The organism is Dyella sp. PARNA 12/25, assembly GCF_055702865.1.
Window position 1 is genome coordinate 1 of sequence record NZ_JBVQCI010000007.1, and the last position, 56,384, is coordinate 56,384.

The window sequence follows — 56,384 nt, forward strand, 5'->3', positions numbered from 1 at the left end:
GCAACACTCCTTCCGCTTGCGCGTCTATAGTGTGTTGCGTTGACCGGCTGAAGTCGCAACCCAGAGCGGACCTTAGGGGCTATGGGGCTCTTAGACGGGAGAGGACTTTGAAGCTCGGATTTCAGGGAAGTATGGTTGCCGGTCCCAGTGGACCGATTGAGGTCGGATACCCGGTCCTCGATGCCCGTCGAGTCGCGGACGTTGTCGTGGTTCTTTGCGATTGGATGGCCTTTCCGAGAGGTGAGCCAGCCAGAAATCTCTTTGGTTATAGCTTCACTGGCGAGAATCTTTGGCGGGTGGAAGACATAGGAATGGGGGAAGTGGATGCGTACACCGGCATCACTTCCGAAGACCCTCTGTCCGCGTTCAATTTCGCTTGCTTCGCTTGCTTCGCTTGCACGATCGACTACAAGTCAGGCCAAGTGACGTCTAAGCAGTTCACAAAGTGAATTCTCGATAGGTCCGCTTCCGACCCATAGCGGACCTTGTAAGAAAAGGGGCGGAGGTAGCTGAATCGTGAGAACCGATGTCTCGACTACCTCCTTCCCCTTTGATTGACGAGCCGGTAAGCAGCCAATGAGGCGAAAAGCAGCCCGGATGAACATCTGGACGTTGTATCTTGAAAGTAGAAGGGGAGGGGAATGCAGGCACAGGCTTTGAAAGTCATCCTGATGGCAGTGGGCGGACTGGTACTCCTGGGCGCCATACTTGTTGGATACATACGCAATCTCAATCGTGTGGCACCTGTTGTAAATAACCCTGCGTTCGAGGTGCAAGGCGCCGACGCGGACAAGCGGTTCGCAAGGCTGGATGGCAAGGCCAATCTCTGGTTTGTGCTATTGACCATTGGCTTTGGACTCCTGGCATACCTTCTCTTTGACGCCCTTCTCGCCGTAAGGGTCATGGTGCTTCCGCCGGCTCTTATGACGTATGCCGCGGCACACGTGCTTCTGGTCCTGGCCGCGATGTTTGCAGGGATGGGTGTGGCTATCATCGTCTTCTGCGCCCTCTTTCGTCGCCGCCTGGGTGACGATGCGCGCTGGTATATCTACTACGCTTCTATTCGACGGTATGGCTGCGATTACGAGCGGCTCTGTCGAGGGCTGGGTTACGGCGTGCTTTTTCTCGTCGCCTTGTTGCTGTTCTTCGGCGTCAATTCGTATGTTCAGGTCCGGGAAACTGCACTTGCAGTGCATCCGTTCCTCGGCTTGCGGGAACAGGTGCATTCCTTCGGCGATATCACCGGCATAGACACGTCGGGAAAATTCGTTGCACCCAATGGTCGAATCCGGCACGAACGTGACTACGTCGTGCACTTCAAGGACGGCAGCCGCTGGGTAGCCAGCAACCTGCCTTCCGGCGACGTCTATGACCGCAAGCAGATAGTCGATGTGCTGGCCAAGCGGGCCAACGTGACCATTGTTGAAGTGCCTGTCTTCTCGACCAGCGATGTATACGATTAGCAGAAGGGTGGCCACCGAGATCGGCAAAGGGGCCTGCAAGGGGAGGAGGTAGTTAAATCGGAAGAGCCGATGCCATAACTACCTCCATATCCTTTGTCTCTCTGTCTTTCGCTGTCCGCTTCCGACCCGAAGGGGGCATAGCCAAAACGGGTTTCAAAAAAGGGGGTTACCGTTGAAAGCGAGCGCCATCGCGAACTTGGCCTTGATGCTTGTCCTGCTGGGCTGGCTGTTGATGGTCTACGGGTACTTTGCGTCCAAACAAAGGGGTCAGAGACAATTTCTGTCTCCTGATAGCGTCGACAAGGCATTCTCAGCCTGAGATTCGCTTTAAGAAATGTCTCTGACCCTTTTGTTCGTCTAGGTCACGGCGATAATTGAGATTTACCTATTTCGGGTCCGCATCCGAAGCAAAGCAGACTCACCCCCTGAGGCGCGCCGATGATTGCTGGGTACATTCTTTTTGGCGGTTTGATCGCGACGTTCGCTTGCGTCTTCGTCTTTTTGACCATCTTTATCGTGCGGGGCGCCAAGTACAGAGATCGGTCCGAACCCGAATACTCTCGTCTGACTTGGGGAAATCCTTTGAATGCGCTCTTCATTGAGCGCGTCTTAACCCCTGTAGGCCTCAGGTTCCGCAGCCTGCTTCTAAAGACGCTCATGGCTATATGGGCCCTTGTCTTGGTGGCCGGAATCGTGGCCAACTGGATTGGCTAGGGGCGGACTCAACTGCAAACAAAGGGGTTAGAGACAATTTCTGTCTCCTGAGAGCGTCGACAAGGCATTCTCAGCCTGAGATTCCCTTTAGGAAATGTCTCTGACCCTTTTGTTCGCAGCAAGCTGGAAGTGTCAGCTTCGGGATGTCGGCTGGGCACCCGGTATCGTTGCTGCGAACGAGGCAATGTGTGGGGGCTGGTGTGGTCTGCAGTCGATTCGAAGCGAACTACGGCCGGGCGATAGGTCGCTCAGTTTCCTGCCAGGCGATCAGCCCTACTTGCCGCTGTTTACAAGACGTCGTTATCAGGACTTATTTCTCAGGGGGAGATTCATGAACGATACGGATGTGCGTAATGAAGGTGCGTCGAATCAAAGAGGGAAGACCCCACGGCAGACCGTGCTGTTGGCGGCGCTGCTGGCAGTTATCGCCATCCCGTTTGCGGCCTCCCGGCTAATCCCGACGCACGAAGACCAAGCGCATGGCGGCCAGCCTGAACAAGTGGACCCATCGCAATACGCCGCCTTCCTCAAGGCCGTAACCGAAGCCGATGCGACGGCCGACCCGCAGCAGCGTTGCCTCGCATATCCGGATCTACCCGGAAGCCACTGGAACGCTGAAACCACGCGCGCGTACTGTGAGCTACGCACCCACAAGACCATGAGGCTTTCCGAGATCGACGAACTGCTCAAGCAGGGGCACGCAGCCGATGTCGATCGAGCCTTTCAGAGCTATCTGGATGAGCAGCTGAAGCAACCGGGCCATCCCGGCATTCTCGACATTGCCTTTGCCAACGCAGGCTTCTACGAGTCTTCGGCCGAAGCGCGAAGGGTTATCAATGCATGGAAGCGGCAGGCGCCGGAAAGCGCTTTTGCCATGGCCGCCAGCGGTGTCCAGTACGTGGATGCCGCCCAGTCCGTCCGCGGCGACGACGCTGCGGCGGACGTTGGCGCGCAGCAGATGACCGATATGCGTGATCTGCTCGTGTTAGCCCGCGAGGATATGGATGGCGCGGTAGCGACCATTCCCTCGATGACGGCGGTTTACGGATCGATGATCCACCTTGGCGGCCTGATCGGTGATCGGAAATACCAGCAACAGGCTGCTGTCTCGGGCCTGAGGGCTGATCCGTACAACTTCAGCATCCGGATCCAGATGATGAACCAGGCACAGCCGCAATGGGGGCGGCGGTTTGGAGGCTTGGCACGACAGCAGGAGAACGACGAGGCAGACGCGGCGCACAATCCATTGCTGCGCATGGTGGCGCAGAATCCTCAGGTGTACCGGGCGTATTGCAATTGCAGCGCCTATGAAACGCATCGCCGTGTCGAGCACGCCATCGATCGAAATCTCAGCTCGGGCAACCTGGTCAACCTCGCGGCGTCCGTTTACGACACCGACCCGCGTATGGCCGTGGAGATCTACTCTGAAGCGCTCCGCTTTGATCCCTCCGAGGAAGACGCATTGCGGTGGCGGTCCCAGCTGATGATCAAACTGGGCGACAAGCAGGGTGCCATTGATACCGTCGCAGCGGCATCCAGCCGATTTCCTGAGAACAGTACCTTGGCCACGCTGGTAGCGAATATCTATCAACAGGCAGGTCGTTTTCAGGAATCAGAGAAGACGTACCTCGCTGTGATCGAACGATACCCGGACGCCTTGTCAGCCATGTCCCAGTTGGGCGACTTGTACAACCACGAAGCGCACCAGCCGGAAAAGGCGAAGGCGCTGGCCGATACGTTGATTGCGCAGCACCCGGATTACCCAGAGGGCTACATCGTGCGAGCGTGCTATTTGATGGACCACGACTTGCCGGGTCGCTACGAAACGATCCACTACTTTATCGATCACTATGGGAATCAGCCGAGATTCCAGAAGCCGGTCGCGCAAATGCAGGCCTACCTCGCCAAACATCCCGAGCCGACGGGTGCGTAGAGCAATCCCGAAGAAGGGGGGAGTTCTTCTTCAAAAGAACCAGCGAGAAATGGGGCCAGAGTGCACTTCAAACAAAGGGGTCAGAGACAATTTCTGTCTCCTGATAGCGTCGACAAGGCATTCTCAGCCTGAGATTCGCTTTAGGAAATGTCTCTGACCCTTTTGTTCCTCCGGCTTGGTATGGCGCTAGGATCGGCGTGTTGGCTTTCGGGGTGTTTTCACACAGGCTGGACCCAAAGCCGACATTGCCGCAGACGGTGGCCGGCCCCTTTCTTTAACCGAGAGCAACAGGATCTTTCTTGAATGGCTTGGACGACGTCATACGTTGACGCACTGCGCGACTTCGAGATCGAGGCCATACGCATACTGGCCTCTGAGGTTCTGACGCACGAACAGCTTGAAGGGCTGAAAAGGCTTAAGGTGCCCGCTCGCTATGAGTACACAGGATGCGGCTACTTCCTGACAGTTGCCGACCCCGAACTTCCGGCTGAACGGCGAGCCTTGAACGTGCCGCCCATCATCGGGACGGCCGACGATGTCGTGAGCGGGTTCATCGTATTCCTTGGCGTGCACGAGCTCACACTTGAATGCCATACGTGGGGCGTCGCCGATGTGCCGGCAGACTTTCGCCAGAGAGATGTTCTTGTCCAGGAGCCGAGCCCTGAGAGCTTCATAAGACCCATTTGAGGAAAGGTCCGCTTCCGATCCGGAGCGGACCTAACAGATATACGTGCGGTCATGCATAGGAGTTGGGGATGGCACGGACGGATCTGGGAACCCGAATCTTGAAGGTGGACCACGCCGGTGAGTTTGGCGCGATTTCGATTTACACAGGTCAGATCTGGCTGGCCCACCTTCGGGCTCGAGACTTGGTTCCAGAGCTCATCGAATTCAGATCCCACGAACGCGGTCATCGCGCGATCTTTGCTGCTGAGCTTGAGCGCAGGGGACAGCGGCGATGCAGGAGCTACGCTCTGTGTGGAATCGGTGGGTTTCTACTTGGTGTCTTCACCGGATTGGCCGGACGTTCGGCAATATCTGCGACAACGGTTGCCGTCGAGAGCGTGGTTCTCCGTCACCTGGAAGAACAATTGCGGATCTTGCAGGGTGTGGACGAGGCGGCCGTTTCCGCGATCTCTTCGATCGCCTCCGAGGAACGGGAACATCACGATCGATCTTCAGCACACGTTGTCGCCACCAGCTTTTGGTATCTCGCGCTTAGCCCGATTGTTGCGGGAGCTACCGAAGCTGTGATCTGGCTTGGAATGAAGCTTTGATACGATCAGTGGTGTCCGCCACCAAACCGGAGCGGACCTTGCGCGAATCAATAAGGTCGGAGCGTTGATGAACTGGGCAGAACAGGGCTGCGAGGCATGTAGGCAGGGTGTTCTTTCGGGGGAATGGTCACCCGAAGCAGTGGCACGTACAGGTGGAACTAACCTTCCTCCCAAACGAGTCGTAAGCAACCTCCAGGCCCACGCATACCTTCATCACTGCGACCGCTGTGGCGCCTGGTGGCAGTTTGGCGAGCGCTCCGCCAAGGTCATCAGCGAGGCTGAGGCAAGACAGACGTTCCGGTCATACTTTGTAACGCGCTGATGTCTGCTTCCGACCCGAAGCCGACATATTCTGGGCACTTCGCCTCCATGTAATCACCGCACGCTCGCGGAAAGCGTTGGAGAAGAGTGATGAATCGGGCGCCTTATCTGATTGCGCTAATGCTGGCGACCAGTCTGGCTGGTTGTTGCGACAACGAGGTAGAGCAGACGGTAAGTTCACCCTCAGGTGAATCAAAGGCCTTTGTCTTCAATCGCGACTGCGGCGCGACGGTCGGGTTCAATACTCAGGTTTCCATTGCTCCCGAGGCGACCGATGCACCAAGGGGAGTAGGAAACGCTTTGGTTCTGAATGGGCAAGTGGCTCTGCAACTTCACTGGGTCTCGGATCGGGAGCTGGCAATCAGCGGACTTGGGACAGCGAGGGTGTCTGTGCAGAACGCTTCAGTTGGCAAGGTGACGATCACGTATTCGCCATAATGAATACGTCCGCTTCCGATCCAACGTGGACGGTAAGCATTGGTTTCCTTTTGCAGGGAGGAGGCGCTGCCCACAGTCACTCTTTGTGGACAGCCTGCGTCCGGAGGACAATGCATTCCAGTGCCTCAATGAGGATGCGGAACATGGCCCGATTTCAGCCTGATGGATGGCCCACTGTCACGCCCCGGATCGTCACCTCCGACGCAGAAGGCCTGGTCGCCTTTATCAAGACGGTCTTCAATGCGCAGGGCGAGCTTCATCCGGGACGACCGGCCGAACTGCGCATCGGCGATTCCATGCTGATGATCAGCGATGGCGGCGGTCAGCGCGACATGATGCCCGCCTTTCTGTACGTCTATGTTGAAGACACCGGTTCGACCTACGAGCGGGCGATAGCGGCCAATTCGGTGTCGCTGGAAGCGCCCACCGACACGCCTTACGGTGACAGGCGGGCCATGGTGAGGGACGGCTGGGGGAACACTTGGCAGATCGCTACACGAGGCAACAAAGGCTGATCCCCTTGGGCGCCGGCAATGTGAGGGAACATCCGGGTCTGCGTGGCATCGCCCCTGCTGGGTACCCCACGGATCGAATGATCGCCCTTTCCCGGATTGCCCCCTGCCCAATAAAGGGATCAGAGTGCTTTTCTTGCTCCATCGCTCTCGCCAAGCCTGCCCAAGCATCGCGCTGACAAATTTTCCCAAGCGAATGCGTTGTCGCATTTGCCTAGCCCGCCATCGGGGACGCTGCGCGACACTTATCCCACTCGCGCGCCAGGTCGTAGCGCGCTTGTAGCGCCAGCCAATAGAACCCGGTGGTACCGAGAACGGTCGCCAGTCGTATCGCGTGGTTGGCAGTCACCGGGCGGCTGCCCAGAATGAATGCTCTGATGTGCGCGACCGGAATGCCGGTGCGGCGAGCGAGCTGCGGGTTGTTCAACATCTGCGGTAGCAGATAGTCATGCAGCAGCACTTGTCCCGGGCAACGCAAGGGCAGTGAGGGTGCCACGCTGATGCGTGGCGTGAGTTTGATCAGATCCATGGGCCGGCGTTCCAGTTGGGCACGGCAAAACCGCGCAGGCGCGACTACGCTAATCCGTGTAGGGGAATGACCTAATTGCCCGTCCGTGATCATCCAGGTGTGGCGCATCGGCCCGAGAGCCGATGCGCCACGGGGACGATCATCGGACGGGGTTAAACAGTCACTGGTGGCTCGGGACCGAGCATGCCGGCGTAGTGGTCCAGGCAATGAATGGCCGTGGTGAGGTAGGCAATAAATTCACCAGAAACGGGCCATGCCACCGGTTTGACCGGCAGGCCCGATGCCTCGGCCTCCCGATAGCGCGCAATGTCGATCCGCAAACGCATCAAGGCGTAGGCCGCCAATGCAGGATCGACAGGAAACGCCAACAACCGTGAGGTGCCTTGGGTGCCCGCTGGGTGCGGGCGGCCGGGTCGGGCAGTGAGGGTGCCGTCAGGGGGATCTGACGGGCGAGCGCGTGCCGTATGATCGCGGATAGCCATGATCAACTTCCAGATAGCTGGTTATGGTTAGCGGGTCGTAGGTGGTTCCAAGCACCTGCGGCCCGCGCCTCATGACATTGCTGCCATGGTCGCTCGCGTAGCCCCAAACAATAACGGCGCGAGCGACCTGCCGAACGTAGCAGAACCCCAGCACACTCGCCTGTCAGGTTTTATCTTGACGTTGCTAGCGAAGAAGCCTTGTCGTTGGAGGCGTCTTCCTCCGCCGGGAAAAGGGGCGGAGGTCGTTAAAGAGGCCGCCTCACTTGATGGCGTGATGGCCGTAGCTAAATACCCGAGTGATGCGCCATCCATCAGGCGTCTGGTGCCAGACGATCAGGAATTTGGCGGCGCCAAAGCACTTTCCGGTTTTGATATCGCAGAACTCCTGGCTGCCCTCTTCAATGGCGCCAAATCCCTTGATCGGATAGACCTCCAGACTTCCTGGCGTCAGTTGACGGCGATAGTTGCCGCAGACATTACGGCGCGTCTTGTCGACGTAATCTTCCCTCGTCCAACTCACGCCACCGTTGTCGTGATAGAACTCGATGTTCGGGTCCAGGAACGTGGCGTGCTTTTCCAGTTGATCGGGCACATCGCAGTGATTGAATGTGCCGAAGAACTCAGAGTCCAACGCCGAGACAGTACGGTAAAGCGTCTCTTGGTTCGTCGAATCATTCGGGCTGGCTTGGTCGATGGGCTGTGCCGGCAGAGCTTGTGCGGCAAGAGCGAAGGCCATAGCTGTTCCGATGGAGATCCATTTCATTCTTGAGTCCTTGAGGTTGGTACGCATGAGGTGAAACCGATCTTCATGTTCGCTTTCGACCGTTGTCAAACACAGCGTGCGGCGTGACGTGTCATCGAGGCCGGCATGGGCACCTCGTGCATCTTTCACCTGTCGCGGCTATTGTCGATTCTCCCTCGCCCTGTTCGTCGATAAGAAGCCGAGGCAATCCTGCTGCGGCTTACACCTATAAGGCCCAGAAAATGAGCAAGATGCTCTTCGTCAATCTGCCTGTCACCGACCTGAAGCGTTCCAAGGCGTTCTACGAGTCTGTTGGCGCGGTCAACAACCCGGCTTTCAGTGACGACACCGCGGCGTGCATGGTGTTCTCCGAAACGATTTACGCCATGTTGCTCACGCACGATAAGTGGCGCCAGTTCACCAGCAAGCGGATTGTCGATGCACACACGGACGCGCAGGTGCTGCTGTGCCTGTCGGCGGACAGTCGCGACGAGGTATCGAGTCTGGTCGACAAGGCCAGCGGCGCCGGCGGCAAGGCCGACCCCACGCCCGTGCAGGATTACGGCTTCATGTTTGGACGCAGCTTTGAAGACCCGGATGGTCATATCTGGGAAGTGATGTGGATGAACCCGGAAGCCATCCCGCCGCAGGGCTGAGTACTTCCTCGGTCGAAAGAAACAAGGTCAGAGACACGTTCTTCGGCGCGGAGCATGTCTCTGACCTGGTCAGGGCAACACCCGCGTGATGTTCACGCTCGATCGGGTATTACTTGCGATCAGTTTTTGGGTGCGATAGACGCAAGCGTGTCGGCCGCCGCTGCCGGTCATGGCGGCCACTTGAATCGCTCAGCTGCGTTCGCCACCTCTGTTGGTTCCCTGGTCATGGTTACGTCGAGGTGTTTATGGAAATCCGTCAGCCCGTTCCTCCGTTCACCCTCGAAACGGCGAGGCAGAAAGTGCGGTTGGCGGAAGATGCCTGGAATAGTCGCGACCCAGAGCGCGTCTCGTTGGCGTATTCGGAACATACCCACTGGCGCAATCGCGCCGAATTCATCGACGGTCGCGCGGCAGCCAAGGCTTTCTTGACTCGCAAATGGAACCGCGAGCTCGACTACCGTTTGATCAAGGAACTCTGGACGTTTGGCGGAAACCGCATCGCGGTGCGCTTTGCCTACGAGTGGCATGACGACTCGGGGCAGTGGTATCGCAGTTATGGAAACGAGAACTGGGAGTTCAACGAGGCTGGGTTGATGACTCACCGTCACGCCAGCATCAACGATCAGCCGATCGGTGAGGCCGAACGGAAATATCACTGGCCTCACGGGCGTCGCCCGGACGAGCATCCGGAACTCAGTTCGTTTGGGTTTTAGAGCCGGGTACGCAACGTAAGGGCATCCAGCCCTTTCAGCGTTCAATCCTCTGCCTCAACGTCATCCCCGCGAAAGCGGGGATCCAGTGACTTTCGTTTTCACCGCACGCTTTAAAGGCGCTGGATCCCCGCTTTCGCGGGGATGACGTTGAGGGGGTTCGAGGCGTTGAGAGGCTCGAGGCGTTGAGGGGTTCGAGGCGTTGAGGGGGCTCGAGGCGTCGAGGGGCTCGAGGCGTTGAGGGAGTTCGAGACGTTGAGGGGGTTCGAGGCGTTGAGAGGCTCGAGGCGTTGAGGGAGTTCGAGGCGTTGAGAGGCTCGAGGCGTTGAGGGGGTTCGAGGCGTTGAGGCGCTCGAGGCGTTGAGGGGGTTCGAGGCGTTGAGAGGCTCGAGGCGTTGAGGGGTTCGAGGCGTTGAGGGAGTTCGAGGCGTTGAGGGGCTCGAGGCGTTGAGGGAGTTCGAGGCGGTGAGGGGGCTCGAGGCGTTGAGGGGATTCGAAGCGTTGCGCCGTGCTCACCCTGCCCAGTTGTGCCAGTGACTTTCGATGCGAAGAGCAAGCCGCTGGGCGCTTCGCCTGCCAGGCGGCTTCATGGTGCAAGCGGGCTATCGGTCGAGCCAACGACGCCGCTGACGAACGGCCGCTGCCGGGTAGAATGGCCAGATCGCGAAGCCTGAAAACAGGGAAAGTTGGCTTGCTTTGCCGGTACTATGGGCGACGGCTGGAACGCTAGCCTATCAATTATTCAACATATTCAACGTGTTGGCGGTCTTTTGGGTTGCCGCCTCACTGGATGAGGGTGTCCCGCATGCGCAAAGGCCTTATGGCCCTGTTTCTGGTGCTGGCGGGTATGTGCTCTGCCATCGCCGCGGAGCCTCCGCTCACGGCCGGGCAGTTGGTGGAACGCCAGCAGGCCGGGCAGGCGCCGCTGCTGCTCGACGTGCGCCACTCCGACGAGTACCTCGATGGTCACATCGCTGGCGCACTGAATATCCCGGTGGAAGAGTTGGCCAGTCGAGCCGGTGTGCTGGGCGTGCCGCGTGATAGCGAGATCGTGGTGTACTGCGTTTCCGGCCGTCGTGCGGCGCTGGCGCAGCAAACGCTGGAGTCGCTGGGCTACAGCCACGTACGCGTACTCGAAGGCAGCCTCAATGCGTGGCGTCAGCAACAGCTTCCCCTGACACACTGACGCCACTGCACTTTTCGTTACCCACATTCACAGGTCTTCATGGTCAACAAGGCACTTTCCCTGATCGGCGTTCCCACCGATATCGGCGCGGGTCATCGCGGCGCATCGATGGGGCCCGAAGCATTGCGTGTGGCCAATCTGGTTGCGCGTCTGCAGCGACGCGGGTTGGACGTGGTCGATCGCGGCAACTTGCAGGGGCCGCTGAACCCCTGGCAGCCGCCGCAGGATGGTTACCGGCACTTGCCTGAAGTGGTGGCATGGAACGAGGCCGTGCACACGGCCATCTACACCGAGCTGACCGATGGGCGACTGCCGGTGATGCTGGGCGGCGACCATTGCCTGGCCATTGGTTCGATCAGCGCCGTGGCGCGCTATTGCCGGGAACAGGGCAAGAAGCTGCGCGTGCTGTGGCTGGATGCGCACGCCGACTTCAATACGGCTGATGTGACGCCGTCGGGCAATATCCACGGCATGCCGGTGGCTTGCCTGTGTGGCAATGGCCCCAAGCCATTGGTGGAACTGGGCGGCCATGTGCCCGCCACCACGCCGGATGTGTACCGTCAGATCGGCATCCGTTCGGTGGATGAGGGCGAGAAGCGTCTGGTGCGCGAATCGCGCGTCAGCATCTTCGACATGCGCCACATCGACGAAGTGGGCATGAAGCGCTCAATGGAAGAAGCACTGGCCGATGTGGACGAAAACACGCATCTGCACATTAGCTTCGATGTGGATTTTCTGGACCCGACCATCGCGCCGGGCGTGGGCACCACGGTGCGCGGTGGCCCGAATTACCGCGAAGCCCAGCTGTGCATGGAAATGATTGCCGACACCGGCCGCATGGGTTCGCTCGACATCGTCGAACTCAATCCTGCTTTTGACAAAAGGAACCAGACCGCACGCCTTGCGGTGGATCTGGTCGAATCGCTGTTCGGCAAATCCACGCTGATCCGCTGAAACTATTTACGACACGAAACCAAGAACGAGAGCTCATGAAAACCCGCGTACTCACTGGCATCACCACCACTGGCACACCGCATCTCGGTAACTATGTCGGCGCGATCCGCCCGGCGGTGGCGGCTAGTTGGCGTGATGACGTGGATGCGTTCTATTTCATGGCCGACTACCACGCGCTGATCAAGAGCGACGATCCGGCACGTATCGAGCGCTCCCGTCTGGAGATTGCCGCGACGTGGCTGGCCGCTGGTCTCGATCCGCAGAAGGTCACGTTCTATCGTCAGTCGGATATCCCCGAGATTCCGGAGCTGACCTGGTTCCTCACCTGCGTCACGGCGAAGGGGCTGCTCAATCGCGCCCACGCGTACAAGGCGGCGGTGGACAAGAATGCGGAAACCGGTGAAGACCCGGATGCCGGCGTTACCGCGGGTCTGTACATGTATCCCGTGCTGATGGCCGCCGACATCCTGGCGTTCAACGCGAACAAGGTGCCGGTGGGTCGCGACCAGATCCAGCACATCGAAATGGCGCGCGATATCGCGCAGCGTTTCAACCATATCTACGGCCGCGAATTTTTCGTGCAGCCGGAAGTGGTGATCGAGGAACAGGTGGCCACGTTGCCAGGCCTGGACGGTCGCAAGATGTCCAAGAGCTACGACAACACCATTCCGCTGTTCGCCGGCGGGCAGAAGCAGTTGCGCGAAACCATCATGCGCATCGTCACCGATTCGCGTTTGCCGGGTGAAGCGAAAGACCCGGACAGCTCGTCGCTGTTCACCATCTTCCGCGCCTTTGCCAGTGAGGCCGAATCGACCGCATTCCGTCAGGCGCTGGTGAACGGCATCGGCTGGGGTGAGGCCAAGCAGGTGCTGTTTGAGCGTATCGAGGCAGACGTCGCGCCGATGCGCGAAAGCTACGACGCATTGATCGCACGTCCGGCCGTGATTGAAGAGATTTTGCAGGAAGGCGCCCGCAAGGCACGCGCCATCGCCGCGCCGAAGGTGGCTGAACTGCGCGACGCCATCGGCCTGCGCTCGGGCGTTTCCGTTGCACCGCAGGCCAGCGCCGCGAAGGCGGCCGCCAAGGCCGGCAAGGCGCCGCGCTTTGCAAGCTTCCGCGACGGCGATGGCAGCTTCCGCTTCCGCCTGTTCTCCGGTGATGGTGAAGAGCTGTTGCTGTCGAAGTCGTTTGCCGACCCCAAGGCCGCGGGTGTGCTGCAGAAGCGCATCAAGGAGCTGGGCGCTGCTGCTGTGCTTCACGTGCAGCCGTTGGCGCTGGTGCTGGAGCTCGATGGCGAGCACGTGGCTGCCACGCCCACCTACGACGGTGAGCCGGCCCGTGACGAAGCGCTGGTGCGCCTGCGTGGCGCGCTGGAACAGCTGGCCACGCAAGAGTGATCATTGCCAACGCCCGCGCCGAGTGATCTGACCCATGCGTTATCTCCCCATTCTGTTGCTGATTCCGTGGCTGCTCGTTTTGAGCTGGGCGTATTGGGCTTACCCCAAGAGCCTGCCGCGCACGCGGCCACGCCGCACATTTGACGTGGCGGCGTTGCTGCTGGCGGCGTTTGCCACCGTGCAATGCGCCACCACCGCTTTCGACACGGCGACGGTGCCGGTGGCGGGCGAGTTTGGTCCCAGCAGCGGCGCCATCTGGCAGCAGGTATTGCCGGCGTTGTATGGCTATGGCGGTTGTGTGGTGGTACTGGTGCTGGCGCTGATCGTGCGTCATCTCGTTTGGCGCCCGCAGGCACGTTGATAGACGGAAACCCTTTCGATGCAAGACACAGAACTCCAGAAATATCTGCTTCGCTTGTTCGAGCGCCACGACGTGGAGCTGGAACCCGACGAGGAATGGCTGATGACGGATGGCGATTTCCCTGCCGTTCGCGCCATCTGGCACGACGGCGCCGCGAGCGAGCCCGGGCGTCTGGATGTGGATGTGGTGCTCAGCGAAGAGCGCCATATCGAGGAAAGTTTTGCAGGCAAGGGCAGCGGCGAAGCCGCGTGTCGTGATGCGCTGGATGCTTTCGAGCGCAGTGTGTTCCATGTGCTGCTGGCGGCTTGCTGGTATGTCACCGACGAACGCCAGATGCAGTTGCATGCCTGGGATATGGGCGTGCGCACCTGGGATGTGTTTGTCGGGCCGCTGCAGTCGACCAGCGAGCATGTGCAAGCGCCGGAGGATCTGGTGCCTGCGTTGCGTACCGCGTTGCAGAGCGAAGCGCTGAGCCCCGAGTTGCATTGGGTGCGCCTGTTCTATCGTCGTGGTGATGATGGCCAGGTCAGCGCCGAGGCCCTGCTGGACAATGCGCCGTGGCCTGCCGGCGATCGCCTGCTCGCCTCGCTGACATGGCCTGCCGATGGGGCTGGCTACAGCGTGCGTGGCTTTGTTGCGCTGGATATCCGCGATTACTGAAGACGCCGGCGGTTTCCGCTCTCTGTAGGAGCGCACTTGTGCGCGACAAGCCTACGGAGCGGAAACGTCACGGCGCCGCGGTCGCGCACAAGTGCGCTCCTACAAGAGGTTTTCGGTGGTTGTGGTGGTGTCGCCGTGCTGTCGGAGTTGGTTACGCGGAATGTTCGCGATGACTGAAGGCGCGGGCGTTTCCTTCTCTTTGTAGGAGCGCACCCTGTGCGCGACAAGCCTACGGAGCGGAAACGTCGTGGCGCCACGGTCGCGCACAAGGTGCGCTCCTACAAGGGGTTTTCGGTGGTTGTGGTGGTGTCGCCATGCCGTCGGAGTTGGTTACGCGAATGTTCGCGAACGGGCGTTTCCTTGTCTTTGTAGGAGCGCACCCTGTGCGCGACAAGCCTACGGAGCGGAAACGTCGTGGCGCCGCGGTCGCGCACAAGGTGCGCTCCTACAAGGGGTTTTCGGTGGTTGTGGTGGTGTCGCCATGCCGTCGGAGTTGGTTGCGCGCAATGTTCGCGATGACTGAAGGCGTCGGTGTTTCCTTCTCTTTGTAGGAGCGCACTTGTGCGCGACAAGCCTGCGGAGCGGAAACGTCGTGGCGCCGCGGTCGCGCACAAGTGCGCTCCTACAGGGTGCTTTCGGCCGTCGCGGTGAAGTCGCCGTGTTGTTGGCGATAGGCGAGCAGCGCCGCCTGCCGTGAAGGGTAGTAGAGGATGCCGGTGCGCTCAGGCGGCAGGCCGGCGTCGGTCATGCGCTTCACCAACTGCACGGTACGCCCCGCGATCACCAGCTGGATACCTTGCTTTCCCAGGGTGCGTCGCAAATCGTCGATGGCGAGGAAGCCGGTGATGTCGTTCTTCGTCATCGAGATGGCGTCGATGACCATCCAGTGTGGGTGCTGCTCCTTCGCCAGGTGCGCGACGCGGCGCCGGAAATAGTCGGCGTTGAAAAACGTCAACGGCGACTCGAAGCGATAGATCAGAAAGCCGGGGATGGCGTGCGCCTCGGGGTAGTGCGCCAGTTCGTAGAAGCCTGCCTGGCCATCGATCTGCCCAAACTGTTGCTCCGTCGGTCGCGCCACGTGCGATAGAAAATAGAGCAGCGCCATCGCCACGGCCAGCAGAATGCCGGACATCACGCCGAACAGCACCACGCCGACCACGGTGATCCAAGCAATAACGTGCTCGCTACGGCTGAAGTGCCGGAGTTCGCGCAGTCCACCGAGATCAATCAGGCTGAGTGCAGCGGCGACCAGGATGGTGCTCAGCGCAGCGATGGGCAGCATCGCCAGCACCTGGGTGAACAACGTCATCACCAACAGGATGGCGAGCGCGGCGATGATCGAAACCAGCCGGCTCTTGCCGCCCGAGCTGTCATTCATGGCCGTGCGAGAGCTGGAGCCGCTCACCGCGAAACCCTGGCACGCGGCGCTGGCGAGGTGGGAGATGCCCAGCGCAAGGAACTCCTGATCGCCGTTCACGTGATAGCCGTTCTTTGCGGCGAAACTGCGGCTGGTGAACATGCCGCTGCTGAAGGTAATCAGTGCGAGTGCTCCCGCTGCAGGAGCCAGCGTGCCAAGCAACTGGTGGGGCAGGTCCGGCATCACCCAGTGTGGCAGCCCGGTCGGCAGCGCGCCGACAACGGCGACGCCGCGATCGGTCAAGCGCAGAGCCCAGGTGATGACGGCGGCACCGGCCAATGCGATCAGCGCTGCCGGGCCACGTCGCCAAGATGCCTTCAGTGCAAAGTACAACACGAGGGTGCCAGCGGACAGCAGTGCGGTGGGTACATGCACGTCAGTCAGATGTGTGAATACCGAATGCACCTGGCTGATCGTATCGCTGCCTTCGGCCGTCATACCAAGCACCCTGCCTAGCTGACTGGCCAGAATGACGACAGCGACGCCGTTGAGCAGGCCGACCAGGATGGGGCGCGAAAGAAAATCCGCGAGAAAGCCCAGGCGGAACCGTGCAGCGATCAGGCACAGCACGCCGGTGAGGATGGTGAGTGCCATCGCATAGGCCTGGTACGCGTCTGTGCCTGGCGTGGCCAACGGCATCAGGGTGGCACCGAGCATGGCGCAGGTGGATGCGTCGGGGCCGACAATCAGCTGCCGGGACGATCCGAACAGCGCATACACGATCATCGGCAATACGGTGCTGTACAAGCCGATGATCGGGCTGAAGCCGGCCAGTTGCGCATAGGCGATGTTGATAGGCAGCGCGACGGCAGCAACGGACAGGCCGGCCTGCAGATCGGCGCGCAGCCACTCGCGCCGGTAATGCAGCAGCTGATGCAACCCTGGCATGAAGCGCTGCAGCCGTGAGCGCATGGTGTCAGCCAGTGGTGACGAAAGCGAGAGTGATGGCGTGCATGATGGTGACGCGGTTACTCCCAGCGATTCAGGTGAGGGCCGAAATGTTCGCGTTGCGGACGCACCACGCAGAAGCGATGACCGCTCGGCGCCTGCATGACCCACCAGCGCTCGCGCACGCAGGCCACTCGCGTGGCACCCAGTTTCTCCAGCCGCTCCACTTCGGCTTCGAGGTTGTCCGTTTCAATATCCAGGTGCACGCGGCTTTCGTGTTCCACTTTTTGCAGCAGGATGATCGGCTCATCGTGTTCGGTAGCGAGTTCGGCATACTTGCCGTCGCCATCCTGGTCCACCGTGACGATGGACTTGCCCAGGGCATGGCTCCAGAACGTGGCCGATTCGGCGAGGTTATTCGTCTTGCAGTCGATGACGATGGTGCACAGGCGGCTGTGATGCATGGCGGGTTCTCCACGACGTCTGTGCTGATCGTATAGCGCTAGTAAGTGGATGCGCTGTCAACGCGGGGAAAATGCGCCTTTTCTGATGCATTGCGACGATATGCCTGAACTGGCAAACGGCGAGCGCGTGTTACGGTGCCGCGCTGTGGGTGATGGCACGGCCATGTTCGAGGTAGGTATGAGTGACACGTTCGACGATTTGCAGACAAGCTATGGCCGCTGTCTGCAGCATGGGCATTTCATTGCCCGTTTCTACGAAATTTTCATGGACAGCCATCCGGATATCCGGGCGATGTTCACGCACACGGACTTCAGCAAGCAGAACCTTGCCTTGCGTCGCGGCATCAGCGCCGCGATAGCGCACGCCGGGGGCAGCACGCTGACGAAGCGCACGATTGAGCAGATGGCAGGCGCGCATAGCCGTGGTGGTCGCTGTCCAGTGCAGCCGGAGCTGTATCCGTATTGGACCAAGAGCTTGCTGGAAGCGATTCGCGAGCACGATCCGGAATACAGCCCCGTGTTGGAGCAACGCTGGCGCAAGGCGCTGGATCACACGGTGGAGCATTTTGCGCGGCATTACTGACTGGGCCGATACGCGCATAAAAAAGCCCCGGCCAGGCCGGGGCTTTTTTTCGGGCTCCACCACAAAGAACCGTCATTCCCGCGAAAGCGGGAATCCAGTGCCTTCGCTCTTCGACGCCCTAAAAGTCACTGGATTCCCGCTTTCGCGGGAATGACGATTCTTGGCCCCTGAGACGTACGGTGAATGGTGTCACTCCACTTAGTTCGAGCATAAAAAAAGCCCCGGCATGACCGGGGCTTTTTCGTGGAGCAGGCTGCCTTAGTTCGGCGACGACAAATCGTCCAGCAGCGCCTTGAGGAAGCGCGCGGCTTCACCGCCGGTGGCGGCGCGATGGTCGAAGGTGAGCGAGATCGGCATGCGGCGATGCACTTCGATGCCACCCATCACGGCCACCACGTCGTGGCTCAGCTTGCCCGCGCCGATGATGGCAACGCACGGCGGCACGACAACCGGCGTGGCGTAACGACCAGCGAACATGCCGAAGTTTGACAGGCTGATGGTGTAGCCCGAGAGCTCCGACGCCGGGATGGAGCGATCTTCCACCGACGTACGCAGGCGCTTGATGGCGGCGCGGATGCCGGCGCCATCGAGCACGTCAGCATTGCGCAGGGCCGGCACGAACAGGCCTTCCTCGGTGTCCACGGCAATGCCGATGTCCACGTGCTGGTGCAGCGTGCGGGTGAGGTTCTTGCCGTCGAACCACGCATTGAGTGCCGGCACCGTCTTGCATGCGGCAACGATGGCGCGGATCAGGCGGGCGGTGATGTCCTGCTTGCCAATCCAGGCGTGCAGGTCGGCATCGTCCACCAGGGTGGTCGGCACCACGTTGGCGTGGGCTTCGGCCATCACGCGCGCCATGTTGCGGCGTACACCCTTCAGCTGTTCCGGCTGGCCGGTCACGGCCACGCTCGGCGGGGCCGTGCGCACCGGCTTGCCGGCAAGCGACACCGGCGTGCGGCTCGGGGCAGGGCCCTGCTCCGGCAGTTCCGGCGCCAGGTGACGGCCGGCCGAGGCGGGCACGCTGCGGGCCGGGGCGGCGCCCAGTGCGGCGGTGCCGTTGGCGGCGGCGTTCTTCACGTCCTGCAGGGTGACCACGCCGTCGGCGCCGGTCGGGCGCACGCGGGTCAGGTCGACCTTGAGCTTCTTGGCGAGCGCACGTACCGCCGGCACGGCCTTCACGCCGCCGACGTTGCTGGCCTGTTCCACGTGCACAGCGTTGCCGCTGATCATGGCGCCGACCACGGTGCCTTCGTCTTCACGATCGGCCTTGTCGTTGCTTTCGATCTCGCCGCCTTCATCGGAGGCGACGACCTTGTGATCGGGGGCCGGGCTACCGGCGCCCTTCTTCGGGCCGTGGTGATGGCCGGTGGATTCGGCTTCGGCACGCTGCTTGGCGTTCGGGTCAGGCTCGAACTCGGCCAGCGCGGCGCCGGTTTCAATGATGTCGCCGGCAGCGCCGTGCAGCTTGGTGACCTTGCCGGTGTACGGCGACGGCACGTCGACGACGGCCTTGGCGGTTTCCATCGACACCAGCGGGGCGTCGAGCTTGATGGTGTCGCCTTCCTTCACGTGCCATTCGACGATGGTTGCGTCGGGGAGGCCTTCGCCGAGGTCGGGGAGGTAGAACGTCTTGATGTCAGCCATGTTCGGAATTCCGTGGTCAGGCGGAGAATTTCATTTTGCGTCATCCCGGCGCACCCCACAAAAGGGGGCAAGGGCCGGGATCCAGGGCGATGTCGCTCGGTCGTCGCGGAAGGTTTTGCGTGCTTCGCACCACGTATTTCACTGGATTCCGGCCTTCGCCGGAATGACGCTTCGTTGAAGTGTTCGGTTACGACGCTGCCATCGTGCGCTTGGCGGCTTCCACCACGCGCTCGGTGCTCGGCAGGTACTTCATTTCAAGACGGAACAGCGGAATGTGCGTGTCGAAGCCGGTAACGCGCTCGACCGGCGCCAGCAGGTCGTACAGGCATTCCTCGGCGATGCGCGCGGCGATTTCCGCGCCGAAGCCGGCGGTCTTCGGGGCTTCATGCACGATCACGCAACGGCCGGTCTTCTGCACCGACTCGGCAATGGTGTCAAAGTCGAGCGGGGTCAGCGTGGCGACGTCGATGACTTCGGCGCTGATGCCTTCGGCGGCCAGTTCATCGGCGGCTTCCAGCGCTTCCTTCACCTGGGCGCCCCAGGTCACGATGGTGACGTCGGTGCCGTCGCGCAGCACGAAGCACACGTCCAGCGGCAGGGCCTCGCCGTCATCGGGCACTTCTTCCTTGTACTGGCGGTAGATGCGCTTGGGCTCGAAGAACATCACCGGATCCGGATCGCGGATGGCGGCGAGCAGCAGGCCGTAGGCACGTGCCGGCGACGACGGCATCACCACGCGCAGGCCCGGGATGTTGGTGAACAGGTGTTCGTTCGCCTCGGAGTGGTGCTCCGGCGCACGGATGCCGCCGCCCCACGGTGCACGCCACACGGCCGGCACGGTGATGCGGCCGCGGGTGCGGTTGCGCAGACGGGCGGCGTGGCAGGCGATCTGCTCCATCATCGGGTAGATGAAGCCTTCGAATTGCGCTTCGGCCACCGGCTTCATGCCCTGGGCGGCCATGCCGACCGTGACGCCGGCAATGGTGGTTTCGTCCAGCGGCGTGTCGAGCACGCGCAGTTCGCCGAACTTTTCCTGCAGGCCCTGGGTGGCGCGGAACACGCCGCCGTTGACGCCAACGTCTTCGCCCAGCACCACGACGCTTTCGTCGTGGGCCATTTCATACGCGAGAGCCTGGGTGACGGCTTCGATAAGAGTGATCTGTGCCATGACTTAGTGCGCCTTCTTGTCGAGCTGGATGGCGAGATCGCGCTGCTTGGCGAGATCGGCGGGGACTTCGGCGAAGGTGTAGTCGAACATCGCCGTGACCGGCTGGGTCTTGGTCTCGAGGTAAGCGTTGACCTCGTTGTCCATCCAATCGTCGCACTCGGTCTTCCAGGCTTCTTCCTTGGCGTCGTCCCACACGCCCTTGGCGACGAGCCATGCGCGCAGACGCTTCATCGGCTCCTTCGCCCAGGCGTCCTTCACTTCCTGCTCACCGCGGTAGCGGCGGGCGTCGTCGGCGGTGGTGTGGTCGGAGAGGCGATAGGTCACGGCCTCGATCACCGAACCACCCTGGCCGTTGCGTGCACGTTCCAGCGCGTCTTCCATCGCCTTGCGCACGGCGATGATGTCGTTACCGTCGACCTGGATGCAGAACAGGCCGGCAGCGATGCCCTTCTGGGCAAGCGTCGGCGCGCCGGACTGGATCTTGCGCGGCACCGAAATGGCCCATTGGTTGTTCACGATCACTGCCACCATCGGCAGGTTCTGCGCACCGGCGATGTTGATGGCGCCGTAGAAGTCGCCCTTGGACGAACCACCGTCACCGATGGTGCACACGGCGACGCGCTTTTCGTTGCGGATCTTGAACGCCAGTGCGGAACCGGCGGCGTGCAGGCACTGCGTGGCAATCGGCACCGACCACGCGAAGTCGTGGCGCGCCGGTTCCTTCTGGTAGTCGTTGCCGCGCTCGTCGCCGCCCCAGTACATGTACACCTCGCGCGGCTGCACGCCGCGGTAGAGCTGTGCACCGTATTCGCGGTAGCTCGGGGCGAACACGTCTTCCGGTTTCATGGCGCTGCCGATGCCGACGTGGGCGGCCTCATGGCCAAGACAGCTGGCGTAGGTGCCGAGCTTGCCGGTGCGCTGCAGGGCCACCGACTTCGCGTCGAACACGCGGGTCGACATCATCAGCTTGTACAGCTCAACCATGTGGTTAAGGTCTTTGGCGAATTCAGGCAGGTCATCACGAACCTGCTTACCTTCAGCGTCGAGATACTGCAGGTATTCGATTTCAAACTTGGCGGCGATGGACACGACTCGCTCCCGGAGTGAGTAATGGTGGGGATATGGAGTGCCGGGGCGTCGGCGGCCCATCCAGTGGGGCCAGCGGTGGACGTAAAGCCCTGAGCAAGACAGAAATTGTTACAGGTGGCCATGTTGCGCCGCAAGGCACGGTGCAGCATGCGGCCTCGTACGGAGGGTGCCGCGACAACGGTTACCATGGGCTTTTCCCGCGATCAGGAAGGTCATGACCGAGAATCAGCGCGATCTCGAGGCCGGCATCGAACTCGACCTTAACGGGCGGCTTACGTATGGCGGCTACCTGCGGCTGGATACGCTGCTTTCTTCGCAGCAGCCGCTCAGCAACCCGCCGCATCACGACGAGATGCTGTTCATCGTGCAGCACCAGGTGGCCGAGCTGTGGATGAAGCTGATCATCCACGAGCTGAAGTCCGCCCTGGCGCATCTGCGCCGCGATGACCTGGACCCCTGCCTGAAGATCCTGGCGCGCGTGAAGCAGGTGCAGCGCCAGCTGTTTGAGCAGTGGGCGGTGCTGGAAACGCTGACGCCTTCCGAGTACCTGGAATTCCGCGGCGTGCTGGGTTCCTCCTCGGGCTTCCAGTCGCTGCAATACCGGCAGATTGAATTCCTGATGGGCAACAAGAACGCCCAGATGCTGCAGGTGTTTGCCTATGACCCCGTGGCGCAAGCCGCGTTGGCCGACGTGTTGAACGCGCCGAGCCTGTATGACGAATTCCTGTGCTACCTGGCGCGCCGCGGCCACGACGTGGCGACGGAACTGACCCAGCGCGACTGGTCGCAACCGTATCAACGGCATGCGTCGCTGTTGCCTGTGTTCAAACGCATTTACGAAAACCGCGCGACGTATTGGCCGGAATACCACATGTGCGAACAGCTGGTGGACATGGAGGGTAGTTTCCAGCTCTGGCGTTTCCGCCATATGAAAACGGTGGAGCGGATCATCGGGCATCGGCGCGGCACCGGCGGTTCCTCCGGGGTGGCCTTCTTGAAGAAGGCGCTGGACCTGGAGTTTTTCCCCGAACTGCTGGATGTCCGCACTGAGCTGGGTACCTGACGAAACAGGTATGCTGCGGCGCATTTGACGCCGCCTCAGTCAGCGGTTACATGTTTCGATCCGCAAGAAGTTTCGACTGGCACGTGAGTGCCGTACCTGCAGCCAAGGGGAACGCATGAGCGATACCACCACCACCGCACCGAAGGTGCCCGAATTCCCCACCACCATGGGCCATCCACGACCGCTGTGGATGCTGTTCATGACCGAGTTCTGGGAGCGCTTCGCGTTCTACGGCATTCGCTGGGCGCTGGTGCTGTACATCGTTTCGCAGTTCTTCGGCGGTGACGCGACGGGCGAGGCCCCGGCGGGTCGCACCTATGGCGCCTACCTGGCGCTGGTGTACGCGGCGGCCATCTTCGGCGGCTATATCGCGGACCGTGTACTGGGTTACCAGCGCTCCATCCTGGTCGGCGCCGTGGTGATGTCGGCGGGCCTGTTCGCCATCGCCATTCCCGAGAAGCACATCTTCGAGCTGGGCCTGGCCACCATCATTGTGGGCAACGGCCTGTTCAAGCCGAATATTTCCGCCATGGTGGGCAAGCTCTACGGCATCGGTGATGAGCGCCGGGATAGCGGATTCACCATCTTCTATATGGGCATCAACCTCGGCGCGATGATTTCGCCGGTGCTGACCGAGTGGCTGGCCAAGGCGGTGTTTGGCAGCAACTCCATGCCCAGCTACAAGTACGTGTTCATCGCCTCGGGCGTGGGCATGCTGATCAGCCTGTTCTGGTTCTGGGTGGGCCGTCGTGGTCTCAACGACATCGGCCGTCCGCCGCTGGGTGGCGAGAACCGCATGCGCGTGGTTTACGTGTTGCTCGGTACGCTGGTGGGTATTCCGCTGGTCTATTTCCTGCTGGCGGCTGGTGCGGGCTTCCTGCAGTGGGTGCTGACGATTCTGTTCCTGGGGCTGGCGGCACTGCTGCTGGCGGAGGGCATCCGCGAGGGCAAGGTGCAGCGTGACCGCGTGATCGCCATGCTGATCATCTTCGCGTTCAACGTGCTGTTCTGGATGTTCTTCGAGCAGGCGGGCAGCTCGTTCACCTTCCTGGCCGACAAGATCGTCAATCGCCAGATGGGCAGCTTCGAGTTCCCCACGGCGTGGTTCCAGTCGGTCAACTCCATTGCCATCATCGCGCTGGCGCCGGTGATTGCCTGGATCTGGGTGGCCATGAAGAACCGTAACCCGTCCATTCCCCGTAAGTTCGGCCTGGGCCTGATTTTCAACGGCCTGGCCTTCCTGCTGCTGATGTTCGCGCTGTCCAGCCTGGTGAGCGAGCAGGGCAAGATCCCGTTCTGGACGCTCTTCATGGTCTACGTGATCCAGTCGGTGGGCGAGCTGTGCCTGTCGCCGATCGGCCTGTCGATGGTGACCAAGCTGGCGCCGCTGCGTCTGGTCGGCTTCGGCATGGGCGGCTGGTTCCTTTCCACCGGCATCGGCAACAACCTGTCGGGCATCTTCGCTGGCCACGTCAGCGGCGAAAACGGCATGACGGTGACGTCTGCGTTGAACGGCTATACCTTCGGTTTCTGGTCATTGCTGGGCGCGGGCGCGCTGCTTTTCATCATCGCGCCGCTGATCAATCGCTTGATGCATGGCGTGAAGTAAGAGAGCCAGGCACCCTGCCTACGGAATGGCATTCCCGCGAAGGCGGGAATCCAGTGTCTTTAAGCTTTTGGCACGTTGAAAGTCACTGGATTCCCGCCTTCGCGGGAATGACGAGCAAAAGCCGGCGGCCGGCACTTACTTCGGCTCGATCGCCTGAAGCTTGTCCAGGATGCGCATCAGCCAGGTGCGCTCCTCTTCGTCCAGCTTGGACAGAAGATTGCGTTCGTGGTCGCGGGCCATTGGCGCCACCACCTCATGGATGGCCCAGCCGGCCTCGCTTAAGCCCAGCACCGAGCGGCGCTTGTCGCCATCGTGGGTGGCGCGGGTGACCCAGCCTGATTCCACCAGTTTGGCCAAGGCGCGACTCACAGCCACCTTATCCATGAGCGTGCGTTCGGCTACCTCGCGGGCCGACAGGCCGTCAAAACGGGCCAGCACGGCCATCACACGCCACTCCGTCATGCTCAGGTCAAATCGACGCTGATAATCGTCGGCAATGGCCTGGCTAACGGCATTGGAAAGGATCGAAAGCCGGTAGGGCAGAAAGTGCTCCAGCTCCAGCGGTGCATGGTCGGGGTGGCGTTCTTCTGGCACTGGTGCGACGCTCCTTGCAAATGGTTTCATATGTAACTATAACGTCAGGATTATCAGGATGGTCGCACGCTTTGCGTAGGCCATAGAGCATCGATCCGTCAGGAGATTCCCATGAGCGCGCAGCCCAATCTTGGCATGCAGGTCACTACCTTCGAAAACCCGATGGGCATCAACGGCTTCGAATTCGTTGAGTTTGCCGCACCAGAGGGCCGTAGCCATGAGCTGCACACGCTGTTCAAGACCATGGGCTTCAGCGCGGTGCTCAAGCACAAGTCGCGTCCCATCACCGTTTATCGCCAGGGCGGCGTGAACCTGCTGGTAAACGAGGATCCGGACTCCTTTGCTGCTGAATTCGCCAAGGCTCACGGTCCGTGTGCAGCGGGTTTCGCCATTCGTTTCCAGAAGCCTTCCAACGACGTGCGCGTCACGGTGATGTCCAATGGCGGCGAAGCGGTGGACGAGAAGGCTGAGCGCACCAAGGCGGTGAACGCTCCGGTGGTGAAGGGTATCGGCGACTGCATGCTGTATCTGGTCGACCGTTACGGCGACAAAGGCAGCATCTACGACGGCGACTACGAGGCGATCCCGGGTGCCGAGCAGAACCCGAAGGGTTTCGGCCTCACCTTTATCGATCACCTCACGCACAACCTCTACTTCGGCAACATGCAGAAGTGGTCGGACTACTACGAGCGTCTGTTCAACTTCCGCGAGATCCGCTATTTCGACATCAAGGGTGCCAAGACCGGCCTGGTGTCCAAGGCCATGACCGCACCGGATGGCATCGTGCGCATTCCGCTCAACGAGTCGAGCGATCCGAAGTCGCAGATCAACGAATACCTCGACGCCTATCACGGCGAAGGCATTCAGCACATCGCCATGTTCACCGACAACATCTACGACACGGTGGAAGCGATGCGCGAGCAGGGCGTGGAGTTCCTCGATACGCCGGATACGTATTTCGACGTGATCGACATGCGCATTCCGAACCACGGCGAAGATGTGCCGCGCCTGGCCAAGAACAAGATCCTGATCGACGCCGACCTGGAGACCAAGCAGCGCAAACTGCTGCAGATCTTCACGCAGAACAACATTGGACCGATCTTCTTCGAGATCATCCAGCGCAAGGGCAACGAGGGGTTCGGTGAAGGCAACTTCCAGGCGCTGTTCGAGTCGATCGAGCGCGACCAGATGAAGCGCGGCTTCCTGTAAGAAGCTTCGTGCACCGTGGCCGCCGCAAGGCGGCCACGGTGTAAAGGTGATCAGTGCGGAAAGGTGCCGTTCTTCATCATGGCCGCGAACATGGCGCCGTAGAAAATCATGGCCAGTACCCACAGGGCAATGGCGACGATCATCATGACGCCCTGGATCACGAAGTAAGTGCGCAGCTTCGACAAGCCTTCTTTCATCGCGGTGATGTCGTCGCTCAGCTGGGCGCGCTCAAGGGCGCCAGCAGACTGCATCAGCAACACGCCGATCCAGATGGGCAGCCATGCGAAAATGATGCCGACGATGGTAATTGCATAAAGGGCTCCGCCGATGATGAACATCACGCCCAAGAATTTCATCCAACCCTTGCCGGAGGCAATGGGCTGGACGAGGTCCTTGATCGAGGTTGTGCCGGCGGCTTGGCCAAGTGAGGAGTACGAGTCGGACATGCGGTTTCCTTCGGTATCGTTGCAGTAAGAGAACAACGCCTCATTCCATGAGCGAGGCGGGCCAACAGTCTTGAGACAAGAGTAATCGGGTCGTGCGGCGTCGACTATGACACCGCCATCTTCAGGCAGATCGCGGAGCTTCCATGTCAGCCAGCAAGCAGCAGTACCAGTCTGGTTTCGCCAACGAATTCGCCACCGAGGCCATGCCGGGTGTATTGCCCGAAGGGCAGAACTCGCCCCAGCGCGTGGCCCATGGGCTGTATGCGGAGCAGCTTTCAGGCACGGCCTTTACGGCGCCGCGCCATAGCAATCGCCGCAGCTGGCTCTACCGCATTCGTCCTGCTGCGATGCATCACCCGTTCGAGGCCATGCCGGAAGGCCGCTTCCACAATCGATTCAACGAAGTGCCGGCCAACCCAAACCAGTTGCGTTGGGATCCGCTGCCGCTGCCCACCGAGCCCACCGACTTTGTCGACGGCTTGATCACCATGGCAGGTAATGGCGGCGCCAATGAGCAGTCGGGCGTGGCCATCCACATGTACGCCGCGAACCGCTCGATGCAGGGCCGCTACTTCTACAACGCAGACGGCGAGCTGCTGATCGTGCCGCAACAGGGGCGCCTGAAGCTGGCGACCGAGTTGGGCGTGATCGAGCTGGAGCCGCTGGAAATCGCCGTGATTCCGCGCGGCGTGCGCTTCCGTGTCGAGCTGCTGGACGATGCGGCGCGCGGCTATATCGCCGAAAACTTTGGCGCCATGCTGCGCTTGCCGGACCTGGGACCCATTGGTAGCAATGGTTTGGCCAACCCGCGCGATTTCCTCACGCCGGTAGCAGCCTATGAAGATGTGGAAGGCAAGTTCGAGCTGATCACCAAGTTCCAGGGGGGCTTGTGGCGCGCCGCCATCGATCATTCGCCGCTGGACGTGGTGGGCTGGCACGGCAATTACGCGCCGTACAAATACGACCTGCGCCGCTTCAACACCATTGGCTCGATAAGCTACGACCACCCGGACCCGAGCATCTTCCTGGTGCTGCATTCGCCGAGCGATACGGCCGGCGTGAGCAACCTGGATTTCGTGATTTTCCCGCCGCGTTGGCTGGTGGCGCAGAACACCTTCCGTCCGCCGTGGTTCCACCGCAATATCGCCAGCGAGTTCATGGGCCTGATCACCGGCGCCTATGACGCCAAGGCCGAAGGCTTCGTGCCGGGCGGCGCTTCGCTGCACAATTGCATGAGCGGGCACGGACCGGATGCCGCCACGTTCGAGAAAGCCTCCGCCGCTGACCTGTCCAGGCCGGACGTGATCACGGGGACCATGGCTTTCATGTTCGAAACGCGGCGCGTGATCCACCCGACCCGGCAGGCGCTGGAAGCGCCGCAACTGCAGGGCAATTACTACGAGTGCTGGCAGGGCATCCGCAAGCATTTCACCGGCAAGTAAGCCTCGAACCAATCAAGATTAAAGGTTGGCGCCACGGCGCCGCCGACGGAGCAAAGCATGAAACTGGGTTCACTGAAGGAAGGTGGTCGCGACGGCACGCTCATCGTAGTCAGCCGCGACCTGACCAAGGCCGTCAAGGCGACTGGCATTGCCGCCACTATGCAGGCCGCGCTGGACGATTGGTCGAACGTGGCGCCGCGCCTCAATGCGCTGTCCGATGACCTGAACGCCGGCAAGGCCAGCGGTGCCTTCGCGCTGGATATGACCACGCTCGCCTCGCCACTGCCCCGTGCCTACGAGTTCGTCGACGGTTCCGCCTACCTGCCTCACGTCGAGCGCGTGCGTCGCGCCCGTGGCGCCGAGGTGCCGGAATCCTTCTACGTCGACCCGCTGATGTATCAGGCGGTCAGTGCCGGTTTCCTTGGCCCCCGCGATCCGGTGGTGGTGCCGAGCGAGGACTACGGGATCGATCTGGAAGCCGAAGTCGTCGTGGTCACCGACGATGTGCCGATGGCGCCGACGCCGGCTCAGGCCGCAGGCCACATCCAGCTGGTTGGTCTGGTCAACGACGTGTCGCTGCGCGGCCTGATTCCGGCCGAGCTGGCCAAGGGTTTCGGCTTCCTGCAGTCCAAGCCGCGTTCCGCGCTGTCGCCGGTGCTGGTGACCCCGGACGAACTGGGCGACGCTTGGCAGGACGAAAAGCTGCACCTACCCATGCGCACCTGGCTCAACGGCAAGTGGTTTGGCGAGGCCGAGTGCGGCGTCGATATGCAGTTCAACTTTGCCCAGCTGGTGGCGCATGCGGCCAAGACCCGTCCGCTGACGGCTGGCACCATCGTGGGCTCCGGCACCATCGCCAACGAAGACACCAGCAAGGGTGCCTCGTGCCTGGCGGAGCAGCGCACGGTGGAAACGCTGCGCGACGGAAAGCCGACCACGCCGTTCCTGACGTTCGGCGACAGCCTGCGCATCGACGTCACCGACGCCTCGGGAGCCTCGATTTTCGGCGCCATCGAGCAGGTCATCGAGCCGCTGAAGCGCTGAATCCAACGGCGGACGGGCTTGCGGCGTACTGCCACACGCAAATGCGCCGTAGGACTACACAAAATGTCGCAGGCCCCTGACTGATGTCAGGGCTTGCCGTGGGCTGCCGCCGGGATACTGCCGCGCATGCGCACGACAACGACCATCCCCGAATTCGACCCCGAACTCATCGCGCGTTATGACGTTGCGGGCCCGCGCTATACCAGCTACCCCACGGCGCCGCAGTTCCACACCGGCTTCAACGAAGCGACGCTGCGTGCCGTGGCCAAAGCCTCGAATGAAGAGCCCGTGCCGCGGCCGCTGTCGCTCTACGTGCACGTGCCGTTCTGCTTCAGCCCCTGCTTCTACTGCGGATGCACGCGCGTCATCTCCCGCGAGGTTTCCAAGGCAGATCAGTACCTGGTGCGGCTCAAGCGCGAGGTAGCCCTGGTCGGTTCCATGTTCGACCATGACCGCCCGCTGCAGCAGCTGCATTTCGGCGGTGGCACCCCGAATTTCCTCGATATGCCGCGCATGACCGGGCTCATCGAGTCCCTCAAGCAGCATTTCAGTTACCGCGACCAGGGCGAGCGCGAATACGGCATCGAGATCGATCCGCGCTTTGCCGATGGCGACTACGTGCGCGGCCTGGCGGCACTCGGCTTCAATCGCATTTCGGTCGGCATCCAGGATTTCGATCCGGCGGTGCAGGTGGCGGTAAACCGCATCCAAAGCGTGGAGCAGACCCGCGACGTGCTGGTGGCAGCCCGTGACTCAGGCTACGGCTCGGCGAGCGTGGACCTTATCTATGGCCTGCCCAAGCAAACCATGGATGGGTTCTCGCGTACCCTCGATGAGGTGATTGCGCTGGCGCCGGATCGTGTGGCGGTCTACGGCTACGCGCACCTGCCCAACCTGTTCAAGGCGCAGCGACAGATCAACGCCGACGAACTGCCAGATGCCGCAACGCGACTGGCGCTGTTTGGCTTGGCCTTCCGAATGCTGTGCGACGCCGGCTACATCTACGTCGGCATGGATCATTTCGCCCGCGCCGACGATGAACTGGTACTGGCGCAACGCGCCGGCACGCTGCAACGCAATTTCCAGGGCTATTCCACCCATGGTGACTGCGACATCATCGGGCTCGGTGTCAGCGCCATCAGTCGCATTGGCGACAGCTACAGCCAGAGCGCACGCGACCTCATCGGTTACGAGGCCGCGCTGGATAACGGCCGCTTGCCGGTGGCGCGCGGCATCGAGCTGGACGAGGACGATGTGATCCGTCGCGCCCTGATTGGTGAGCTGATGTGTCATGGTGAACTCGACATGATTCGCTTTGGCGAGCGCCATCGCCTGATCTTTGCCGATGCATTCGCGGAAGAGCTCGAACGCCTGCAGGGCCTGGCCGCCGACGGTCTGGTCGTGATGGACGCGACGAAGATTTACGTCACGGCTCGCGGCCGGCTACTGCTTCGCAACATCGCCATGTGCTTTGACGCCTATCTCAACAACCCCGCAGAGTCGCCTCGCTACTCGCGCACGATCTGACCCCAGCGATCCAGGCAGTGCCATGAAAATGCTTTCCGGTAAATTGAACGAGTGCCGGCTGAGTCTGCACAACCCCATTGCCGATGACGGCGATGAATTTCACTTCTGCAGCACCTGCGCGTTCTCGGACGCCTGCCTGTCCGTCGGCTATGGCAAGCCCGATCTCTCGGAGCTCCATTGCCTGGTCGAGCATGTCGGACCGTTCCGCACGGGCTCGCACGTGTTTCGCGCGGGCGATCCGTTCCGGGCCATTTACGCCGTGCGCGCCGGTACCGTGAAGACCTGTGTGGTCGACAAGGACGGCAAAGAGCAGGTGTTGGGTTTCTACCTGCCCGGCGAAGTCATCGGCCTCAACGCCATTTACCCCGACCAATTTCCTTGCGATGCGATTGCCCTGGAAGCGACACAGTTCTGCCGGTTCTCTTTTCCGGCGATGAGCGCGCTGGCCACGCGCATGCCTGGCTTGCAGCAACATCTGTTTCGTCTGTTGAGCAAGGAGCTCGGCACCGCCACCCATCTGGCGGCCGACCACACCGCGGACGAACGCATGGCCGCGTTTCTGTTGGACCTCGGTGATCGCTACGAAATGCGCGGCTTCTCCGGCACGCAATTCCGACTCAGCATGGCCCGCGGCGACATTGCCAACTACCTGCGCCTTGCAGCTGAAACGGTGAGCCGTGTGTTTGGGCGATTCCGCAATCAGGGCTTGATCGAGATCGAAGGTCGCGCTGTCACGCTGTGTGATCGCGAGCGTCTGCGCAGCGTTGCGCAGGGCGAATGCGTAGGCTGAAAAACCTTGTGGCAGGTTGACGCATTTTGATAAATGCGTGACCTGCTCTGACTTCAGTCAAGAAGCGAAACGCGGCCTTGCCTAGTCTGACCTCGGGATCACAGGGAGACGCCCATGTCACGTTTAATTTCAACCGTCCTGATGGCAGCCAGCATGTTGCCCGGGGCTGTTCTGGCCGCCAAGGCCAACCCCGCACCGGTAGTGGCTACCGCGGCAGCCGCCATGGCACCGATTCAGGCGCCCGTCGACTTCGGGCCGCCGCAGGGCGCGCCCATTCATGCCGTACTCGGCATTCCGCCGAACGTGCCAGCGCCGATTCATCGCAATTACCCAGCCAAGGTCATTGTGGATCTTGAAGTGATCGAAAAGGAGATGTCGATCTCCGAAGGTGTCACGTACACCTACTGGACCTTCGGTGGCACGGTGCCTGGCAGCTTCATCCGTGTGCGTCAGGGTGACACGGTGGAGTTTCACCTGAAGAACGCACCCGACAACAAGATGCCCCACAACATCGACCTGCACGGCGTGACCGGTCCGGGTGGCGGCGCAGCCTCCAGCTTCACCGCACCGGGCCACGAGTCGCAGTTCAGCTTCAAGGCGCTCAACGCCGGTCTGTACGTTTACCACTGCGCCACCGCGCCGGTGGGTATGCATGTCGCCAACGGCATGTACGGCCTGATTCTGGTCGAGCCACCGGAAGGTTTGCCGAAGGTCGATCACGAGTACTACGTGATGCAGGGTGACTTCTACACCACGGGCAAGTACCGCGAGAAGGGTCACCAACCGTTCGACATGGACGCGGCCATCGCTGAGCGTCCTACCTACGTGGTGTTCAATGGTCACGAAGGTTCGCTCACTGGCGATCACGCGCTGACGGCCAAGGTCGGCGAGACGGTGCGCTTGTTCGTAGGCAACGGCGGCCCGAACCTGGTGTCGAGCTTCCACGTCATCGGCGAGATCTTCGACAAGGTCTACTACGAAGGCGGCACTCACGCGCAGGAGAACGTGCAGACCACGTTGATCCCCGCTGGCGGCGCGATGATGGCGGACTTCCGCGTCGACGTGCCAGGCAGCTACGTGCTGGTCGATCACTCGATCTTCCGCGCGTTCAACAAGGGCGCGCTGGGCATCCTCAAGGTGGACGGTCCGGAGAACAAGGCGATCTACTCGGGCAAGGAAGTGGACTCCGTCTACCTGGGCGACCGCGCCAACGCGAACATGCATGCCGTCACGGAAGCAGCCAAGGCGAACGCAGCAGGCACGCTGAGCAAGGAAGATCAGATCAAGGCCGGCCAGCAGCTGTTCACTGGTACGTGCTCGGTCTGCCATCAGGCCAATGGTGAAGGCATGGCTGGCGTATTCCCGCCACTGGCCAAGTCCGACTACCTGGCCAAGCAGGCCAAGGAGCATTTGATCGGCATTCCCCTGCATGGTTTGACCGGCAATGTCACTGTCAACGGCAAGGACTACAACTCGGTGATGCCGCCGATGTCGCAGCTGACGGACGACGAAGTCGCGAACATCCTCACCTACGTGCTCAACAGCTGGGGCAATCCGGGCGGCCAGGTGAGCAAGGAAGAAGTCAGCAAGGTGCGCGCACAGCCCGCCGCGCCGGCCACCGGTCACTAAGGTGGTCACCATGAGCAAGCTGTCGATACTGTTGCTCGGCATGTTGCTCGCGGCTCCGGCAGTGGCGGCGGATTACGCCCCACTGCCGGGTAGTACCTTCAAGAGTGTGCTGCCTGCCGATGGCAAGGCAGCACCTGCTCAGATCGCCGCGTTTCAGATGCGTACCGAACCGGTGACTAATGCCGAATTCCTGGCATTCGTGAATGCACATCCCCAGTGGCGTCGCGACCAGGTGGCATCCATCTTTGCGGATCGCCGCTACCTCACACAGTGGGCTGCTCCGGCCACCTTGGGCGAGGACGCCTTGCCCGATCAACCCGTCACACGGGTCAGCTGGTTTGCTGCGCAGGCCTTCTGCGAGAGCGAACAAGCACGCTTACCTACTTGGTATGAATGGGAATACGCAGCGGCAGCCGATGCTCATCGCACCGACGCCCGCGGCGATCCCAAATGGCGCGAAAGCGTGCTTGCCTGGTATGGCCGTCCGGCCAATACACCGCTGCCAAGCGTTGGCGGTGCGCCCAACGCTTATAACGTGCGGGACCTCAATGGTCTGGTCTGGGAATGGGGGAGCGACTTCAATGCACTGTTGGTTGGCGTGGACAGCCGCGATCAGGATGGCGCCGACAAAATGAAGTTCTGCGGCGCTGGAGCGCTGAATATGCAGCAGAAGGAAAACTACGCGACGTTGATGCGTGTGGCCATGTTGTCATCGCTGAACGCTTCGGATACCGCGACCACGATGGGATTCCGTTGCGTGCGGTCGCCATGAGGACGAATTGATGAAACACCTGATGATGGTGCTGTCCCTTCTCTTGTTTGTGGGTCAGGTATTCGCAGCGACGCCTCTGCCTGGCGATTCGGTGTATCAACTCCATGCCAAGCTCACCGACCAGAACGGCCAGACATCGCCATGGTCGTCCAGGCAAGGCAGGGTTCAACTGGTGTCCATGTTCTACACATCCTGCGGCATGGTCTGTCCGATGATCGTGGACACTATGAAGTTGACGGATAAGGCTATCGATGAACCGGCTCGCAGCCGTCTTGATCTCTTGTTGATCAGCTTCGATCCAGAGCGCGACAGCGTCTCCGCCTTGAGTGAGTACGCTGACCGGCGAAAGCTGGCTTCACCTCGTTGGACTCTGGCGCGTACGGAGCCAGGCGACGCGCGTCAGGTGGCGGCGCTACTCGGCCTGCAATACCGGAAGCTTCCGGATGGCGATTTCAACCATTCCAGCGAGTTGATTTTGTTGGATGCCGAAGGGCGCATTCTCGCGCGCACAGCCATCATCGGCAGAGTCGATCCGGAATTTGTGCAGGCGGTGAACAAGGCGCTAGGCAAGCGTTGAATCTTTCTGGCCGCCAAAGGGGCCGTGCGCCGATCAGTGTCGATCCGCAATAGATCATCAGCAAGTAAGGGAAAGAATTCCTTCTGTATTTCCAGTCACCCCGTTGATGCACAAGCCGCCCTTGAGGCGGCTTTTTCATTGCGCGTGGCGCGTTGTCACAGTAGGCATCGATATGGCGAACACTTGATCGTGATCAGACTGTGAACGGGCTTGGCTGTCGAGACTCTGTTCAATCCGAAAGGAATCACTGGACAGGAGTCGTTTCATGAAACACCAGGGTTTTGGCCTTCGTCTGAAGGGCATCAGCTTGTTCGTTGCAATGGCATTGCCGGCCATGGCATCGGCGCAGTCCACCACGGATACCAACGCACCATTGCAGCTGGAGTGGAATGCACGCCTTCGTCATGAGCAGGTGGATGACGCCGCCTACAGCCGCCACGCGTATGCCGACACATTGCGTCTGCGCCTTGGGCTGCGCGCCAATATCGGTTACGGATGGAGCTATTTCATTGAAGGAGCCGGCACGGCTGCAGCCAACGATCACTACAACAGTGGTGCCAATGGCCAAGTCAAATATCCAGCCATCACCGATCCGACTGGCGCGGAACTCAATCAGGCCTGGATTGGTTACCAGGGCGACGTTTTTGGACTGAAGGTCGGTCGCCAGGAAGTGGCGCTGGATAATCAGCGTTGGGTGGGTACTGTGTCCTGGCGTCAGTTTGAACAGACCTTCGATGCCGTGGGTTTGCAATGGAAGCCGGCAACCAACTGGACTCTGCGTTACGACTGGCTCGACAAGGTCTATCGCGTAGCCGGTCCTGATGCCATCAATCCGCTTGCACAGAAGCGACTGCTCAACACGCATCTGCTCAATGCCGCCTGGACCCATGGCTCGCAGCAGGTGACCGGTTACGCCTATCTGCACAAGGACAGGGACGTCGCCAGCGCTTCTACCGAGAGCTACGGCGTGCGCTGGACGGGCAAGCCCGCAGCTAACGGTGGCTTCGGCTGGAGCCTTGAGGGTGCTCGCCAATACGATTACGCGAACAACCCGCTGCACTTCGCACATAGCTACTGGCTGGTAGAGCCGTCGTGGACGCAGTGGGGCATCACCGGCAAGTTGGGCTGGGAACACCTGGGCGGCGATGGCAAGACGGCCCTGCAAACGCCGCTGGCGACGCTGCATGCGTTCAACGGCTGGGATGACCAGTTCACGGTGACGCCGGCGAAGGGCCTGCAGGACTACTACGTGACGCTCAATGGCAATTTCGGCAGCGAGGGTATCGCCCGCAAGCTGGCCTGGATCGTCAGTTACCACGACTACCATGCCGATAAGGGCAGCGCTCACTACGGTAGTGAATGGAACGCCTCCCTGGCGTACCCCATCCTGCCTGGCCTGAACGCGCTGCTGAAGGCGGCGGACTATCGGGCGGACACGTTCAGCCACAACGACACGAAACTGTGGCTGCAGCTTGAGTGGGTTGGGAAGCAGGCTCTGTGAGGTGGAACGGCAACGACCCTCTTGAGTGACGTCCATGGTTCGGCGCGTTGACCTGGGTCAGCGCGCCGAACCCACATCCGCGTCGGTATGGCCCATGAAAACACCCACCTCTTCCTGCCAGTGTGCTTGTGCCGCCGAAGCGGCCGTCCAGCCGGCCAAACCGGAGTTTGGCCTTCTGCGGGTGACACCACCTGCGCCGCAAGCGCACTCCGTTGATCCGCATCAGGGTCGCGACGAAAAAGCTCACTCAGACTCGTTGCCTCCTCCTTCAACAAAGCCGTCATGACCCGACCTTCCTCTTTTGATCGCGAGCAATTGCTCGCCTGTGCCCGTGGCGAGATGTTTGGCCCGGGCAATGCCCGCCTGCCATCGCCGCCCATGCTGATGTTCGACCGCATCACCCATGTGGGCGAACATGACGGCGCCTTCGGCAAGGGATCACTCCACGCCGAACTGGATATCAGCCCGAACCTGTGGTTCTTCGCCTGCCATTTCGATGGCGACCCCGTCATGCCCGGTTGCCTGGGGTTGGACGCGTTGTGGCAGTTGAGCGGCTTCTTTCTGCCGTGGCTTGGCCTCCCGGGCAGAGGGCGCGCACTAGGCGTGGGGCAGGTGAAGTTCTCTGGCCAGATTCTGCCCAGCGCCACCCTGGTGAGCTACGACGTGGATATTCGACGGGTGATACGCGGCCGCATGAATTTAGTGGTCGCTGACGGTCGTGTTTGCGTCGATGGCCGAGAGATTTACGTGGCAACCGATATGCGCGTGGGCCTGTTCCAGTCCACGGAGGGCTTCTGATGCGCCGCGTCGTGGTGACAGGCATGGGCATCGTGTCGTGCCTTGGGCACGCGATGGATACGGTGACGCAGGCGTTGCGCGAACTGCGCAGCGGCATCAGCGCCATGCCCGACTATGCAACGCAAGGTTTGCGCAGCCAGGTCGCTGGCTTGCCGCATATCGACCTCGATGCCCTGGTTGACCGCAAACTCAAGCGCTTTATGGGCGATGCCGCTGCTTATGCCTATTTGTCCATGCAATCGGCGATTGCCGATGCGGGACTGGCCATCGAACAGATCCGGCATCCACGTACGGGCGTTATCGCGGGTTCGGGCGGTGGGTCTGCGCATTGGCAGATTGAAACCGCTGCGCTCCTCAAAGAGAAGGGCGTTCGCCGCGTCGGTGCATGCATGGTGCCGCGCACGATGTGTTCCACCGTGTCAGCAACGCTTGCCACGGCATTCGGCATCCTCGGTTTGAGCTATTCCATCGCTGCAGCTTGCGCGACATCCGCGCATTGCATCGGTGCCGCAGCAGATTTGATCCGTCACGGCGCACAAGACGTGATGTTCGCCGGTGGCGGCGAAGAATTGCATTGGGGTATGACCGCCCAGTTTGATGCTATGGGTGCGTTGTCCACGAGTTACAACAGCACGCCCGAAGTGGCGTCTCGCCCCTACGATGCAGGGCGGGACGGCTTCGTGATCGGCGGCGGTGGCGGCATGCTGGTGCTGGAGGATTACGAACACGCCAAAGCACGCGGTGCACGTATCCATGCAGAACTGGTGGGCTACGGCGTGACCTCGGATGGTGCGGACATGGTGGCCCCCTCGGGCGAAGGGGCCGTGCGCTGCATGCGCATGGCGTTGGCAAACGTGTGCACGCCGATCGATTACCTCAATACGCACGGCACGGCGACGCCGCTTGGCGACATGATCGAGCTCATGGCCGTCCGTGAGGCGTTTGGCAGCGATGTGCCGCCGCTGTCCTCCACCAAGGCGCTGACGGGGCATTCGTTGGGCGCTGCGAGCGTTCACGAGGCGATCTACAGCCTGCTGATGCTCAACGGTGGCTTCATGGCCGGATCGGCCCACATCGATCAACTCGATCCCAAGGCCGAGGGCTTTCCTATTCTGCGCGAAACCCGCGAGGCGGCGCTGCGCACGGTGATGTCCAACAGCTTTGGTTTTGGTGGCACCAATGCGAGCCTGGTGTTTGCCAGTGTATAAACGAGGGTATCGAAGCCGCTCATTGATCATCTCTCCAATGGGAGTCAGTTCATGAAACTTATGCCGATCGCCGCCATGCTGCTTGGTGTGTTGGCCGTGCCGGGCCACGTGATGGCCTCGCCGCAACACGATCACACGGCGCATGCGTCTTATGACAGTGCGCAGGTGCCGGTACCGTCGGTGCGTTGGAAGGCAGATGCGCCGCTGCAGGATGGCATGGGGCGTATTCACCAGGCACTCGAAGAGCTGCGTCATTACGAAATGGGGCACATGAGCGAGGCCATGGCACAGGATCGTGCTGGCCTGATCCTGGATGCGGGCGCTTTTATATTCGCCAACTGCAAACTGGAACCGCAGCAGGACGCGGTACTCCACAGCATGCTGGTGCCGTTGCTTGCCGCTGCACAGAAGCTCAAAGAGCATCCCCAGGATATGGCCCAGGTGGCGGCCATGCGGCAGGCGGTGGTGAACTATCCGCGCTACTTTGATGACCCCGGATGGGACGCCGGGGCGGCATCGCCACACTCGATGCACGACGAGCACTAAAGATGGAGGCGCCTCTGGGCGCCTCCACCGTGTCTGGCCTCAGTATTTCACGTCGAACTTGAGCCAGAAGGTACGACCGGGTTCGTTCACCTGCACGGTGTTGACGTAGCCCACCAGGCCGACGCTTGCCGCGTTGACGTGCTCGGTGTACGTCTTGTTGAAGAGGTTGTCGATACCGGCACTCAGCGTGGCCGTGGGGTTGATGCGGTAACCGCCGTTGAGCGAGAACACGCCGAAACCTGCGCTGGGGCCGAGGTCCTGGCCAACGATGTTGCCTTCGCCCATGGCAATGCGATGTTGGGCTGCAACGACGCGCCACAAGCCACCCATCGACCACACACCGGTGTCGTAAGTCAGGCCAAATCGTGCCTCCAACGGTGGCATTTGCGGCAGTGGTTGGTGATCGGTCTGGTTCTCGCCCCATGCCCAAGCCAGGGTAGCGTCGCCTTTCCATCGGTTGGTGAAGGCGTAAACCAGGCCGGCTTCTGCACCTGCTGTGCGTGCGTTGACGTTGCGCGCCCGGCCGACGTTCATACCCTTGGGATAGTCGACCAGAATGAAATCGTGAACCTCGCTGACGTAACCCGAAACCCATGCCTTCAGCTTTTCGTTGCGGTACTGCACGCCAATGTCTAGCTGCGTCGTCTTCTCGGGTTGCAGTTGCTGGAAGCTATTGACGCTCTTGTCGACGTGGCGGCCGAACAGTTCCCAATAGTCGGGGAAACGTTCCACATGGCCGATACCTGCGTACACCGTGGTGGGTGATGCGGCTAGGTCATGCTCATAGCGGATAAAGCCGGAGGGCAGGGTGTCGTTGCGGGTGGCGTCGACGAGTGTGATGGGCATATGCATGCCGCCGCCCATGGACATGCCACCCATGCTGCCCATGCTAGTGCGGGTGGTCAGGTCATAGCCACGCGCCTGCGCGCGATCGACACGCGCGCCGCCAATCAGCCGGTCGCGCTCGGCCAACTGCCAGGTGAGCTCGCCGAAAGCGCCCAGCGTTCCCATCCTGGCGTCGCGATGGCGCGGCTGGGTGCGATAGTCGGGCAGCATGCCGCCGGCTGGCCCACCCATGCGGTTGGTGTGCACATTGCTGGATCCATCGATGCCGGCCTGCAGTTTCCACGTCTCGCTCCAGTCAAAGCTGGCGACGACACGTCCGCCCACCGTGCGCCGGTCCACATCGCTGGCCATCGGCATGGGCATCATGCTCTTGGGATCGGGCTGCCGCAGCGTGTAGTTGTCCATCACGTGATCGGCGTAGTTGTAGTACAGCTGCGCTTCGATCCGATTGAACACTGCATCGGGGCGATCGTGTTCGAACTTGAGCCCGAGGCTTTCGCGCAGGAATTGCGAGCCATCCATGCTGCTAAACGCGTAGGCTGCCTGGCCGTTGCCCTTGCCGGCGGATAGCTCCACACGGGTGTTGTCGTCGGGTGTCCAACCGAGTGCGGTGTCGACGTTCCAGCGATCCCAGCGTGAGTGCACGCGGTTGCCGTCACCGTCTTCGTAGTCCTGCGAGTGGGTGTGATTGGCGCTGACGTTTATGTACACGTCCGGTGTGCCGGCACGCGCATCGATCATCTGGTCATTGCGACCGAAGGAGCCACCCAGGAGGCTGCCCTCCAACGATGCACTGGTGGTCGTATAGCGCTTGAAGTCACGCTCAAACAGCACCGTACCGGCGGAGTTGCCGGGCCCATAGAGCACAGTCTGAGGGCCCTTGATCACCGTGACGCGATCGTAGAGTTGCGGCGAGATGTAGGCCGTGGGCGGGTCCATGCGCCCCGGACAACCGCCGCCGATCTGACCACCGTCGATCAGGATATTGATGCGCGAACCCACCATGCCGCGCAGCACCGGGTCGCCATTGCTGCCGCCTTTGCGGATGGTGGAGAAGCCCGGAATGGTTTTGAGCAAGTCGGCGCCATCGCTTGCAGGCACCGGTTGCCGTGGTGCCTTGGGGTCGGTGATGACGGTGAGCGGACTCTCCTGCATCGGCGCCGTGACGACGATGGCAGGGAAGGTTTGTACCTCGGTATCAGCCAGCACCGTGGGGACGACGGCGTAGAGAGCGGCGGAGATCAGGTAGGGGAGCGGTCGCGCAGCAAAGCACGCGCGTCCCTGCATGGAACGAACAGTCATGATGGTTTCCGTTATCACAGGCAATAAGGCGCCACACGGCTAAGCCGTGAGAGGTAAGCAGGCGAACTTCAGCGTTGTGAGGTAACGGGCGGCCCGCGCGGTGCGGCCGCGAGTACGAATGGTTCCGCACTCGTGTGAACGTGGAGCAGTTGCGGGCCATGTGCCGACACAGGGAATATCGGCAACGGCGCAGCGGAGCCCGGCAGCGCAGGGCTGTGGCTGAGCAAGCCGCAATAGCCACACTTGTCCATCGACCCCGAGTGAGGGGCCGACGGAAGGGCATGATCGTGATGCGGACCACATCCCATCACCATCGATGGCTCGGCACCGATGGTGATGGTCTGGGATATCACTGGCGCCACGATGGTGAGCCAGAGGGCCATCATGGCCACCCAAGCAATCCAGCGAGGGGTCCGAAGGCGTGTCACTTGGATTCCTGTAGGGCTTTGCGCCGTTCTTGTAGCGTCTTCATCATCCCATGTCGTGCGCGGCGCCAGTGTGCGGCACGCCGTCGCGGCGCAATGCGTGATGAGGGATGGGGAGTTTTACAGAGCTATCAGGTATGCCTTCATGCAAACCACAGGTAGAACCAGCCAAGCGGATGATGTGCGTAAGCGATGCCGATGATGGTGAGATACAGCATCAATGCAGCCACGTAGCAAGCACGTCGGGTGCCCGGTTTGGTGGCGCCCCGCATGGCCAGCACACCAAGCGCTACATAGGTTGCGACCAAGACCAATTTAGTGGTCAACCAGCCATTGGCAAACATGCCGCGCGGAAGAATGGTCAACAGCATCATCGCTGCGGTGAGCAGCGTTGTATCGATAGCGTAGGACAGGCAGCGCAAGGGCATCCCATGAGCCACGTCGTGGCGCCCGATCTGCACTAGCAGGCCACGCAGGGCAAACAGCGCACCGCTTGCAATGATGCAGCCAATGTGGACCCACTTGATCTGCGGGTAGAACTCAAACATAGATGAAGGACAGATCCGTTGTTTAATGAGAAAGGGGCGCGCCAGTCGGCGCGCCCCTTGTTGACTCAGCGGTGTTCTACCGCTGTCTTGGGCAGGGCAGCTACCCGAGATTTTCCTCCCAGCCAAAGGCCGGCGACGAATACGGATATCAGGAAAGCGCCGACGGCAAACAGGCTGTCGCCAGGTACGCGCAGCCACACCAGCAGGTGCACCAGCGGTGTATCCATCACCTCCGCTGAGCGGGCATACCAATAGCCCTGATCAAGCGCAGCGTGAAGCTGCAGCAGGCCAATTGGCAGTAGTGTGAAGAGCGCCATCATCGACAAGCCGATGTTGAGCAGCCAGAACGCACTGCGGATCCAGCCTTCGCGCCACGCGGCCTCGGGCTTGAGGCCCCGCAGGCAGAACAGCATCAACCCAAGGCCCAGCATGCCGTAGACACCGAACAGCGCGGTATGGCCATGCAGTGGGGTGAGGTTGAGGCCTTGCATGTAGTAAAGCGCAATCGGCGTGTTGATCAGGAAGCCGAACATGCCTGCGCCGACCAGGTTCCAGAAGCTCACCGCCACGAAGAACATGATCGGCCAGCGGTAGCGCAGCATCCAGCTGGCGGCGTGCTGCTTGCGCCAGGTGTCGTAGGCTTCCGCGCCGATAAGGGCGAGCGGAACGACTTCCAGCGCCGAGAAGCTGGCACCCAATGCAATCACCGCCGTGGTGGTGCCGGTGAAGTACAAGTGGTGCAGTGTGCCAAGTACGCCGCCGGCCATGAACACAATGGTGGCAAACAGGACGTTGGTGGTCGCGCTACGTGCACGCAACAAGCCAAGGCGCACGAAGAGGTAGCTGATCACCGCGGTGGCGAACACTTCGAAGAAGCCTTCGACCCACAAATGCACCACCCACCAGCGCCAGTACTCGACCATGGCGATGTGGGTGTGCTCGCCCCACATCAGGCCGGCGCCATACAACAGACCGATAGCCACGGTGGAGAGGAACAACAGGCCAACGATGGAGGAGGTGTCATCCTTGCGTTTGATGGCCGGCCACAAAGCGCGCCCCACCAGGAACAGCCACAACATCAATCCGAAGAACAAGAAGATCTGCCAGAAGCGGCCGAGATCGACATATTCCCAGCCCTGGTGACCGAACCAGAAGTTGTACTTCAGGCCCATCTTGGCCATCACTGCGAGCCATTGGCCGGTGAATGAGCCCACCACGATGATCAACAGGCAGACCCATAGGAAGTTCACGCCAAGCCGTTGGAACTTGGGCTCGCGACCGCCAATGATGGGCGCGATGTAGAGGCCGGTACCCAGCCATGCGGTGGCAATCCACAACACGGCGAGCTCGGTGTGCCATGTGCGCGTGAGGCTGTAGGGCAGCACGTTGGCAAGGGCGTAACCGTACACATCCTGACCTTCCACCTGATAGTGCGCGGTGGTGGCGCCAAGCAGAATTTGGGTGAGGAACAGTGCCAGCACCACCCAGAAGTATTTGGCGGTGGCCTTCATCGATGGCGTGATCGTGAGATCGGCCAAAGGATCGCGCGCAGGTGGAGTGGCGGGGCCTTCCTTGTGACTTTGCGAGGTGTGGTACCACGCTAAGAGGCCAATGCCGCAGATCAGGAAGATCACACTGAACACCGACCACATGAAGCTGGCCGGCGTCGGCGTGTTGCCGACCATGGGATCAAACGGCCAGTTCTGCGTATAGCTCATGGTGCGGCCGGGGCGTTCGGCAGCAGCGGCCCAACTGGTCCACCAGAAGAAGCCGGTGAGCATGCGGCGGTGCTCCATGTCCGCCACCGTGTTGTCACGCATGGCGTAGGCCTTGCGCAGTGCGGTCGTTGCCGGGTCGTTGCTGAAGAGGCTGTCGTAATGGGCCGCTACCGCCGCCATCGCCTGTGCGCGCAGCGGTGACACCGTGATGGTGTCCGTAGCCGCGTCATAGGTGTTGTGACGGAGCTCCTTCTGCACGCGCGCCTTGAGCGCGGCTTGCTGACCGGCGTCCAACGTATCGAACGAAGCGGCGCCCTCGTCACGCGCCAGCAGTTCGAGCATGGCGGTGGCTTCGCGGTGCAGCCAGTCCGCGCTCCAGTCAGGCGCTACCAGCGCGCCATGACCCCAGATCGTACCCAGCTGTTGTCCACCAATGCTCTGCCAGACCGTGCGACCCTCATCGAGATCGGCGTTTGTGTATAGCGTCTGGCCATCCGTCGTGACGACGGCTCGTGGCAACGGCGGCGCCTGCTGGTGCACTTCGCCGCCGATCCATAACAACACGCCGAAGGACGCCACCAGCAACGCGGCCAGTCCTAACCATAGCTTCCGTGTACTTCCCATGTCGCATCTCCCTGGATGGTCCCTGCATGCTCCGTGTCGTCGCTGTCATGCGGCGATGACGCAAGTCAAATCGAGGTCAGGGTGATGCTGACGAAATGTCACGCGGCGTTCGGCCATCCGAGTGCTGATGGCGGGCGGCACCAAAGTGATGAATGGCTCGGCCTTGGACGCCCTGCCACCCGGGCGGGCATCGTTTTCCGGGTCAGGGGCGTGTTCTACTAATAGGCCCCATCCAACGAGGTGTCCCATGTCCCACGTTACGCTGAAAGGTAATCCGGTCCAGGTCGATGGCCATTTCCCCGCCCAGGGCGAGGCGGCCCCCGCCTTCTCGCTGGTGGGCAAGGACCTGGCTGACGTGACACTTGCCAGCTTTGACGGCAAGCGCAAAGTGCTGAACATCTTTCCCAGCATCGACACGCCGACCTGTGCCACGTCCGTGCGGCGCTTCAACGAGAAGGCGAGCCAGCTCGATAACGCCGTGGTGTTGTGCATCTCCGCTGACCTGCCGTTCGCGCAGGCGCGTTTCTGCGGCGCCGAAGGCCTGAACAACGTCGTTACGCTTTCCACGCTGCGCGGTCACGAGTTCCTCAAGAACTATGGCGTGTCGCTCGCGTCTGGTCCGCTCTCGGGTCTGGCGGCGCGTGCCGTGGTGGTGCTGGATGGCCAGAACAAGGTTGTGCACAGCGAGATGGTGGGCGAGATCGCCGACGAGCCGAACTACGACGCTGCTTTGGCTGCGCTGAGCTGATCTCGGCAAGCGCGCAATAAAAAAGGCCGGGGATCTCCCGGCCTTTTTTTTATACAGTCGCTGTGGATACGTCTTTCACTGCGCCAGCGTGAGCGTGCCTTTCATCAGCGCGGCGTGACCCGGGAACGTGCAGAAGTAGCTGTAGGTTTCGCCGGCCTTGAGCTTGGCCACCGGGACGGTGACGCTGTCGGATTCGCCGCCACCAATGAGCTTGGTGTGGGCAATGACGCGCGTGTCGCCGGGCTTGACGTAGTTTTGATCGGCACCGGCCTTCATGCCATCGGCGATGATGCCTGGCTCATCGGCCGCCGTGCCAAGCACCCAGTTGTGACCCATGGAGGCCTTGGCCAGCTTGCCGGTGTGCTTGAGCGTCACAGTGAACTGCTTGCAGGTCTTGGGTACCGAGATGCTCTTTTGGTTGTACTGCATGGCATCGTTACCCTCGATGGTGGCGGCGCAATCAGCGGCCCACAGGGGCGAAGCGGACAGGCCGAGCAGGGTGAGGGCAAGGACTTGGCGAATCATCGAGTGTCTCCGGGGATGCGGTTGGGAATGACTCAACGATTGCGCCAGCGCATGCCTACAGCGCTGATCTGGATCAGTTGGGCGAGGCAAATTCGTTTTGTGCGACCACTTGCCGCGTAGAGACCCCTGAAAAACAAAAGCCGGGCATAGCCCGGCTTTTGTACTTACAACGATGAGAGAGAGGCTTACTTGGCCGCCATCAGCGCGACAGTCATGTCGAGCATGCGGTTGGAGAAGCCCCACTCGTTGTCGTACCACGACAGCACCTTCACCAGCGTGCCTTCCATGACGCGCGTCTGCGTGGCGTCATAGGTGGACGAAGCCGGGTTGTGGTTGAAGTCGATCGACACCAGCGGCTGGGTGTTGACGTCCAGGATGCCCTTCAGCGCGCCCTTGGAGGCTTCGCTGATGATCTGGTCGATCTCTTCCTTGGTGGTCGGACGGGCGGCGTCGAAGGTCAGGTCGACCACCGACACGTTGATGGTCGGCACGCGCATGGCGAAACCGTCCAGCTTGCCGTTGAGTTCCGGCAGCACCAGACCCACCGCGGCGGCGGCGCCGGTCTTGGTCGGGATCTGGCTCATCGTGGCCGAACGGGCACGACGCAGGTCGGAGTGGTAGACGTCCGTCAGCACCTGGTCGTTGGTGTAGGCGTGGATGGTCGTCATCAGGCCGCGCTGGATGCCGATCTTCTCGTGCAGCACCTTGGCCAGCGGAGCCAGGCAGTTGGTGGTGCAGGAGGCGTTGGAGATCACTTCCAGCTTGGAGGTGAGCTTGTCGGTGTTCACGCCGATGACGAAGGTGCCGTCCACGTCCTTGTCGCCAGGCGCGGAGATGATCACCTTCTTGGCGCCGGCGGCGATGTGCGCGCTGGCCTTGGCCTTGGAGGTGAACAGGCCGGTGCACTCCAGCACGACGTCGACGCCCAGGGCGCCCCACGGCAACTTGGACGGGTCACGCTCGGCGCAGACCTTGATGCGGTCGCCGTTGACGATCAGATCGCCGCCGTCCACGGACACGGTGCCCGGGAACTTGCCGTGCGCGGTGTCGTACTGGGTCAGGTGCGCATTGGTCTCGGCATTGCCGAGGTCATTGATCGCAACGATCTGGATCTCGTTGGTGCGACCGGCTTCGTACAGCGCGCGCAGGATGTTGCGGCCGATGCGACCGTAACCGTTGATGGCGACCTTAATTGCCATGGGACAGCGTCCTCCTAGTGAGGTGGCGAGGTGGCGGCTGTGGGACCGCCGTAAAACCGTCATTTTAACCTGAACCGGGGTAGGGGCTCATCCGTAGGGCCTATTTGTCGCGCTGGGCTTGTTCAGGGAAGCCCGGACGCGCTTGAATCGGGGTTTTCGGGCCAGACCCGACCAAGGAGAGCAGCATGAGCGACGCCGAGCAGACCGTAGAGATCACTCTGGAGCAGATCGCGGACTACGAGTTCAAAGTTCGCTTTGACGACACCGCCATTCCGGACCTGATGACCGACGAAACCGCTCCGCTGGGGCGGGAGACCGGCCCGAACCCCTCGCGCCTGCTGGCCGCGGCAGTGGCCAACTGCCTGAGTGCCAGCCTGTTGTTTGCCCTGCGCAAGTACAAGAACACGCCGGGCACCCTGGGAGCCAAGGCCAAAGCCACGCTGACGCGCAACGACCATGGCCGCTGGCGCATCAGCCATATCGGCGTGGACCTGCAGCTGGCGGACAAGGCGGAGTTGCTTGAGCACCTTGATCGTGTGCTGGCCCAGTTCGAGGACTTCTGCATCGTGACCCAGAGCGTGCGCCAGGGCATTGCGGTCGACGTGAGCGTACGCGACGGGGACGGGAACCTGCTGCCGGTGCCGAACGCTGGCTAAGAGCTCGTTTACCACGATCGCGATCAGCGACGCCGGCACGGCCGGCGATCGCTAAACCCTTAGCACTATTGCCACTACAGGCAGGTATGGAAAGATGCTTCCACTCCTCTTGGACAGAAGGTGGCTACCGTGAAAGGACTCGCAATCTGGATGGGTTTGGCGCTGGTTAGCGCCCTAATTTCGTCCGTTGATGCGCAGGATGTGACGGGCGGAGCCATGCCGAGGAGCGACATCAGCTCCCCGGCCCCATCAACAGCGGACACTGGCTACCGATCTCCGTTGGTGGATCCGGCGAAAGGGGCTGCCATGGCTGCACCTGTACCAACGCGCACGGAAGCACCCGCCTCGTTGCCCGTCATTCCAACTAGCCCATCAACGACCCAGCGTGTGGCCGGCCACGCGGCAAAAGTAGTTTCCAGTCTCGCGGGGGCTGTCGCGGAGGAGCGTACGGGGGTCTACACGCCTGTCCCTTCGCCTTCCTACCAACCGTACCGTCCCGGTATGTCTACGCCGGAGCCGCAAACGACGGAGAAATACTGTCCGCCGTCCAAAACCCCCAACCCCTCGGCGGCCTGCGTAGCTCGCTGAGGCTCCGAGATCTCGATGGTTATGCCTCTTAGCGTCGATTGAGAGCGCAAGTTGCCAGCCCTTGGGCGAGGTCCGCGATATATCCGGAGGCGATCGAGGGGTTGGCTTACACAGCGGTGAGAGAAATCTGGGGTCTGTCACAGGGCTGTGGCAGACTTGCTGGTTTCCCTTTGAAGAACCATTGCCCCATGTCGTTGCTCCATCGCTCCATGGCAGCCGTGCTTGCCTGCTTTGTTATCGCCCCCGCCGCGCATGCCTGGGGGCAGTTGGGTCACAGCGTCGTCGCAGACCTGGCGCAGCGGCACCTGAGTCCGACGGCGGAAGCCGTCGTGGAGCGCCTGCTGGCGCCTGAGCACACCAAGTCCCTGGCCGACATCGCCAGCTGGGCCGACGAGATCCGCAACGATCCCGCGCAGGATGCGCTGTGGAAGCAGACGCGTGCGCTGCACTACGTCGACTTCACCTCAGGTGACTGCAACTACACGCCGCCGCGCGATTGTAAGGACGGTCAGTGCGTGGTGGCCGGCATTGACCACTACGTGGGCATCCTCAGCGACAAGAGCCAGCCGGATGCAGTGCGTCTCCAGGCGCTGAAATTCGTGGTGCATTTCATTGGCGACGAGCACCAGCCGCTGCACGGCGGTTCGCGCGACGACAAGGGTGGCAATGCCTATCAGGTGCAGTTCAACGGCAAGGGCACCAACCTGCATAGCGTGTGGGACTCCGGCATGCTCAAGACGCATGGCCTGGATTGGAAGGCCTATGCCGATGAACTCGACGCCCGAGGTGAGGTGACTCTGCCTGCACCCATCGCGCCCCTCGGCAACGCTTATGCACAGTGGGCGGAAGAATCGTGTGCCATCTCGCGGGACATCTACCCGAATGGCCACAATATCGACCAGGCCTACGTCGACCACGAGTTGCCCGTCGCTGAGCTGCGTTTGCGTGAAGCAGGGCGTCGGCTTGCCGAGGTGCTCAATCTGGCGCTGGCGCATTGAATGAATTCGGGTCACTTCATGTGGCCCGCTCTTGCTCTGGCAATGCCTTTCTATTGAGCAGAACCATCTCGCTTCTGCGCATTTGTTGAGCAACTTTGGTGCGTCGCAATAGTTGTGTCGGCCCTCGCAAGCGGTGCTTGCGAGGGCATTGGTGCATGTTATGGCGATGGTCGGTGCGAGGCTTTCGAGTGGATTCGCATTGGGTGTCTGATGACACCAGTGTTTGAGCGTTTCAATGTCTGTAGAGCAGACCAGTGCATGTCGTCTGCTCCATCTTCGTTGGTGATTGGTAATACCACTGGTGCGATGTGGTCCGCATGCCACAAGCAGTCCAGTTGCCGACCAAAAACCACTCGCCAGATACCTGCAAAAACCCTCTGGCGCGCGTCGATGGTTTTGCTAGTCTCGATGTATGACTACTGAGAATCCGCTGCGCCGCACCAAGATTGTCGCCACCCTCGGTCCTGCGACCGATGCGCCTGGCATGCTCGAGAAAATCATCGCCGAGGGCGTGGACGTGGTTCGCTTGAACCTGTCGCATGGCCAGCCCGACGATCACCGCGCTCGCGCGGCCGCCGTACGCGATGCCGCCGCCAAACTGGGGCGTGAAGTCGGTGTGCTGGCGGATCTGCAGGGTCCCAAAATCCGCGTCGAGCGGTTTGCCAATGGTCCGGTCGAGCTTCGTGTGGGCGATAGCTTCGTACTGGACTGCAGCCCGAACGCGCCGATGGGCGATGCGACCCGCGTGGGCGTTAGCTACTACGACCTGCCTAAAGACGTTTCGGCGGGCGACGTGCTGTTGCTGGATGACGGCCTGGTGGCGCTCACCGTGGAGTCGGTGGTCGGCGCGGAGATTCGTTGCCGCGTGTTGATTGGTGGTCGCCTTTCCGATCGCAAGGGGCTCAATCGACAGGGCGGTGGCTTGTCGGTCGATGCGTTGTCGGACAAGGACAAGGCGGATATCAAGCTTGCCGCCGAAATCGGCTGCGACTTCCTCGCCGTGTCCTTCGTGCGCTCGGCCGCCGATATGAATCAGGCGCGTCGGTTGCTGGAGGAGGCGGGTGGCAGAGCATCGCTGGTGGCCAAGATTGAGCGTGCCGATGCCATCCCGTTGCTGGGTGAAATCATCGACGCGTCCGACGTGGTGATGGTGGCGCGTGGTGATCTCGGTGTGGAAATCGGCGACGCCGAGCTGCCTGGCCTACAGAAGAAGATCATCCGCGAGTCGGTGCAGCGCAATCGCGCCGTGATCACCGCCACGCAGATGCTGCAGTCCATGGTGCGCTCGCCGATTCCGACGCGTGCGGAAGTGATGGACGTGGCCAACGCCGTGATCGACGGTACCGACGCGGTGATGCTGTCCGAAGAATCAGCGGCAGGTGCTCACCCGGACAAGGCCGTGGCAGCGCTGCGTCGCATCTGCCTCGGTGCCGAGCGCCAGTTCGAGCCGAAGGAAGACCTCGCCAACGCGGGTCATCGCCTGGACCGTACTGATCAAGCGATTGCCCTCGCAGCGATGCTGCTGGCCAGCCAGCTCGGCGTGCGCGCCATTGTCGCGTTGACGGAGTCGGGCGCGACCGCGCAATGGTTGTCGCGTTATCGCAGTGCGGTGCCGATCTATGCGCTGTCACCATTCGACGATGCACGTCGTCGCATGTCCATCTTCCGAGACGTGCATCCCGTGAAATTCACGCACATCTCGCAGACCCCTGCGGCGTCGGCGCGCGACGCGGTGCGTCAGCTGTTTGCGCAGGGGAAGCTGGTCGAGGGCGATCGCGTCGTGCTGACCCATGGCGATCACATTGGGCAGGGCGGTGGCACGAATACCCTCAAGCTGCTTTCGGTGGGTGCCGAGGGCGTGGTGGAGTGCCTGCGGGATCTCTAGTCGTGACGTCAGCGCCGGCCCGGGTTCCATAGGGCTAGAATCCGGGCCATTGATCCCCCCACGCAGGCGCAGGAGGTTTTTCATGAACATGAAGTCACGTCGCGGCATCCAGGCTTTGTTGCTGACATTGGGCATGGCCGGTGCGGCACCGCTGCTGGCGCAGTCGCAAGCGCGCTTGGTGGGGCCGGATCACATCCAGTCGTACTGGATCATGCTCAACACCAAGGTCGATGCGGACGTTCCCAACAGCGGCCGCAACATGACCAAGCCGGGCTGTGTGGCGGTGAGCTTCATGATCGGCTCGGACGGCATCCCCCAGAACGTCACCGTGCGCAAAGTCGCGCCGCAGAGCGACCTCGATGCCGTGGCGAAGAGCGTGGTCACCAATTTCCGGTACGGCCCGGCGTTGAAGAACAACACGCATGAGCCGGTGAACACCTATTTCATCGTGCCGTTCAACCTGCCGGCCGATCCGGCCCAGCGGCAGGCCATCACCGACGCCTGCAAGCTGCCAGGCTTCGATCAGGCCTGAGGCCTCCGTGGGCCGTTCAGGGGCGCTCCGGGCCCCGGGCGGCCAGATGCCATATACTTCGGCCTTTGAGCCTTGCCGCCCTCTGGGGGCGGCTTCACCTTGTGCGGCCCACACCGCCTAAGTATCCGGAGTTGTCATGAGCATCGAAGATCTCGAAAGCGTCGCCCTGGCGATGGTTGCGCCCGGCAAGGGCATCATCGCCATCGACGAGTCGACCAACACCATCAAGAAGCGTTTCGAGGCCGTTGGCATCGAGAACACGGAAGAGAACCGCCGCGCCTATCGTGAGCTGCTGCTCACCGCGCCGGGCCTCAACGAGCACATCTCCGGTGCGATCCTGTACGACGAAACCATTCGTCAGTCGACGAAGGACGGCGTGCCGTTTACCCAGATCATGAAGAAGAACGGCATCATCCCGGGCATCAAGGTCGACAAGGGCCCGGTGCCGCTGGCCGGCTTCCCGGGCGACGTGGTGACCGAAGGCCTCGACGGCCTGCGTGAGCGCCTCGCCGAGTACGTGAAGCTGGGCGCGCAGTTCGCCAAGTGGCGCGCCGTGATCAACATCAGCGAAGACAACCCGTCCTCGACCGCCATCGAAGCCAACTGCCACGCACTGGCCCGCTACGCTGCCCTGTGCCAGGAAGCTGGCCTGGTGCCGATGGTCGAGCCGGAAGTGATCATGGACGGCGACCACAGCATCGAAGTCAGCTACGAAGTGCACGAAGCGGTGCTGCGCAGCCTGTTCAACGCGCTGTACGAGCAGAACGTGATGCTGGAAGGCACCATCCTGAAGGTGAGCATGGTCATTCCGGGCAAGGATGCGGACGAGCAGGCCGAAGTCGACGAAGTCGCCGACGCCACCGTGCGCGTGCTCAAGACCACCGTGCCGGCCACGCTGCCGGGCATCGTGTTCCTCTCGGGTGGCCAGACCGACGAGCAGTCGACGGCTCACCTCAACTCCATGAACCGCATGGGCCCGCACCCGTGGCCGCTGTCGTTCTCGTACGGTCGCGCCATGCAGCAGGCCGCGCTGAAGCTGTGGTCCAAGGACATGAAGGCCAACTACGTGGATGCACAGAAGACCGTGCTGGCCCGCGCCAAGGACAATGGCCTGGCTGCACTGGGTCAGTGGAGCGCCAAGTAAGTTCTGGCGTTTCCTCCTAGGCAATAAAAAAACGGGCGCCTCGCGGCGCCCGTTTTTGTTTCACCTGGTTGGCGATCAGAAGCGGTATTCCGCGCTGACGCTGTACAGGTTGGTCGGCAGATCGATGTTCTTGCTGCTCTGGCTACCGTCGTAGTAGTCCCAGTTCAGGCCGACGCTGAAGTTCTTGTTGATGTTGTAGCCCGCGCCAAGACCGGCGTAGTAGCGGGTGCTGTTGAACTTGACCGACTGCGGGTTGTAACGGTCGTTGGTCAGGCCTTCACCCTTGGCGAAGAAGGCACCGCCACGAACTTCACCGTACCAGCTCGGGCTGAAGTTGTAGCGCATGTTCAGGCCGGCAGTCGCGCCCTGCAGCTTGGACATGCCATTGCTGCCGTTGTAGTTGGCGTAGTTCTGCGTGTACGGGCTACGGGCGTCAGCACGACCCAGGTAGACATAGCCCACTTCCGCGCCGATGGTGGCGTCGGGGTTGATGGCAAAACGGTAACCACCCTTGATGCCGCCGGCGAAATCGCCATTGTCATAAGGGCCCTTCTGCACATGTCCGTAGCCGGCATTGGCGCCGACATACCAGCCCGGCTGGGCGTTCCCGGTGGCGTCCTGGGCGAACGCGGCGGGGACAGCCGCCAAACCGGCGGTGGCAAGGGCAAGGGCAAGAATGGTGTTCTTCATGGGGGGGACTCCTCTTTGTCTTATTGAGCCAGGCCACATCGCCGGGGGTTCGGTCGTTGTGTGGACTGGGCACCTCGTGCTGACGGTGCTGGAAATTAGATGGGGTGAGGGTCCAAGAGTTTCAATACCGGTTAGTATATTATTAAGGCTGAGTTAATTCTGGGTATGGATCAGCTACGGGTCAGTGGCGACAGCCGGACGCCGGATCGGCGACAATAGGCGCTTTTATTGCCGCCTGTCCCCGGAGAACCCCTAGATGACAACCCGCCGCGAACTTGCCAACGCCGTGCGCGCCCTCGCCATGGACGCCGTACAGCAGGCCAACTCCGGCCACCCGGGCATGCCCATGGGCATGGCGGACATCGCCGAGGTGCTGTGGAACGACTTCCTCAAGCACAACCCGACCAATCCGAAGTGGTTCAATCGCGATCGCTTCGTGTTGTCGAACGGCCACGGCTCGATGCTGCAGTACGCGCTGCTGCACCTGACGGGTTACGACCTGCCGATGGACCAGCTGAAGAAGTTCCGTCAGCTGCATTCCAAGACGGCCGGCCATCCGGAAGCCAGCGAAACCCCAGGCGTGGAAACCACCACGGGTCCGCTGGGTCAGGGCCTCGCCAATGCGGTGGGTTTTGCCCTTGCCGAAAAGGTGCTGGCGGATCACTTCAACCGCCCGGGCCACGACATCGTCAATCACCACACCTATGTGTTCCTCGGCGATGGCTGCCTGATGGAAGGCATCTCGCATGAAGTCGCATCGCTGGCCGGCACCTGGAAGCTGGGCAAGCTGGTGGCCGTCTATGACGACAACGGCATCTCCATCGACGGCGAAGTGCACGGCTGGTTCACCGACAACACGCCGGAGCGTTTCGAAGCCTATGGCTGGAACGTGATCCGTGGCGTGGACGGCCATGACGCCGACGCCATCAAAAAGGCCATCACCGCCGCTACCAGCCAGTCGGATAAGCCCACGCTGATTTGCGCGCGCACCATCATCGGCTTCGGCTCGCCGCACAAGCAGGGCAAGGAAGAGAGCCACGGCGCGGCGTTGGGCAAGGACGAAGTGGCCGCCACGCGCGATGCGCTGGACTGGCGCTACGCCGCGTTCGACATCCCGGCCGAGATCTATGCCGGCTGGGATCACAAGAAGGTCGGTACCGAGCGCGAGCAGGCGTGGCATGACGCTGTCGCTAAGTACTCGGCTGCGTTCCCCGAGCTGGCCGCTGAATTCAATCGCCGCGTGTCGGGCGAACTGCCGTCCGACTGGGCGGCCAAGTCGCAGGCCTATGTCGAAAAAATGCAGGCCGAGGGTCCGGAAGTTGCTTCGCGCAAGGCATCGCAGATGGCTATCGACGCCTTTGCGCCGCTGCTGCCGGAACTGATCGGCGGCTCCGCCGACCTGGCTGGCTCCAACCTCACCAAGTGGAAGGGCAGCGTGGATGCCGGCAACGGTCATCAGGCCAACGGCAACTATCTCTATTACGGTGTGCGTGAGTTCGGCATGAGCGCGATCGCCAACGGCCTCGCGCTGCATGGCGGCTTCATTCCGTACGACGCTACCTTCCTGGTGTTCTCCGACTACGCGCGTAACGCCGTGCGCATGAGCGCGCTGATTCCGGCGCACGCCATCCACGTGTACACGCACGACTCGATCGGCCTGGGTGAAGACGGCCCGACCCACCAGCCGGTGGAGCATCTGGCCTCGCTGCGCTACATCCCGAACAACCAGGTGTGGCGTCCGTGCGATGCGGTGGAGTCGTTCGTGTCGTGGAAGCTCGCCATCGAGCGCAAGGGCAACCCGGCGTGCCTGGTGTTCTCTCGCCAGAACCTCAAGCACCAGCAGCGTACCGCGCAGCAGGTGGCTGACATTTCGCGCGGCGCTTATGTGCTGTCCGATCCGCAGGACACCAAGTTCAAGGCCATCCTGATCGCCACCGGCTCCGAAGTGGAACTGGCGATGGAAGCAGCGCGCACGCTGGCGCAGCAGAACGTGCCGGTACGCGTGGTGTCGATGCCGTGCACCGAGTTGTTCGATGCGCAGTCGGTCGAATACCGCGAGGCCATCCTGCCGGGCTGGTGCCGTGCGCGCGTGGCGGTGGAGGCGGCTACGTCCGACTTCTGGCGCAAGTACGTGGGTCTCGACGGCGACGTGGTGGGCATGACCACCTTCGGTGCTTCCGCACCTGCGCCGCAGCTGTTCGAGCACTTCGGTTTCACCGTGGCCCACGTGGTCGATGCGGTGAAGCGTGTGATTGCCTGAGGTAAGGTCTCTCTCTTCGCATTGGCGAAGAGGATGGGTGAGGAGTGAGTGCTTACCCAATCCACACCAAGAAAAACGCCGCGAATATCGCGGCGTTTTTTTATCGTCATTCGTCAGCCTGGGTGCTGGGTGGATGCGGTTTTTGAAAGCTGTCTCGCAGCAACCACTGGCCTACTTTCGCTTGTCGACAACGGCCTTGATTTCTTTCAAAGCGACTTCGACGTTGCCCTGAGCGGTACCCAGCGTTGCGCGATCAGCCAAATCATTGGAGTTGGCTGCCTCGGCTATGGCTTGAGCCTCGTGGCGACGCGCATCGGTGTAGTGCACCAAGGCCTCGTGCAACGCATAGTCTTTACTGTCTGGAGGAATCGTTTCGGAGGCGAACTCCTGGTACAGCGCCTCCCATTGCGGCATCACCTTACTGGCGAAGGCGGCGGCAAATGCCGTCTGAGACAGGCTGCCGGCTTGGCCCTGTTCGAACAAGGTCTTGGCCTGAGCCAGTAGCGCCGTTTCCCTTGTACTGAATGTCATCAGGCTGCGTTCGAAGCGTGCAGTCTGCTGCGCCTGTTCGGAAGGATGGGCAAGCGGCCACGTCATTGTGAAAAGCGCCGCTGCACCGGACAGCAAGGCCACTAGCAATCGTCCTGGTGCAGGTTGACTCCGATGCTCCGCGTTGAGCGGTCGAGCGAGCAGCAGACCCATAACGAAGCCACCAGCCAGGCCGCCTAGGTGCGCCGCATTGTCGATACCCGAATGCGCAAAGCCATAGAAAAGCGAATAGCCCGCAAACAGCAGTGTGCTGTTGCGATGCTCTGCCATGACTTCCTTGGGCACTTCGTTGCGTGGATTGATGACGAATGCCAACAGGCCACCGAAGATCCCGAAGATCGCGCCGGAAGCACCAGCGCTGTTGACGACAGGATTCCAGAGCAAGCTGACAACGCTGCCGGTCAAGCCTGCGAATACATACAAGAGAAGAAAACGAGCGCTACCGAACAGCCGCTCGATAGTGCGACCGTTCTGATACAGCGCCAGCATGTTCAATGCTAGGTGGATGATGCCGAAGTGGATGAAGGTGGCAGTGAACAGTCGCCACCACTGGCCGTCGGTGGTCAGTGGGCCGTAATTGGACCCGATGTGTATGGCGGACTCACCGGTCGGGGTGATTGGGTTCATCCCCGCCACACACGCAACGATGAATACGATAATGTTTAGCGCCACTAACGTGGGCGTGACCCAAGCGCGAGGGCTGAAGCGATTCAATCGCTGCAGGAAGTCAACGAGCGCCGCCTGGCTGCTGGCAAATTCCGCAGTTTGCTCGTCTGGCAACAGAGACAGAATGGCCAGCGCCTC

At 61.4% G+C, this 56,384-nt stretch carries 53 protein-coding genes (1 of these 53 running past the window's edge); 35 read left to right on the forward strand and 18 right to left on the reverse strand.

The window, feature by feature from the left end:
- Positions 1 to 131: 131 nt before the first annotated feature.
- The 6 genes from AC0GUR_RS14065 to AC0GUR_RS14090 all read left to right on the forward strand — a co-directional run bounded on the left by AC0GUR_RS14065 (position 132) and on the right by AC0GUR_RS14090 (position 6,661).
- Positions 132 to 449: a DUF7957 family protein gene (locus tag AC0GUR_RS14065; RefSeq protein ID WP_472878309.1), complete on the forward strand. Its 318-nt coding sequence runs from the start codon at positions 132 to 134 to the stop codon at positions 447 to 449.
- A gap of 192 nt (positions 450 to 641) precedes the next feature.
- Entirely contained in the window at positions 642 to 1,463 is an 822-nt protein-coding gene (locus AC0GUR_RS14070) for a hypothetical protein (RefSeq protein WP_472878121.1), read from the forward strand.
- Between the two features lie 808 nt (positions 1,464 to 2,271).
- Complete coding sequence (locus AC0GUR_RS14075; RefSeq protein WP_472878122.1) at positions 2,272 to 4,110, forward strand: tetratricopeptide repeat protein; 1,839 nt, start codon at positions 2,272 to 2,274, stop codon at positions 4,108 to 4,110.
- 303 nt (positions 4,111 to 4,413) lie between these two features.
- Positions 4,414 to 4,797, forward strand: coding sequence for a hypothetical protein (locus tag AC0GUR_RS14080; RefSeq protein WP_472878123.1), 384 nt, complete (start codon positions 4,414 to 4,416; stop codon positions 4,795 to 4,797).
- Positions 4,798 to 4,865: 68 nt separating this feature from the next.
- Positions 4,866 to 5,387, forward strand: a complete 522-nt coding sequence (locus AC0GUR_RS14085) for a demethoxyubiquinone hydroxylase family protein (RefSeq protein WP_472878124.1) — start codon at positions 4,866 to 4,868, stop codon at positions 5,385 to 5,387.
- A 902-nt stretch (positions 5,388 to 6,289) separates the two neighbouring features.
- Positions 6,290 to 6,661, forward strand: coding sequence for a VOC family protein (locus AC0GUR_RS14090; protein WP_472878125.1), 372 nt, complete (start codon positions 6,290 to 6,292; stop codon positions 6,659 to 6,661).
- Between the two features lie 211 nt (positions 6,662 to 6,872).
- Here the strand turns inward: AC0GUR_RS14090 and AC0GUR_RS14095 are convergent, their stop codons facing one another.
- The 3 genes from AC0GUR_RS14095 to AC0GUR_RS14105 all read right to left on the reverse strand — a co-directional run bounded on the left by AC0GUR_RS14095 (position 6,873) and on the right by AC0GUR_RS14105 (position 8,459).
- The gene (locus AC0GUR_RS14095) at positions 6,873 to 7,187 is read right to left on the reverse strand and encodes a HigA family addiction module antitoxin (RefSeq protein ID WP_472878126.1); all 315 of its coding nucleotides are present in this window, start codon (positions 7,185 to 7,187) and stop codon (positions 6,873 to 6,875) included.
- Positions 7,188 to 7,339: 152 nt separating this feature from the next.
- On the reverse strand, positions 7,340 to 7,669 hold the full coding sequence (locus AC0GUR_RS14100) for a hypothetical protein (protein WP_472878127.1): 330 nt from the start codon (positions 7,667 to 7,669) through the stop codon (positions 7,340 to 7,342).
- Between the two features lie 259 nt (positions 7,670 to 7,928).
- Entirely contained in the window at positions 7,929 to 8,459 is a 531-nt protein-coding gene (locus AC0GUR_RS14105; protein WP_472878128.1) for a nuclear transport factor 2 family protein, read from the reverse strand.
- Positions 8,460 to 8,653: 194 nt separating this feature from the next.
- Here AC0GUR_RS14105 and AC0GUR_RS14110 point away from each other — a divergent pair, with 194 nt between their 5' ends.
- From AC0GUR_RS14110 to AC0GUR_RS14140, 7 genes are all read left to right on the forward strand, one after another.
- Positions 8,654 to 9,067 (forward strand): VOC family protein, encoded by a 414-nt coding sequence (locus AC0GUR_RS14110; protein ID WP_472878129.1) that lies wholly within the window; start codon positions 8,654 to 8,656, stop codon positions 9,065 to 9,067.
- 245 nt (positions 9,068 to 9,312) lie between these two features.
- The gene (locus AC0GUR_RS14115) at positions 9,313 to 9,780 is read left to right on the forward strand and encodes a nuclear transport factor 2 family protein (RefSeq protein WP_472878130.1); all 468 of its coding nucleotides are present in this window, start codon (positions 9,313 to 9,315) and stop codon (positions 9,778 to 9,780) included.
- Positions 9,781 to 10,582: 802 nt separating this feature from the next.
- Positions 10,583 to 10,963: a rhodanese-like domain-containing protein gene (locus AC0GUR_RS14120; protein ID WP_472878131.1), complete on the forward strand. Its 381-nt coding sequence runs from the start codon at positions 10,583 to 10,585 to the stop codon at positions 10,961 to 10,963.
- 39 nt (positions 10,964 to 11,002) lie between these two features.
- Complete coding sequence (gene rocF, locus AC0GUR_RS14125) at positions 11,003 to 11,917, forward strand: arginase (RefSeq protein WP_472878132.1); 915 nt, start codon at positions 11,003 to 11,005, stop codon at positions 11,915 to 11,917.
- Positions 11,918 to 11,952: 35 nt separating this feature from the next.
- Complete coding sequence (locus AC0GUR_RS14130) at positions 11,953 to 13,314, forward strand: tryptophan--tRNA ligase (RefSeq protein WP_472878133.1); 1,362 nt, start codon at positions 11,953 to 11,955, stop codon at positions 13,312 to 13,314.
- Positions 13,315 to 13,348: 34 nt separating this feature from the next.
- On the forward strand, positions 13,349 to 13,675 hold the full coding sequence (locus AC0GUR_RS14135; protein WP_472878134.1) for a hypothetical protein: 327 nt from the start codon (positions 13,349 to 13,351) through the stop codon (positions 13,673 to 13,675).
- 18 nt (positions 13,676 to 13,693) lie between these two features.
- Entirely contained in the window at positions 13,694 to 14,335 is a 642-nt protein-coding gene (locus AC0GUR_RS14140) for a DUF6348 family protein (RefSeq protein WP_472878135.1), read from the forward strand.
- A 622-nt stretch (positions 14,336 to 14,957) separates the two neighbouring features.
- On the opposite strand, the gene AC0GUR_RS14145 is transcribed toward AC0GUR_RS14140, so the two are convergent.
- Both AC0GUR_RS14145 and AC0GUR_RS14150 read right to left on the reverse strand, forming a co-directional pair.
- Positions 14,958 to 16,664: a SulP family inorganic anion transporter gene (locus tag AC0GUR_RS14145; protein WP_472878136.1), complete on the reverse strand. Its 1,707-nt coding sequence runs from the start codon at positions 16,662 to 16,664 to the stop codon at positions 14,958 to 14,960.
- A gap of 56 nt (positions 16,665 to 16,720) precedes the next feature.
- Entirely contained in the window at positions 16,721 to 17,104 is a 384-nt protein-coding gene (locus AC0GUR_RS14150) for a VOC family protein (RefSeq protein WP_472878137.1), read from the reverse strand.
- 100 nt (positions 17,105 to 17,204) lie between these two features.
- On the opposite strand from AC0GUR_RS14150, the gene AC0GUR_RS14155 reads away from it, so the two are divergent.
- Positions 17,205 to 17,687, forward strand: a complete 483-nt coding sequence (locus AC0GUR_RS14155) for a globin domain-containing protein (protein WP_472878138.1) — start codon at positions 17,205 to 17,207, stop codon at positions 17,685 to 17,687.
- Between the two features lie 258 nt (positions 17,688 to 17,945).
- On the opposite strand, the gene AC0GUR_RS14160 is transcribed toward AC0GUR_RS14155, so the two are convergent.
- The 3 genes from AC0GUR_RS14160 to pdhA all read right to left on the reverse strand — a co-directional run bounded on the left by AC0GUR_RS14160 (position 17,946) and on the right by pdhA (position 21,588).
- A complete protein-coding gene (locus tag AC0GUR_RS14160) occupies positions 17,946 to 19,331 on the reverse strand; it encodes a dihydrolipoamide acetyltransferase family protein (protein WP_472878139.1) in 1,386 nt (461 codons plus the stop codon).
- A 187-nt stretch (positions 19,332 to 19,518) separates the two neighbouring features.
- Positions 19,519 to 20,499, reverse strand: coding sequence for an alpha-ketoacid dehydrogenase subunit beta (locus AC0GUR_RS14165; RefSeq protein ID WP_187058206.1), 981 nt, complete (start codon positions 20,497 to 20,499; stop codon positions 19,519 to 19,521).
- 3 nt (positions 20,500 to 20,502) lie between these two features.
- A complete protein-coding gene (pdhA, locus tag AC0GUR_RS14170; RefSeq protein WP_472878140.1) occupies positions 20,503 to 21,588 on the reverse strand; it encodes a pyruvate dehydrogenase (acetyl-transferring) E1 component subunit alpha in 1,086 nt (361 codons plus the stop codon).
- Positions 21,589 to 21,802: 214 nt separating this feature from the next.
- On the opposite strand from pdhA, the gene AC0GUR_RS14175 reads away from it, so the two are divergent.
- Together AC0GUR_RS14175 and AC0GUR_RS14180 are read left to right on the forward strand one after the other, a co-directional pair.
- Positions 21,803 to 22,651, forward strand: coding sequence for a tryptophan 2,3-dioxygenase (locus AC0GUR_RS14175; RefSeq protein ID WP_472878141.1), 849 nt, complete (start codon positions 21,803 to 21,805; stop codon positions 22,649 to 22,651).
- 115 nt (positions 22,652 to 22,766) lie between these two features.
- Complete coding sequence (locus AC0GUR_RS14180) at positions 22,767 to 24,260, forward strand: peptide MFS transporter (RefSeq protein WP_472878142.1); 1,494 nt, start codon at positions 22,767 to 22,769, stop codon at positions 24,258 to 24,260.
- A gap of 135 nt (positions 24,261 to 24,395) precedes the next feature.
- Here the strand turns inward: AC0GUR_RS14180 and AC0GUR_RS14185 are convergent, their stop codons facing one another.
- The gene (locus AC0GUR_RS14185; RefSeq protein WP_472878143.1) at positions 24,396 to 24,884 is read right to left on the reverse strand and encodes a MarR family winged helix-turn-helix transcriptional regulator; all 489 of its coding nucleotides are present in this window, start codon (positions 24,882 to 24,884) and stop codon (positions 24,396 to 24,398) included.
- Positions 24,885 to 24,965: 81 nt separating this feature from the next.
- Here AC0GUR_RS14185 and hppD point away from each other — a divergent pair, with 81 nt between their 5' ends.
- Complete coding sequence (gene hppD / locus AC0GUR_RS14190) at positions 24,966 to 26,063, forward strand: 4-hydroxyphenylpyruvate dioxygenase (RefSeq protein WP_472878144.1); 1,098 nt, start codon at positions 24,966 to 24,968, stop codon at positions 26,061 to 26,063.
- A 50-nt stretch (positions 26,064 to 26,113) separates the two neighbouring features.
- On the opposite strand, the gene AC0GUR_RS14195 is transcribed toward hppD, so the two are convergent.
- Positions 26,114 to 26,509, reverse strand: coding sequence for a DUF5362 domain-containing protein (locus AC0GUR_RS14195; RefSeq protein WP_472878145.1), 396 nt, complete (start codon positions 26,507 to 26,509; stop codon positions 26,114 to 26,116).
- Positions 26,510 to 26,652: 143 nt separating this feature from the next.
- Here AC0GUR_RS14195 and hmgA point away from each other — a divergent pair, with 143 nt between their 5' ends.
- The 11 genes from hmgA (at position 26,653) to AC0GUR_RS14250 (ending at position 38,343) form a co-directional block, all read left to right on the forward strand.
- Positions 26,653 to 27,951 (forward strand): homogentisate 1,2-dioxygenase, encoded by a 1,299-nt coding sequence (gene hmgA, locus AC0GUR_RS14200; protein WP_472878146.1) that lies wholly within the window; start codon positions 26,653 to 26,655, stop codon positions 27,949 to 27,951.
- 57 nt (positions 27,952 to 28,008) lie between these two features.
- A complete protein-coding gene (locus tag AC0GUR_RS14205) occupies positions 28,009 to 28,995 on the forward strand; it encodes a fumarylacetoacetate hydrolase family protein (protein WP_472878147.1) in 987 nt (328 codons plus the stop codon).
- 126 nt (positions 28,996 to 29,121) lie between these two features.
- Entirely contained in the window at positions 29,122 to 30,522 is a 1,401-nt protein-coding gene (hemN, locus tag AC0GUR_RS14210; protein ID WP_472878148.1) for an oxygen-independent coproporphyrinogen III oxidase, read from the forward strand.
- A 22-nt stretch (positions 30,523 to 30,544) separates the two neighbouring features.
- Positions 30,545 to 31,312 (forward strand): helix-turn-helix domain-containing protein, encoded by a 768-nt coding sequence (locus AC0GUR_RS14215; RefSeq protein WP_472878149.1) that lies wholly within the window; start codon positions 30,545 to 30,547, stop codon positions 31,310 to 31,312.
- Between the two features lie 114 nt (positions 31,313 to 31,426).
- Entirely contained in the window at positions 31,427 to 32,941 is a 1,515-nt protein-coding gene (gene nirK, locus AC0GUR_RS14220; RefSeq protein WP_472878150.1) for a copper-containing nitrite reductase, read from the forward strand.
- A gap of 10 nt (positions 32,942 to 32,951) precedes the next feature.
- Entirely contained in the window at positions 32,952 to 33,713 is a 762-nt protein-coding gene (locus tag AC0GUR_RS14225; RefSeq protein ID WP_472878151.1) for a formylglycine-generating enzyme family protein, read from the forward strand.
- 10 nt (positions 33,714 to 33,723) lie between these two features.
- Complete coding sequence (locus tag AC0GUR_RS14230; protein WP_472878152.1) at positions 33,724 to 34,290, forward strand: SCO family protein; 567 nt, start codon at positions 33,724 to 33,726, stop codon at positions 34,288 to 34,290.
- A gap of 265 nt (positions 34,291 to 34,555) precedes the next feature.
- Positions 34,556 to 35,791 (forward strand): alginate export family protein, encoded by a 1,236-nt coding sequence (locus AC0GUR_RS14235; protein ID WP_472878153.1) that lies wholly within the window; start codon positions 34,556 to 34,558, stop codon positions 35,789 to 35,791.
- A 282-nt stretch (positions 35,792 to 36,073) separates the two neighbouring features.
- Positions 36,074 to 36,589, forward strand: coding sequence for a 3-hydroxyacyl-[acyl-carrier-protein] dehydratase FabA (fabA, locus tag AC0GUR_RS14240; RefSeq protein ID WP_472878154.1), 516 nt, complete (start codon positions 36,074 to 36,076; stop codon positions 36,587 to 36,589).
- The gene (gene fabB / locus AC0GUR_RS14245; protein ID WP_472878155.1) at positions 36,589 to 37,797 is read left to right on the forward strand and encodes a beta-ketoacyl-ACP synthase I; all 1,209 of its coding nucleotides are present in this window, start codon (positions 36,589 to 36,591) and stop codon (positions 37,795 to 37,797) included. The genes fabA and fabB overlap by 1 nt, the downstream gene beginning before the upstream one ends.
- A 51-nt stretch (positions 37,798 to 37,848) precedes the next feature.
- Positions 37,849 to 38,343 carry a DnrO protein gene (locus AC0GUR_RS14250; RefSeq protein WP_472878156.1) on the forward strand — a complete coding sequence of 165 codons (495 nt, stop codon included), beginning with the start codon at positions 37,849 to 37,851 and terminating at the stop codon, positions 38,341 to 38,343.
- Between the two features lie 39 nt (positions 38,344 to 38,382).
- Here the strand turns inward: AC0GUR_RS14250 and AC0GUR_RS14255 are convergent, their stop codons facing one another.
- From AC0GUR_RS14255 to AC0GUR_RS14270, 4 genes are all read right to left on the reverse strand, one after another.
- Positions 38,383 to 40,491: a TonB-dependent copper receptor gene (locus tag AC0GUR_RS14255; RefSeq protein ID WP_472878157.1), complete on the reverse strand. Its 2,109-nt coding sequence runs from the start codon at positions 40,489 to 40,491 to the stop codon at positions 38,383 to 38,385.
- Between the two features lie 68 nt (positions 40,492 to 40,559).
- Entirely contained in the window at positions 40,560 to 40,877 is a 318-nt protein-coding gene (locus AC0GUR_RS14260; RefSeq protein ID WP_472878158.1) for a DUF2946 domain-containing protein, read from the reverse strand.
- Between the two features lie 182 nt (positions 40,878 to 41,059).
- Complete coding sequence (locus AC0GUR_RS14265; protein ID WP_472878159.1) at positions 41,060 to 41,464, reverse strand: SirB2 family protein; 405 nt, start codon at positions 41,462 to 41,464, stop codon at positions 41,060 to 41,062.
- A 65-nt stretch (positions 41,465 to 41,529) separates the two neighbouring features.
- Positions 41,530 to 43,806: a nitric-oxide reductase large subunit gene (locus AC0GUR_RS14270; protein WP_472878160.1), complete on the reverse strand. Its 2,277-nt coding sequence runs from the start codon at positions 43,804 to 43,806 to the stop codon at positions 41,530 to 41,532.
- Positions 43,807 to 44,053: 247 nt separating this feature from the next.
- Between AC0GUR_RS14270 and tpx the strand changes: the two genes are divergently transcribed.
- Positions 44,054 to 44,554 carry a thiol peroxidase gene (gene tpx, locus AC0GUR_RS14275; RefSeq protein ID WP_472878161.1) on the forward strand — a complete coding sequence of 167 codons (501 nt, stop codon included), beginning with the start codon at positions 44,054 to 44,056 and terminating at the stop codon, positions 44,552 to 44,554.
- Positions 44,555 to 44,629: 75 nt separating this feature from the next.
- On the opposite strand, the gene azu is transcribed toward tpx, so the two are convergent.
- Both azu and gap read right to left on the reverse strand, forming a co-directional pair.
- A complete protein-coding gene (gene azu, locus AC0GUR_RS14280; RefSeq protein ID WP_472878162.1) occupies positions 44,630 to 45,079 on the reverse strand; it encodes an azurin in 450 nt (149 codons plus the stop codon).
- 185 nt (positions 45,080 to 45,264) lie between these two features.
- Entirely contained in the window at positions 45,265 to 46,278 is a 1,014-nt protein-coding gene (gap, locus tag AC0GUR_RS14285; RefSeq protein WP_472878163.1) for a type I glyceraldehyde-3-phosphate dehydrogenase, read from the reverse strand.
- A gap of 185 nt (positions 46,279 to 46,463) precedes the next feature.
- On the opposite strand from gap, the gene AC0GUR_RS14290 reads away from it, so the two are divergent.
- The 5 genes from AC0GUR_RS14290 (at position 46,464) to AC0GUR_RS14310 (ending at position 52,081) form a co-directional block, all read left to right on the forward strand.
- Positions 46,464 to 46,934, forward strand: a complete 471-nt coding sequence (locus AC0GUR_RS14290) for an OsmC family protein (protein ID WP_472878164.1) — start codon at positions 46,464 to 46,466, stop codon at positions 46,932 to 46,934.
- 776 nt (positions 46,935 to 47,710) lie between these two features.
- A complete protein-coding gene (locus AC0GUR_RS14295) occupies positions 47,711 to 48,520 on the forward strand; it encodes a S1/P1 nuclease (RefSeq protein WP_472878165.1) in 810 nt (269 codons plus the stop codon).
- 412 nt (positions 48,521 to 48,932) lie between these two features.
- Complete coding sequence (gene pyk / locus AC0GUR_RS14300; protein WP_472878166.1) at positions 48,933 to 50,405, forward strand: pyruvate kinase; 1,473 nt, start codon at positions 48,933 to 48,935, stop codon at positions 50,403 to 50,405.
- An 82-nt stretch (positions 50,406 to 50,487) separates the two neighbouring features.
- Positions 50,488 to 50,937, forward strand: coding sequence for a TonB family protein (locus AC0GUR_RS14305; RefSeq protein WP_472878167.1), 450 nt, complete (start codon positions 50,488 to 50,490; stop codon positions 50,935 to 50,937).
- A 136-nt stretch (positions 50,938 to 51,073) separates the two neighbouring features.
- Positions 51,074 to 52,081 (forward strand): class I fructose-bisphosphate aldolase, encoded by a 1,008-nt coding sequence (locus tag AC0GUR_RS14310; protein WP_472878168.1) that lies wholly within the window; start codon positions 51,074 to 51,076, stop codon positions 52,079 to 52,081.
- 75 nt (positions 52,082 to 52,156) lie between these two features.
- Here AC0GUR_RS14310 and AC0GUR_RS14315 read toward each other — a convergent pair whose 3' ends face one another.
- A complete protein-coding gene (locus AC0GUR_RS14315; RefSeq protein ID WP_472878169.1) occupies positions 52,157 to 52,771 on the reverse strand; it encodes an outer membrane beta-barrel protein in 615 nt (204 codons plus the stop codon).
- 256 nt (positions 52,772 to 53,027) lie between these two features.
- Between AC0GUR_RS14315 and tkt the strand changes: the two genes are divergently transcribed.
- Positions 53,028 to 55,031 carry a transketolase gene (gene tkt / locus AC0GUR_RS14320; RefSeq protein WP_472878170.1) on the forward strand — a complete coding sequence of 668 codons (2,004 nt, stop codon included), beginning with the start codon at positions 53,028 to 53,030 and terminating at the stop codon, positions 55,029 to 55,031.
- A gap of 171 nt (positions 55,032 to 55,202) precedes the next feature.
- On the opposite strand, the gene AC0GUR_RS14325 is transcribed toward tkt, so the two are convergent.
- Positions 55,203 to 56,384, reverse strand: the 3' portion of a protein-coding gene (locus AC0GUR_RS14325; protein ID WP_472878171.1) for a rhomboid family intramembrane serine protease. 588 nt of this gene lie beyond the right edge of the window; only the last 1,182 of its 1,770 coding nucleotides appear in the window; the start codon falls outside the window, past its right edge; its stop codon occupies positions 55,203 to 55,205.

Bases quoted from the DNA above. Each gene is read 5' to 3' on its own strand.
- AC0GUR_RS14290 (WP_472878164.1), top strand. From the start codon at position 46,464: ATGAGCGACGCCGAGCAGACCGTAGAGATCACTCTGGAGCAGATCGCG.
- AC0GUR_RS14270 (WP_472878160.1), bottom strand. From the start codon at position 43,806: ATGGGAAGTACACGGAAGCTATGGTTAGGACTGGCCGCGTTGCTGGTG.
- tkt (WP_472878170.1), top strand. From the start codon at position 53,028: ATGACAACCCGCCGCGAACTTGCCAACGCCGTGCGCGCCCTCGCCATG.
- fabB (WP_472878155.1), top strand. From the start codon at position 36,589: ATGCGCCGCGTCGTGGTGACAGGCATGGGCATCGTGTCGTGCCTTGGG.
- AC0GUR_RS14070 (WP_472878121.1), top strand. From the start codon at position 642: ATGCAGGCACAGGCTTTGAAAGTCATCCTGATGGCAGTGGGCGGACTG.
- AC0GUR_RS14205 (WP_472878147.1), top strand. From the start codon at position 28,009: ATGAAACTGGGTTCACTGAAGGAAGGTGGTCGCGACGGCACGCTCATC.
- AC0GUR_RS14160 (WP_472878139.1), bottom strand. From the start codon at position 19,331: ATGGCTGACATCAAGACGTTCTACCTCCCCGACCTCGGCGAAGGCCTC.
- AC0GUR_RS14110 (WP_472878129.1), top strand. From the start codon at position 8,654: ATGAGCAAGATGCTCTTCGTCAATCTGCCTGTCACCGACCTGAAGCGT.
- tpx (WP_472878161.1), top strand. From the start codon at position 44,054: ATGTCCCACGTTACGCTGAAAGGTAATCCGGTCCAGGTCGATGGCCAT.
- AC0GUR_RS14230 (WP_472878152.1), top strand. From the start codon at position 33,724: ATGAAACACCTGATGATGGTGCTGTCCCTTCTCTTGTTTGTGGGTCAG.
- AC0GUR_RS14145 (WP_472878136.1), bottom strand. From the start codon at position 16,664: ATGCGCTCACGGCTGCAGCGCTTCATGCCAGGGTTGCATCAGCTGCTG.
- AC0GUR_RS14095 (WP_472878126.1), bottom strand. From the start codon at position 7,187: ATGGATCTGATCAAACTCACGCCACGCATCAGCGTGGCACCCTCACTG.
- AC0GUR_RS14175 (WP_472878141.1), top strand. From the start codon at position 21,803: ATGACCGAGAATCAGCGCGATCTCGAGGCCGGCATCGAACTCGACCTT.
- AC0GUR_RS14100 (WP_472878127.1), bottom strand. From the start codon at position 7,669: ATGGCTATCCGCGATCATACGGCACGCGCTCGCCCGTCAGATCCCCCT.
- AC0GUR_RS14120 (WP_472878131.1), top strand. From the start codon at position 10,583: ATGCGCAAAGGCCTTATGGCCCTGTTTCTGGTGCTGGCGGGTATGTGC.
- nirK (WP_472878150.1), top strand. From the start codon at position 31,427: ATGTCACGTTTAATTTCAACCGTCCTGATGGCAGCCAGCATGTTGCCC.
- AC0GUR_RS14140 (WP_472878135.1), top strand. From the start codon at position 13,694: ATGCAAGACACAGAACTCCAGAAATATCTGCTTCGCTTGTTCGAGCGC.
- AC0GUR_RS14310 (WP_472878168.1), top strand. From the start codon at position 51,074: ATGAGCATCGAAGATCTCGAAAGCGTCGCCCTGGCGATGGTTGCGCCC.
- AC0GUR_RS14250 (WP_472878156.1), top strand. From the start codon at position 37,849: ATGAAACTTATGCCGATCGCCGCCATGCTGCTTGGTGTGTTGGCCGTG.
- AC0GUR_RS14260 (WP_472878158.1), bottom strand. From the start codon at position 40,877: ATGATGGCCCTCTGGCTCACCATCGTGGCGCCAGTGATATCCCAGACC.
- AC0GUR_RS14105 (WP_472878128.1), bottom strand. From the start codon at position 8,459: ATGCGTACCAACCTCAAGGACTCAAGAATGAAATGGATCTCCATCGGA.
- AC0GUR_RS14115 (WP_472878130.1), top strand. From the start codon at position 9,313: ATGGAAATCCGTCAGCCCGTTCCTCCGTTCACCCTCGAAACGGCGAGG.
- azu (WP_472878162.1), bottom strand. From the start codon at position 45,079: ATGATTCGCCAAGTCCTTGCCCTCACCCTGCTCGGCCTGTCCGCTTCG.
- AC0GUR_RS14235 (WP_472878153.1), top strand. From the start codon at position 34,556: ATGAAACACCAGGGTTTTGGCCTTCGTCTGAAGGGCATCAGCTTGTTC.
- AC0GUR_RS14185 (WP_472878143.1), bottom strand. From the start codon at position 24,884: ATGAAACCATTTGCAAGGAGCGTCGCACCAGTGCCAGAAGAACGCCAC.
- pyk (WP_472878166.1), top strand. From the start codon at position 48,933: ATGACTACTGAGAATCCGCTGCGCCGCACCAAGATTGTCGCCACCCTC.
- hemN (WP_472878148.1), top strand. From the start codon at position 29,122: ATGCGCACGACAACGACCATCCCCGAATTCGACCCCGAACTCATCGCG.
- AC0GUR_RS14255 (WP_472878157.1), bottom strand. From the start codon at position 40,491: ATGACTGTTCGTTCCATGCAGGGACGCGCGTGCTTTGCTGCGCGACCG.
- AC0GUR_RS14315 (WP_472878169.1), bottom strand. From the start codon at position 52,771: ATGAAGAACACCATTCTTGCCCTTGCCCTTGCCACCGCCGGTTTGGCG.
- gap (WP_472878163.1), bottom strand. From the start codon at position 46,278: ATGGCAATTAAGGTCGCCATCAACGGTTACGGTCGCATCGGCCGCAAC.
- AC0GUR_RS14265 (WP_472878159.1), bottom strand. From the start codon at position 41,464: ATGTTTGAGTTCTACCCGCAGATCAAGTGGGTCCACATTGGCTGCATC.
- AC0GUR_RS14075 (WP_472878122.1), top strand. From the start codon at position 2,272: ATGTCTCTGACCCTTTTGTTCGCAGCAAGCTGGAAGTGTCAGCTTCGG.
- AC0GUR_RS14215 (WP_472878149.1), top strand. From the start codon at position 30,545: ATGAAAATGCTTTCCGGTAAATTGAACGAGTGCCGGCTGAGTCTGCAC.
- AC0GUR_RS14295 (WP_472878165.1), top strand. From the start codon at position 47,711: ATGTCGTTGCTCCATCGCTCCATGGCAGCCGTGCTTGCCTGCTTTGTT.
- AC0GUR_RS14180 (WP_472878142.1), top strand. From the start codon at position 22,767: ATGAGCGATACCACCACCACCGCACCGAAGGTGCCCGAATTCCCCACC.
- AC0GUR_RS14225 (WP_472878151.1), top strand. From the start codon at position 32,952: ATGAGCAAGCTGTCGATACTGTTGCTCGGCATGTTGCTCGCGGCTCCG.
- AC0GUR_RS14150 (WP_472878137.1), bottom strand. From the start codon at position 17,104: ATGCATCACAGCCGCCTGTGCACCATCGTCATCGACTGCAAGACGAAT.
- AC0GUR_RS14165 (WP_187058206.1), bottom strand. From the start codon at position 20,499: ATGGCACAGATCACTCTTATCGAAGCCGTCACCCAGGCTCTCGCGTAT.
- AC0GUR_RS14065 (WP_472878309.1), top strand. From the start codon at position 132: ATGGTTGCCGGTCCCAGTGGACCGATTGAGGTCGGATACCCGGTCCTC.
- AC0GUR_RS14135 (WP_472878134.1), top strand. From the start codon at position 13,349: ATGCGTTATCTCCCCATTCTGTTGCTGATTCCGTGGCTGCTCGTTTTG.
- AC0GUR_RS14080 (WP_472878123.1), top strand. From the start codon at position 4,414: ATGGCTTGGACGACGTCATACGTTGACGCACTGCGCGACTTCGAGATC.
- rocF (WP_472878132.1), top strand. From the start codon at position 11,003: ATGGTCAACAAGGCACTTTCCCTGATCGGCGTTCCCACCGATATCGGC.
- fabA (WP_472878154.1), top strand. From the start codon at position 36,074: ATGACCCGACCTTCCTCTTTTGATCGCGAGCAATTGCTCGCCTGTGCC.
- hppD (WP_472878144.1), top strand. From the start codon at position 24,966: ATGAGCGCGCAGCCCAATCTTGGCATGCAGGTCACTACCTTCGAAAAC.
- AC0GUR_RS14155 (WP_472878138.1), top strand. From the start codon at position 17,205: ATGCCTGAACTGGCAAACGGCGAGCGCGTGTTACGGTGCCGCGCTGTG.
- AC0GUR_RS14195 (WP_472878145.1), bottom strand. From the start codon at position 26,509: ATGTCCGACTCGTACTCCTCACTTGGCCAAGCCGCCGGCACAACCTCG.
- AC0GUR_RS14305 (WP_472878167.1), top strand. From the start codon at position 50,488: ATGAACATGAAGTCACGTCGCGGCATCCAGGCTTTGTTGCTGACATTG.
- AC0GUR_RS14085 (WP_472878124.1), top strand. From the start codon at position 4,866: ATGGCACGGACGGATCTGGGAACCCGAATCTTGAAGGTGGACCACGCC.
- AC0GUR_RS14130 (WP_472878133.1), top strand. From the start codon at position 11,953: ATGAAAACCCGCGTACTCACTGGCATCACCACCACTGGCACACCGCAT.
- AC0GUR_RS14090 (WP_472878125.1), top strand. From the start codon at position 6,290: ATGGCCCGATTTCAGCCTGATGGATGGCCCACTGTCACGCCCCGGATC.
- hmgA (WP_472878146.1), top strand. From the start codon at position 26,653: ATGTCAGCCAGCAAGCAGCAGTACCAGTCTGGTTTCGCCAACGAATTC.